At 73.5% G+C, this 57,411-nt stretch carries 47 protein-coding genes and 3 pseudogenes (1 of these 50 only partly in view); 27 read left to right on the top strand and 23 right to left on the bottom strand.

All coding sequences use genetic code 11. The annotated features are described in order from the left end of the window. Both MXD57_RS20100 and MXD57_RS20095 read right to left on the bottom strand, forming a co-directional pair. Positions 1-281 carry the 5' portion of an ABC-F family ATP-binding cassette domain-containing protein gene (locus MXD57_RS20100; RefSeq protein ID WP_250402923.1) on the bottom strand. It extends 1,363 nt beyond the left edge of the window, so the window shows 281 of its 1,644 coding nt (coding positions 1-281); the start codon lies at positions 279-281; its stop codon lies off the left edge, out of view. A gap of 78 nt (positions 282-359) precedes the next feature. Next, complete coding sequence (locus MXD57_RS20095; protein WP_250402922.1) at positions 360-1,382, bottom strand: oxidoreductase; 1,023 nt, start codon at positions 1,380-1,382, stop codon at positions 360-362. A 90-nt stretch (positions 1,383-1,472) separates the two neighbouring features. Here MXD57_RS20095 and MXD57_RS20090 point away from each other — a divergent pair, with 90 nt between their 5' ends. Continuing rightward, a complete protein-coding gene (locus MXD57_RS20090; protein ID WP_250403007.1) occupies positions 1,473-2,390 on the top strand; it encodes an FAD-dependent oxidoreductase in 918 nt (305 codons plus the stop codon). A 4-nt stretch (positions 2,391-2,394) separates the two neighbouring features. On the opposite strand, the gene MXD57_RS20085 is transcribed toward MXD57_RS20090, so the two are convergent. After that, positions 2,395-4,344 (bottom strand): Xaa-Pro dipeptidyl-peptidase, encoded by a 1,950-nt coding sequence (locus tag MXD57_RS20085; RefSeq protein ID WP_250402921.1) that lies wholly within the window; start codon positions 4,342-4,344, stop codon positions 2,395-2,397. Between the two features lie 172 nt (positions 4,345-4,516). Between MXD57_RS20085 and MXD57_RS20080 the strand changes: the two genes are divergently transcribed. After that, a complete protein-coding gene (locus tag MXD57_RS20080) occupies positions 4,517-6,010 on the top strand; it encodes a M1 family metallopeptidase (protein ID WP_250402920.1) in 1,494 nt (497 codons plus the stop codon). Between the two features lie 12 nt (positions 6,011-6,022). Here MXD57_RS20080 and MXD57_RS20075 read toward each other — a convergent pair whose 3' ends face one another. Beyond that, the gene (locus MXD57_RS20075) at positions 6,023-6,955 is read right to left on the bottom strand and encodes a PfkB family carbohydrate kinase (protein WP_250402919.1); all 933 of its coding nucleotides are present in this window, start codon (positions 6,953-6,955) and stop codon (positions 6,023-6,025) included. Between the two features lie 206 nt (positions 6,956-7,161). Further along, positions 7,162-8,625 (bottom strand): amino acid permease, encoded by a 1,464-nt coding sequence (locus tag MXD57_RS20070; protein ID WP_250402918.1) that lies wholly within the window; start codon positions 8,623-8,625, stop codon positions 7,162-7,164. Positions 8,626-8,838: 213 nt separating this feature from the next. On the opposite strand from MXD57_RS20070, the gene MXD57_RS20065 reads away from it, so the two are divergent. Next, the gene (locus MXD57_RS20065; RefSeq protein WP_250402917.1) at positions 8,839-9,549 is read left to right on the top strand and encodes a MerR family transcriptional regulator; all 711 of its coding nucleotides are present in this window, start codon (positions 8,839-8,841) and stop codon (positions 9,547-9,549) included. Here MXD57_RS20065 and MXD57_RS20060 read toward each other — a convergent pair. From MXD57_RS20060 to MXD57_RS20050, 3 genes are all read right to left on the bottom strand, one after another. After that, a complete protein-coding gene (locus tag MXD57_RS20060; RefSeq protein ID WP_250402916.1) occupies positions 9,544-11,724 on the bottom strand; it encodes a 3-hydroxyacyl-CoA dehydrogenase NAD-binding domain-containing protein in 2,181 nt (726 codons plus the stop codon). The two genes, MXD57_RS20065 and MXD57_RS20060, sit on opposite strands and share 6 nt — an antisense overlap. A 41-nt stretch (positions 11,725-11,765) precedes the next feature. Next, a complete protein-coding gene (locus tag MXD57_RS20055) occupies positions 11,766-12,980 on the bottom strand; it encodes an acetyl-CoA C-acetyltransferase (RefSeq protein WP_250402915.1) in 1,215 nt (404 codons plus the stop codon). Positions 12,981-13,058: 78 nt separating this feature from the next. After that, entirely contained in the window at positions 13,059-14,210 is a 1,152-nt protein-coding gene (locus MXD57_RS20050) for a CaiB/BaiF CoA transferase family protein (protein ID WP_250402914.1), read from the bottom strand. A gap of 205 nt (positions 14,211-14,415) precedes the next feature. On the opposite strand from MXD57_RS20050, the gene MXD57_RS20045 reads away from it, so the two are divergent. Continuing rightward, positions 14,416-15,594: a saccharopine dehydrogenase family protein gene (locus MXD57_RS20045; RefSeq protein ID WP_250402913.1), complete on the top strand. Its 1,179-nt coding sequence runs from the start codon at positions 14,416-14,418 to the stop codon at positions 15,592-15,594. Between the two features lie 104 nt (positions 15,595-15,698). On the opposite strand, the gene MXD57_RS20040 is transcribed toward MXD57_RS20045, so the two are convergent. Next, complete coding sequence (locus tag MXD57_RS20040; RefSeq protein WP_250402912.1) at positions 15,699-16,421, bottom strand: endonuclease V; 723 nt, start codon at positions 16,419-16,421, stop codon at positions 15,699-15,701. 60 nt (positions 16,422-16,481) lie between these two features. Between MXD57_RS20040 and MXD57_RS20035 the strand changes: the two genes are divergently transcribed. Beyond that, entirely contained in the window at positions 16,482-16,778 is a 297-nt protein-coding gene (locus MXD57_RS20035) for a YciI family protein (protein WP_250402911.1), read from the top strand. A 10-nt stretch (positions 16,779-16,788) separates the two neighbouring features. Here MXD57_RS20035 and MXD57_RS20030 read toward each other — a convergent pair whose 3' ends face one another. Next, a complete protein-coding gene (locus MXD57_RS20030) occupies positions 16,789-17,130 on the bottom strand; it encodes a plasmid stabilization protein (protein WP_250402910.1) in 342 nt (113 codons plus the stop codon). 64 nt (positions 17,131-17,194) lie between these two features. Next, a complete protein-coding gene (locus tag MXD57_RS20025; protein WP_250402909.1) occupies positions 17,195-18,301 on the bottom strand; it encodes a WD40/YVTN/BNR-like repeat-containing protein in 1,107 nt (368 codons plus the stop codon). Between the two features lie 212 nt (positions 18,302-18,513). Here MXD57_RS20025 and MXD57_RS20020 point away from each other — a divergent pair, with 212 nt between their 5' ends. The 4 genes from MXD57_RS20020 to MXD57_RS20005 all read left to right on the top strand — a co-directional run bounded on the left by MXD57_RS20020 (position 18,514) and on the right by MXD57_RS20005 (position 23,040). Beyond that, on the top strand, positions 18,514-18,930 hold the full coding sequence (locus MXD57_RS20020) for an SsgA family sporulation/cell division regulator (protein WP_250402908.1): 417 nt from the start codon (positions 18,514-18,516) through the stop codon (positions 18,928-18,930). A gap of 355 nt (positions 18,931-19,285) precedes the next feature. Next, positions 19,286-20,965, top strand: a complete 1,680-nt coding sequence (locus MXD57_RS20015; protein WP_250402907.1) for an ABC-F family ATP-binding cassette domain-containing protein — start codon at positions 19,286-19,288, stop codon at positions 20,963-20,965. A gap of 93 nt (positions 20,966-21,058) precedes the next feature. Then, positions 21,059-21,835, top strand: coding sequence for a dimethylargininase (gene ddaH / locus MXD57_RS20010; protein WP_250402906.1), 777 nt, complete (start codon positions 21,059-21,061; stop codon positions 21,833-21,835). 230 nt (positions 21,836-22,065) lie between these two features. Continuing rightward, positions 22,066-23,040, top strand: a complete 975-nt coding sequence (locus MXD57_RS20005) for an acyl-ACP desaturase (RefSeq protein WP_250402905.1) — start codon at positions 22,066-22,068, stop codon at positions 23,038-23,040. A gap of 19 nt (positions 23,041-23,059) precedes the next feature. On the opposite strand, the gene MXD57_RS20000 is transcribed toward MXD57_RS20005, so the two are convergent. Next, positions 23,060-23,305, bottom strand: coding sequence for a WhiB family transcriptional regulator (locus MXD57_RS20000; protein ID WP_250403005.1), 246 nt, complete (start codon positions 23,303-23,305; stop codon positions 23,060-23,062). A gap of 318 nt (positions 23,306-23,623) precedes the next feature. On the opposite strand from MXD57_RS20000, the gene MXD57_RS19995 reads away from it, so the two are divergent. Then, a complete protein-coding gene (locus MXD57_RS19995; protein ID WP_250402904.1) occupies positions 23,624-24,415 on the top strand; it encodes a VOC family protein in 792 nt (263 codons plus the stop codon). Between the two features lie 149 nt (positions 24,416-24,564). Here the strand turns inward: MXD57_RS19995 and MXD57_RS19990 are convergent, their stop codons facing one another. Together MXD57_RS19990 and ligD are read right to left on the bottom strand one after the other, a co-directional pair. Next, positions 24,565-25,611, bottom strand: a complete 1,047-nt coding sequence (locus MXD57_RS19990; protein ID WP_250402903.1) for a LacI family DNA-binding transcriptional regulator — start codon at positions 25,609-25,611, stop codon at positions 24,565-24,567. 121 nt (positions 25,612-25,732) lie between these two features. Next, positions 25,733-26,752 carry a non-homologous end-joining DNA ligase gene (ligD, locus tag MXD57_RS19985; protein WP_250402902.1) on the bottom strand — a complete coding sequence of 340 codons (1,020 nt, stop codon included), beginning with the start codon at positions 26,750-26,752 and terminating at the stop codon, positions 25,733-25,735. A gap of 74 nt (positions 26,753-26,826) precedes the next feature. Between ligD and MXD57_RS19980 the strand changes: the two genes are divergently transcribed. Continuing rightward, positions 26,827-27,924 (top strand): ATP-dependent DNA ligase, encoded by a 1,098-nt coding sequence (locus tag MXD57_RS19980; protein WP_250402901.1) that lies wholly within the window; start codon positions 26,827-26,829, stop codon positions 27,922-27,924. 202 nt (positions 27,925-28,126) lie between these two features. Further along, positions 28,127-29,137 carry a DUF3048 domain-containing protein gene (locus MXD57_RS19975; protein WP_250402900.1) on the top strand — a complete coding sequence of 337 codons (1,011 nt, stop codon included), beginning with the start codon at positions 28,127-28,129 and terminating at the stop codon, positions 29,135-29,137. 45 nt (positions 29,138-29,182) lie between these two features. On the opposite strand, the gene MXD57_RS19970 is transcribed toward MXD57_RS19975, so the two are convergent. Further along, the gene (locus MXD57_RS19970; protein ID WP_250402899.1) at positions 29,183-31,864 is read right to left on the bottom strand and encodes an ATP-binding protein; all 2,682 of its coding nucleotides are present in this window, start codon (positions 31,862-31,864) and stop codon (positions 29,183-29,185) included. 640 nt (positions 31,865-32,504) lie between these two features. On the opposite strand from MXD57_RS19970, the gene MXD57_RS19965 reads away from it, so the two are divergent. Together MXD57_RS19965 and MXD57_RS19960 are read left to right on the top strand one after the other, a co-directional pair. Further along, on the top strand, positions 32,505-33,656 hold the full coding sequence (locus MXD57_RS19965; RefSeq protein WP_250403003.1) for an anhydro-N-acetylmuramic acid kinase: 1,152 nt from the start codon (positions 32,505-32,507) through the stop codon (positions 33,654-33,656). Positions 33,657-33,766: 110 nt separating this feature from the next. Beyond that, the gene (locus MXD57_RS19960; RefSeq protein ID WP_250402898.1) at positions 33,767-34,798 is read left to right on the top strand and encodes a DUF2510 domain-containing protein; all 1,032 of its coding nucleotides are present in this window, start codon (positions 33,767-33,769) and stop codon (positions 34,796-34,798) included. Positions 34,799-34,923: 125 nt separating this feature from the next. On the opposite strand, the gene MXD57_RS19955 is transcribed toward MXD57_RS19960, so the two are convergent. Continuing rightward, positions 34,924-35,568: a TetR/AcrR family transcriptional regulator gene (locus MXD57_RS19955; RefSeq protein WP_250402897.1), complete on the bottom strand. Its 645-nt coding sequence runs from the start codon at positions 35,566-35,568 to the stop codon at positions 34,924-34,926. 200 nt (positions 35,569-35,768) lie between these two features. Between MXD57_RS19955 and MXD57_RS19950 the strand changes: the two genes are divergently transcribed. Both MXD57_RS19950 and MXD57_RS19945 read left to right on the top strand, forming a co-directional pair. Beyond that, a complete protein-coding gene (locus MXD57_RS19950) occupies positions 35,769-36,569 on the top strand; it encodes a phosphatase PAP2 family protein (protein ID WP_250402896.1) in 801 nt (266 codons plus the stop codon). Further along, positions 36,566-37,522, top strand: coding sequence for a hypothetical protein (locus tag MXD57_RS19945; RefSeq protein ID WP_250402895.1), 957 nt, complete (start codon positions 36,566-36,568; stop codon positions 37,520-37,522). The genes MXD57_RS19950 and MXD57_RS19945 overlap by 4 nt, the downstream gene beginning before the upstream one ends. Positions 37,523-37,612: 90 nt before the next feature. On the opposite strand, the gene MXD57_RS19940 is transcribed toward MXD57_RS19945, so the two are convergent. The 3 genes from MXD57_RS19940 to MXD57_RS19930 form a co-directional block, all read right to left on the bottom strand. Beyond that, positions 37,613-38,461 (bottom strand): phospholipid scramblase-related protein, encoded by an 849-nt coding sequence (locus MXD57_RS19940; RefSeq protein ID WP_250402894.1) that lies wholly within the window; start codon positions 38,459-38,461, stop codon positions 37,613-37,615. 66 nt (positions 38,462-38,527) lie between these two features. Next, on the bottom strand, positions 38,528-40,576 hold the full coding sequence (locus MXD57_RS19935; RefSeq protein WP_250402893.1) for a phosphocholine-specific phospholipase C: 2,049 nt from the start codon (positions 40,574-40,576) through the stop codon (positions 38,528-38,530). Between the two features lie 407 nt (positions 40,577-40,983). Continuing rightward, positions 40,984-41,655 (bottom strand): MmyB family transcriptional regulator, encoded by a 672-nt coding sequence (locus tag MXD57_RS19930; RefSeq protein ID WP_250402892.1) that lies wholly within the window; start codon positions 41,653-41,655, stop codon positions 40,984-40,986. 245 nt (positions 41,656-41,900) lie between these two features. Between MXD57_RS19930 and MXD57_RS19925 the strand changes: the two genes are divergently transcribed. Together MXD57_RS19925 and MXD57_RS19920 are read left to right on the top strand one after the other, a co-directional pair. Next, positions 41,901-42,557: a helix-turn-helix domain-containing protein gene (locus MXD57_RS19925; RefSeq protein ID WP_250402891.1), complete on the top strand. Its 657-nt coding sequence runs from the start codon at positions 41,901-41,903 to the stop codon at positions 42,555-42,557. 238 nt (positions 42,558-42,795) lie between these two features. Beyond that, complete coding sequence (locus MXD57_RS19920; RefSeq protein WP_250402890.1) at positions 42,796-43,023, top strand: hypothetical protein; 228 nt, start codon at positions 42,796-42,798, stop codon at positions 43,021-43,023. A gap of 26 nt (positions 43,024-43,049) precedes the next feature. Here MXD57_RS19920 and MXD57_RS19915 read toward each other — a convergent pair whose 3' ends face one another. Together MXD57_RS19915 and MXD57_RS19910 are read right to left on the bottom strand one after the other, a co-directional pair. Beyond that, positions 43,050-43,730: a 4'-phosphopantetheinyl transferase family protein gene (locus tag MXD57_RS19915; protein ID WP_250402889.1), complete on the bottom strand. Its 681-nt coding sequence runs from the start codon at positions 43,728-43,730 to the stop codon at positions 43,050-43,052. After that, entirely contained in the window at positions 43,678-44,583 is a 906-nt protein-coding gene (locus MXD57_RS19910; RefSeq protein WP_250402888.1) for a metallophosphoesterase family protein, read from the bottom strand. Before MXD57_RS19910 ends, MXD57_RS19915 begins: the two co-directional genes overlap by 53 nt. Before the next feature lie 268 nt (positions 44,584-44,851). Between MXD57_RS19910 and MXD57_RS19905 the strand changes: the two genes are divergently transcribed. Further along, positions 44,852-45,979 carry an ATP-grasp domain-containing protein gene (locus tag MXD57_RS19905; RefSeq protein WP_250402887.1) on the top strand — a complete coding sequence of 376 codons (1,128 nt, stop codon included), beginning with the start codon at positions 44,852-44,854 and terminating at the stop codon, positions 45,977-45,979. Between the two features lie 147 nt (positions 45,980-46,126). Beyond that, on the top strand, positions 46,127-47,812 hold the full coding sequence (locus MXD57_RS19900; protein WP_250402886.1) for a carbohydrate binding domain-containing protein: 1,686 nt from the start codon (positions 46,127-46,129) through the stop codon (positions 47,810-47,812). A 487-nt stretch (positions 47,813-48,299) separates the two neighbouring features. Here MXD57_RS19900 and MXD57_RS19895 read toward each other — a convergent pair whose 3' ends face one another. Next, complete coding sequence (locus MXD57_RS19895; RefSeq protein ID WP_250402885.1) at positions 48,300-49,637, bottom strand: 6-phospho-beta-glucosidase; 1,338 nt, start codon at positions 49,635-49,637, stop codon at positions 48,300-48,302. Between the two features lie 327 nt (positions 49,638-49,964). On the opposite strand from MXD57_RS19895, the gene MXD57_RS19890 reads away from it, so the two are divergent. Both MXD57_RS19890 and MXD57_RS19885 read left to right on the top strand, forming a co-directional pair. Then, complete coding sequence (locus tag MXD57_RS19890) at positions 49,965-51,365, top strand: glycoside hydrolase family 16 protein (protein WP_250402884.1); 1,401 nt, start codon at positions 49,965-49,967, stop codon at positions 51,363-51,365. Positions 51,366-51,528: 163 nt separating this feature from the next. Then, entirely contained in the window at positions 51,529-52,296 is a 768-nt protein-coding gene (locus MXD57_RS19885; protein WP_250402883.1) for a DUF899 family protein, read from the top strand. A 277-nt stretch (positions 52,297-52,573) separates the two neighbouring features. On the opposite strand, the pseudogene MXD57_RS19880 reads toward MXD57_RS19885, so the two are convergent. Next, a pseudogene (locus MXD57_RS19880) lies at positions 52,574-52,981 on the bottom strand (helix-turn-helix domain-containing protein); the annotation flags it as partial. Positions 52,982-53,359: 378 nt separating this feature from the next. Between MXD57_RS19880 and MXD57_RS19875 the strand changes: the two are divergent. The 5 genes and pseudogenes from MXD57_RS19875 to MXD57_RS19855 form a co-directional block, all read left to right on the top strand. Beyond that, a pseudogene (locus MXD57_RS19875) lies at positions 53,360-54,128 on the top strand (transketolase-like TK C-terminal-containing protein); the annotation flags it as partial. Between the two features lie 28 nt (positions 54,129-54,156). Beyond that, positions 54,157-54,642, top strand: a complete 486-nt coding sequence (locus tag MXD57_RS32030) for a hypothetical protein (protein WP_374114731.1) — start codon at positions 54,157-54,159, stop codon at positions 54,640-54,642. A 6-nt stretch (positions 54,643-54,648) separates the two neighbouring features. After that, the gene (gene zwf, locus MXD57_RS19865; protein WP_250402882.1) at positions 54,649-56,253 is read left to right on the top strand and encodes a glucose-6-phosphate dehydrogenase; all 1,605 of its coding nucleotides are present in this window, start codon (positions 54,649-54,651) and stop codon (positions 56,251-56,253) included. After that, positions 56,250-57,176 carry a glucose-6-phosphate dehydrogenase assembly protein OpcA gene (gene opcA, locus MXD57_RS19860; RefSeq protein ID WP_250402881.1) on the top strand — a complete coding sequence of 309 codons (927 nt, stop codon included), beginning with the start codon at positions 56,250-56,252 and terminating at the stop codon, positions 57,174-57,176. Before zwf ends, opcA begins: the two co-directional genes overlap by 4 nt. Before the next feature lies 1 nt (position 57,177). Further along, a pseudogene (locus tag MXD57_RS19855) lies at positions 57,178-57,411 on the top strand (glucose-6-phosphate isomerase); the annotation flags it as partial.

The following is a 57,411-nucleotide window of genomic DNA, read 5'->3' as shown; positions in this document are numbered from 1 at the left end:
CCGGTACGGCGGGCCAGGAACTCCCGGACGGTCTCCCCGGGCCTGCGCTCGGGCTCCTGCGGCAGATGGCCGACGGTCGCGGTAGGCGGGGAGAGCCACAGTTCGCCCTGCTCGGGCGGGGTCAGACCGGCGAGCAGGCGCAGCAGCGTGGACTTGCCGGCGCCGTTGACACCGACGAGACCGATCACGTCACCCGGCGCGACGACGAGGTCGAGCCCGGTGAAGAGGGAGCGGTCGCCGTGCCCGGCGGCGAGGTTCTTGGCGACGAGGGTGGCAGTCATCAGAGCGCCGATCCTAGTGCCGCCCGGCTTTCCGCCGTTCCGCGCGGCTCCCCGCCGAACGGGGCGGCGGCCCGCCGCTCACCTGCCGACCGGGCGCACCAGCACGCCCCCCGTGGTCCGGGCCACCACGAAGGACTCCCCGTTGACCGCCTCCCGGTCCAGCGGGACACGGTGCCGGCCCGGTTCCAGCAGGCCGTCGTAGACCTCCCGGACGCGGGTGCGGTGCAGCCGGTCGAGGCGGTACGCGGTCACCCGGACCCGGCAGGCGGAGGTCACCTCGACCTCGGCCGTGCCGCCGGCGGCGGCCAGCGAGGTGAGCCGGCGCGGCAGCGGACCGCGGTGCAGGGCCTGCTCGATCTGCGCGACGAGCAGCGGGACGATCGGGGCCAGGCCGTCCACCCTGGCGACCGCCACCCCGGCGCGCTCGAAGGCGCCCATCACGCCCGCCCGTTGCGGCTCGCTCACGGCACGGCCGAAGGCGACGGCACCGTAGCCGCGCAGTTCCTCGGCGGGCACGCCGGTGGCGTCCTGGGTGATGTCGGCGCCGATGCCGATGGTGCGCAGCGCGGCGGCCAGCCGGGCGAGCACGGCCACGCGCGCGCCGATCAGCAGCACCCGGCGGCGGGCCGGGAACGGGCCGCCGCCCGCGACGAGGGCGGCGAGCGCGGCCCGGTACTCGGCTCCGCGGAAGCGGAACGGCCCCATGCCGTGGTACCCGTTGAGTCCCGGATCGGCGTGCTCACCGGTCTGCCAGGCGAAGTCCCGCCAGACATAGTCCTCGCCGTCCCGCTCGATGACGGCGGTCACCGCGCCGCAGGCCAGGTCGGCGCACTCGGGGCAGCCGTAGATCACGAACCGGCCGCCGGGGAGCGGGGGTTCGGTCTCCCGCAGCAGGCCGCGCACCTGCTCGGTGAAGACGGCCGGGGGGACGTCGGAGGCGAGCGGGGAGACGGCGTCCAGGTCGGAGAGCCGGAACAGCAGTGGACGGCCGTCGACGACGAAGTCCACGAAATCGCGGTGGACCTCGTGGCCGCCGTCGGCGAGGACGCCGCCGGCGCGCATCGCCGGTGTCAGGCCGAAGGTCGCGTATGCGGCAGACATGCTGTGAGTATTGCCACACCCGCGGGCAGGTGAGCGCCACCCGGCGGGTTCGCCTAGCGTCTTGGTGTGACGCGCGAGTCGAGTGACGAAGTGATCGTGGTCGGTGGCGGGATCGCCGGGCTGACGACCGCCGTGGTGCTGGCCGAGTCCGGGCGGCGGGTGCGGGTGTGGGCGCGCGAGCCCGCCGGCCGTACGACCTCGGCGGTGGCGGGCGGGCTGTGGTGGCCCTACCGGATCGAGCCCGAGGCGCGGGTCGGTGCCTGGGCGCTGGAATCCCTCGCCGTGTACGGGGAACTGGCCGCCCGCCCGGGCGAGACGGGCGTACGCCTGGTCGAGGGCGTACACGCGGGGACGCGGCTGGACGAGCTGGGCGAGTGGGCGGGCCGGGTCCCGGGTCTGCGGGCGGTGCCCGATGGGCTGGCGGCGCGGCTGCCGGTGATCGACATGCCGGTCCATCTGGGATGGCTGCGGGAGCGGTTGGCGAAGGCCGGCGGGACGGCCGAGGAGCGGGAGGTGGCCGACCTGGCGGCCGTGCCCGCCGGTGCCGTGGTGAACTGCACGGGCCTGGGCTCCCGTTCGCTGGTGCCGGACCCGGCGGTGCGCCCGGTGCGCGGGCAGCTCGTGGTGGTGGAGAACCCCGGGATCACCACCTGGTACACGTCCGTCGACCACTCCTGCGCCGGCTCGGCGTACTTCATCCCGCAGCCGGGTGTGCTGCTCCTCGGCGGTACGGCGGAGGAGGACGACTGGTCGCTGGAACCGGATCGCGCGACCGCGGCGGCGATCGTCGCGCGGTGCGCGCGGATCCGGCCGGAGATCGCCGGTGCGCGGGTCCTGGCGCACCGGGTGGGTCTGCGGCCCGCCCGGGACGCGGTACGCCTGGAGCGGCGGTCGCTGCCCGACGGGCGGCCGCTGGTGCACAACTACGGCCACGGCGGGGCCGGGATCACGGTGGCCTGGGGATGCGCCCGTGAGGCGGCCGGGCTGGTGACGGACCCGGCCGCCTGACGGGTCAGGGCGCGGGGAGGTGCCCCGTCAGGTCCGGTGTGCCGACGCCGGTCAGCCGCCGGGGCGCCGGAGCGGCGGTCGTGCCGCCGGCGGTGGCCCGGGTGAACGCCGCGGTGCCTCCGGTCAGCGGCAGCCGGGCCGAGGTACGGGCCAGGTCGAGGGTGAGGGCCGGGCGGGTGGACGGCGGGTCGATGAGGTCCTTGTCCGTGCCGGCGACGACCAGTGCCAGCCGGTGGCCCCGGGGGACGACGTGGTCGGTGGCGGCCAGGTCCAGGGTCATCGTGACGGCCTTGCCCGGGGTGAGCGGCACGCCCCTGCGGAGCGAGGCGTGGTGGCCGAGGTCGGCCCAGCCCCGGCTGAACACCGTGTAGTCGGTACGGACCGTCCTGGCCGCGGTCTTCTTGAAACAGGCGCTGTCCCCGGCTGTGCTCTCGCCCCAGCAGGTGCGGCCGGTGAGCGTGGTGATGCCCTCGGCCGCGTCGGCGTAGTCGCGGACGGTGTCCGGACCGAGGTCCACCAGGACGGCGGACAGGTGGGCCGAGGTGGTGGTCGGGGTGACGGTGACGGTCACCCGGGAGGAACCGGACAGGCGCAGGTCGCGGCCGAGCGGTGCGGTCAGGAAGCCGGCCTTCTCCGGGGTGGGGGTGGTCAGCCGGGCGGCCCAGTCGGTCTCGCCCAGCGCCGGGTCGTCGGTGAAGGTCTCGGTGCCGGTGGCCGGGCGCAGCCCGAGGGTGCCGACACCCGCCCGTGCGCCCGCGGCCGGACGCAGGGTGGTCGTCCGGGTGCCGTGCGGCGGCCAGGCCCGGGAGGTGACCCACTGGTCGGGGTGGCGTTCGATGTCGGCCATCGGTTCGCGGTCCACGCCGTTGTCGTAGCCGAGCAGTTCGTGGTCGAACCAGCGGTGCAGGGTGTCGACCCAGGCACCGCGCCGGTAGTCGAAGGGGTCGACGTGTCCGGTCTGGGAGAGCCAGATCTTGCGCTGGACACCGTGCGCGGCCAGCGCGTCCCACCACTGCCCGAAGTGCTTGGTGCGCACGTTGAGGTCCTGCATGCCGTGCGCGAGGAACACGCTCGCGCGCACCTCGGCCGCGTCCTTGACGTAGTCGCGTCCGGTCCACAGCGGTGTCCAGTCGCCGCTTCGCGGGCTGCCGTCGGCGAGTTCCTTCCGGACGGCCGCGCAGTAGGCGTGGGCGGCGTCGTTCTCGACGTAGCCGGCCAGTTCGTCGGGTCCGCCGTCGTACAGCGGGGCGCCCTGGGCGAAGTAGTAGTCGTACCAGGAGGAGATGGCACTGATCGGGACGATGGTCCGCAGGCCCCGTACGCCGGTGGCGGCGACGCCGTTGGCGATGGTGCCGTCCCAGCTCTTGCCGATCATGCCGGTCCGGCCGTTGGTCCAGCCGGCCCCGACGGTCCTGGATCCGGTGCGGCTGGTGTACGCCCTGGCGCGGCCGTTCAGCCAGTCGATCACGGCCTTGGCGGACTGGATCTCGGCGCGGCCACCGACGTCGACGCAGCCGTCCGAACGGTTGGTACCGGTCAGGTCGACGCCGACGAACGCGTACCCCCGGGGCACGAAGTAGTTGTCGTAGAACAGCGGCATCCGGACCACGCGGCCCTGCGCGTCGTACGTCTTGCGCTGGCTCTCGTTGCCGCGTCCGCAGCACGAGTAGTACGGGCTGGCGTCCATGATGACCGGCACCTTGCGGCCCTGCCGGGCCGGTTCGGAGGGCCGGACGATGTCGGCGGCCACCCGGTCGGTCCGTCCGTCGCCGTCGGCGTCGAGGCCGGTGTCCACCCAGACGGCCTCGCGGACGGCGTGTGCGTACGAGTAGACCGGACGGCTCTCCCGCGACGCGGCGTGGGCGCCCGACGGGGCGGGGAAGACGGCCGCCAGGGCTGCGACGGCCGCGGTCGCGAGCGTTCTCCGGATCGTGAAGCGCATGCGTGTCGGCATGGGCGGACGGTACCCCCGGCAACTCCCGCGCATAAGGCGGCTTCACGGCAGCCGGGTGGCGTGTCGCGGCCGAATGGCGCTCCCGTGGCGGCGGGTGCCGTGGACAGGCCGGGGGCCACAGCGACTCAATGGGCTCCGAACAGACTTCCTGTCCCGAAGACTTGGAGCTGACGTGCACCGCAGAATCATCACGCCGGGCGTACTGGCGGCGGCCTCCCTCCTGCTGGCGATCCCGGCGTCGGCCACGAGTGGCACCCCGGGCGCGCCGGGCATCGGCGACCCCTACTACCCGGACTACGGCAACGGCGGCTACGACGTCTCGCACTACGACCTGCGGCTGCGGTACCGGCCGGGGACGGACGAGTTGCAGGGCACCGCCACCATCCTGGCACGGACCACGCAGGACCTGTCCGGCTTCGACCTGGACTTCCTGCTGGACGTGAGCGAGGTACGGGTCAACGGCAGCCGGGCGGCCTTCGCGAGGTCGGGTGAGCACGAACTCGTCGTCACCCCGGGGACACCGCTGGCGAAGGGCACCCCGGTCACCATCGTGGTCCGCTACGGCGGGGTGCCCTCGGCCAAGAGCGCCTACGGGTTCACCACCTGGCACCGCACCCCGGACGGTGCGGTGGCCGCCGACGAGCCCGAGGCCGCCTGGTGGTGGTTCCCGAGCAACGACCACCCCGGCGACAAGGCCACCTACGACGTGTCGGTGGCCGTGCCCGACGGCACGCAGGCCATCTCCAACGGCACGCTGCAGTCGACCACGTCGAAGCTCGGCTGGACCACCTACAACTGGCGGCAGAACAAGCCGCAGGCCACGTATCTGGCCACACTCGCCCTCGGGCGGTTCGACATCACCACCGGCACCTCCGACGGCGGGGTGCCGGTCCTCAACGCCTACAGCAGGGACCTCGGTGACGACGACGGTGCCGCACGCGCGAGCGTGGAGCGCACCGGGGAACTCGTGGACTGGCTGAGCGGGTACTTCGGGCCGTACCCGTTCGCCTCGGCCGGCGGCTACGTTCCCCGCACCACCACCGGGTACGCGCTGGAGACGCAGACGCGGGTCTACTACAGCCCGAAGCAGTTCAGGAACGGCTCCAACACCTCGGTCGTCGTGCACGAGCTTGCCCACCAGTGGTACGGCGACGACGTGTCGCTGAAGGGCTGGAAGGACATCTGGATCAACGAGGGCTTCGCGCGATACGCCCAGTGGCTGTGGTCCGAGCACGAGGGCGAGGGCACCCCGCGGGAACTCGCCGACTACGTGTACGCCTCCCACCCGGCCGACGACGCGTTCTGGACGGTCGCGCCCGGTGACCCGGGCCCGGACCACCAGTTCGACGCCGCCGTCTACGACCGGGGCGCGCTCGCCATCCAGGCGCTGCGCGAGGAGATCGGTGACGACGCGTTCTTCGCCGTCCTGAAGGGCTGGCCGAAGGAGCACGCGTACGGCAACGCCTCGGTGGCCGACTTCCAGGAGTACGCCGAGCGGGTGTCGGGCAGGCCGCTGGCCGCGCTGTTCGGCACCTGGCTGTTCGCGCCGTCGAAGCCGGCCGTGCCCGCTGCCCGCGCGGCCTCGCTCGCCGGGACGGGCACGCGGGTCGCGCGGCCCCGTTCGTGGCGGCGCATCGAGGCGACGAACGACGTGCACCGGCACTGACGCCGGCACGGCTCACACGGTGCCGGCCGTCCGCGCGAGGAGGGCGTCACGGCCCATCGGCTCGGCGCGGGTGGCCGGGACCGTGCAGGCGTGGGCGCCGGCCACCGCCCCGTACCGGGCGCACCGCGGGGGCGGCTCGCCGGCCAGCCGGCCGTAGAGGAAGGCGGCGGCGAAGGCGTCCCCCGCGCCGTTGGAGTCGACCACGGGTCCGGGCGGGGCCACCGCCGGTATCCGGGTCGGCTCGCCGTCGGCCAGCAGATAGGCGCCCTCGGCCCCGGCGGTGGCGACGACGACCTCGGCCCGCCCCCGCTCGGCGATCCGGCGTAGGGTCCGCTCGGGGTCGCAGAGCGCCGCCACGGAGAGGAAGACGACGTCCGCCGCGAGTGCGAACGGCTCGTGGTACGGGTTCTCGCCGTCCCAGTCGTGCAGGTCGGTGGAGAGGGGCACGCCCGACTCCACCAGCACGGGCAGGGCCTGGGCGCAGGGCTGGGTGATGGTCACGTGGACGTGCCGGCTCGCCCCGGCGAGCGCCCGCAGCGTGTCCTCCGGAAAACGGTCGCCGGGGTGGGCGCGGCTGGTGTCGTACAGGGACAGCCGCCGGCCGTCGGGGCCGACGAGGTTGACCGCCCGCTTGGTCCCGGCGGGGGCCGGGAGCGCGGTCAGCCCGATGCCCCGCTCCCGGTGCAGGGCGCGCACGAGGTCGCCCTCCGGGTCGTCGCCGACCAGGTCCAGGTGGTGGGTGCGCAGGCCCAGCGCGTCCAGCCCCAGGGCCACGAAGTCGCCGGTCTGCCCGGCGCGGGTGAGGATGCCGGAGTCGATCCCGTAGCTGTCGGCGTACGGCAGGGGGAGCTCCGGGACGTACACGATCGTGTCCACCCCGGCCCCGCCCAGCACCAGCACGTCGATCGCTCCGGCCGCTTCGGGCACTCCGGTCCGTCCGGTCATCCCCCGCCCTCCCCGTGGCCGTACCCCGCCGTCGGGGTCCCGCCGGACCGCAGCCTACGCGGGGCGGGTGCGCGGACGCACCGAGTTCGATCACTCGGCCGCCCGGGCGGCCGAGTACCGTGGCGGTCGAGGCCCTCGCGACGGGGCGGACCTCGGCTGCCGCGGCACCGGGAGGGGGCGGCTCGCGGCCGTCCCCCTCCTCACCACTACGTCAGCCGGGACAGCTCCTGGTCCGTGTCCCGGGTCACGCGGCGGCGGACGCCGAACCAGCCGGCGACCAGGAGGACGGCGATCAGGGGGATGAGCAGGAGGGTCTTGCGGCCGACGTCGGGGTCGTTCCACATCATGCCGAGGCAGGCCAGCAGGAAGGCGATCGTGGCGATCTCGGTGACCGGGCTGAACCTGAGCCGGAAGTGCGGCCGGGTCACCAGGCCCGCGCGGGCGCGGCGGACGAAGACCAGGTGGCAGACCATGATGATCACCCAGGTGCTCACGATGCCGAGGGAGGCGACGTTCAGCACGATCTCGAAGGCCTGGCTGGGCATCAGGTAGTTCAGGCCGACACCGAGCACGCAGACCGCGCAGGTCAGCAGGATGCCCCCGTAGGGCACCTGGCTGCGGTTCATGCGCGCCGTGAACTTCGGCGCCGAACCGGCCGTGGCCATCGAGCGCAGGATGCGGCCCGTGGAGTACAGGCCGGAGTTGAGCGAGGACATGGCGGCGGTCAGCACGACCAGGTTCATCACGTCGCCGGCCGCCGGGACACCGATCTTCGACAGGACGGTGACGAACGGGCTCTGGTCGGCGGAGTACACCGAGCCGGGCAGCAGCAGGGCGAGCAGCACGACCGAGCCGACGTAGAACAGGCCCACGCGCCACATGATCGAGTTCACCGCGCGCGGGACGACCTTCTCCGGCTCGGCGGTCTCGCCGGCGGCGACGCCGACCAGTTCGAGGGCGGCGTACGCGAAGATCACGCCCTGCATGACCAGGACGACCGGCATCGTGCCCTGCGGCAGGAGGCCGCCGTGGTCGGTGATGACGCTCAGACCGGGCTTCTCGCCGCCGACCTCGTGCTGGGTGGCGAGCAGGAAGATGCCCACGAGCATGAAGGCGACCAGGGTCGCGACCTTGATGATCGCGAACCAGAACTCCATCTCGCCGAAGATCTTCACCGAGATCAGGTTCACCGCCAGCACCACCGCGAGGGCGATCAGCGCCAGCACCCACTGCGGGATCGCGGTGAACATGCTCCAGTAGTGCGTGTACAGGGCGATCGCGGTGATGTCGGCGATGCCCGTGGTCGACCAGTTCAGGAAGTACATCCAGCCGGCGACATAGGCGCCCTTCTCACCGAGGAACTCGCGCGCGTAGCTCACGAAGGACCCCGAGGACGGCCGGTACAGCACCAGCTCGCCGAGGGCCCGTACGACGAAGAAGGCGAAGACGCCGCAGACCAGGTAGGCCAGGGCGAGTGCCGGGCCCGCGGTGTGCAGGCGGCCGCCGGCGCCCAGGAAGAGGCCCGTGCCGATGGCACCGCCGATGGCGATCATGTTGACGTGGCGGGCCTTGAGGTCCTTGCTGTAGCCGGCGTCCCCCGCGTCCGCGGGGGTCGGGTCCGCCTGGGGGCGGACGGTGGCCTGTGCCGATTCCACGGCTTCCTTGCTCACGGGTGGTTCCACTTCCTGGTGCGCCCGGACCTCGTGGGTCCGGGGTTCGTGCGGGTCCTGGCCCGCACCACCCCTGGTGAGTCGCGGTACAGACCAAAGCAGCAACTTCCCAGGGAGATCACCGTCCATGCGATGGTTCATGTCACACCGGGGCTCTTCTCACATGGTCGACACATGTTTCACACCACTGGTGGGACAGCGATACTGCTGCACATGACGACGGACGCCACGACCGGGGACGGCGAGCCGGCCCTCACCATCGACGAGCTGGCCGCGCGGACGGGCGTCACGGTCCGCACCGTCCGCTTCTACGGCAGCAGGGGCCTGCTCCCGCCGCCGGAGATCGGCCCGCGCCGAGTGGGGCACTACGGCCCCGGGCACGTGGCGCGGCTGGCCCTGATCGAGGAGCTCCAGCAGCAGGGCATGACCCTGGCGGCGATCGAGCGGTACCTGCGGCAGCTTCCGCCCGACCTCGGCCCGCACGACCTGGCCATCCACCGCGCGGTGGTCGCGTCCTGGGCACCGGAGGCGCCGGAGAGGGTGTCGCGCCGGGAACTGGAGCGGCGGGCGGGACGGCCGCTGGCGTCCGGGGACATGGAGCGGCTGGCCGCGATGGACGTCGTGCGTCAGGAGGGCGAGGACGTCTTCCGCGTCGACACCGGGCTGCTCCGGCTCGGCCTGCGACTGCTGGACGTACCGCTGTCGCAGGACGCGATCCTCGCGGCGCGCAAGGTGCTCGTCGAGCACTCGCGCGCCGCGGCCCGTGAGCTGGCCCAGCTCTTCCGCGGCGAGGTGGCCGAGCGTGACGCGCGGGACGTGCAGTCCCTGTCGGCGCACATGCACCCGCTGGTGGTGCAGGCGCTGCTGTCGACGTTCCAGCGCTCGCTGCGGGAAGAGCTGAGCGAGTGGCTCACCGGGTCATGAGCGGGAGTCGCCGAACCGCTCCCCCTTCTCCGCCTTGGCCACCAGCAGCGCGGGCGGGGTGAACCGCTCGCCGTAGCGCTCGGCGAGCTCACGCGCGCGTGCGACGAATCCGGGCAGGCCGCCCTCGTAGCCGTTGATGTACTGCAGCACGCCGCCGGTCCAGCCCGGGAAGCCGATGCCGAGGATGGAGCCGATGTTGGCGTCGGCGACCGAGGTCAGCACGCCCTCCTCCAGGAGCCGCACGGTGTCGAGCGCCTCGGCGAAGAGCATCCGCTCCTGCATGTCCCGGAACGGGATCTCGTGCCCGGCCTGCGTGAAGTGCTCGCGCAGGCCCGGCCAGAGGCCGGCCCGCCCGCCGTCCTCCGTGTAGTCGTAGAAGCCGGCGCCGCCGCTGCGCCCGGTGCGGCCGAACTCGTCGACCAGTCGGTCGATGACCGCCTCCGCCGGGTGCGCGCTCCAGGTGCCGCCCGCCTCCTCGACCGCCCGCCTCGACTCGTTCCGGATCTTGCGCGGGAGGGTGAGGGTCAGCTCGTCCATGAGGGAGAGCACCTTGGCCGGGTAGCCGGCCTGGGCGGCGGCCTGCTCCACGGAGGCGGGCTCGACGCCCTCGCCGACCATCGCCACACCCTCGTTGATGAAGTGGCCGATCACGCGGGAGGTGAAGAAGCCGCGCGAGTCGTTGACGACGATCGGCGTCTTGTTGATCTGCCGGACCAGGTCGAAGGCCCGGGCCAGGGCCTCGTCGCCGGTGCGCTCCCCCTTGATGATCTCGACCAGCGGCATCTTGTCGACGGGCGAGAAGAAGTGCAGTCCGATGAAGTCGCCCTGGCGCTGCACGCCCTCGGCCAGCGCGGTGATGGGCAGGGTGGAGGTGTTCGAGCACAGCAGCGCGTCGGGCGCGACGACGGACTCGATCTCCTGGAAGACCTTGTGCTTGAGCGAGGTGTCCTCGAAGACGGCCTCGATGACCGCGTCGCAGCCCGCGAGGTCGGCCGCCTCGGCGGTGGGCGTGATCCGGGCGAGCAGCGCGTCGGCCTTCTCCTGGCTGGTGCGGCCCCTGGCGACGGCCTTGGCGCACAGCTTCTCGGAGTAGCCCTTGCCCTTGAGGGCGGCCTCCGGCGAAACGTCCTTCAGGACGACCTCGATGCCCGCCCGGGCACAGGAGTAGGCGATCCCGGCGCCCATCATCCCGGCGCCGAGCACGGCGACCCTGCGGACCGTGCGGGGCTCGACGCCCTTCGGGCGGTTGGCGCCCGAGTTCACGGCCTGGAGGTCGAAGAAGAAGGCCTGGATCATGTTCTTCGAGGTCTGTCCGGCGGCCAGCTCCACGAAGTAGCGGGCCTCGATGACCTGGGCGGTCTCGAAGTCGACCTGGGAACCCTCGACGGCCGCGGCCAGGATGGCGCGCGGGGCCGGGTAGGGGGCGCCGTTCGTCTGCTTGCGCAGGTTCGCCGGGAAGGCGGGCAGGTTGGCGGCGAACTTCGGGTTGGCGGGCGTGCCGCCGGGGATCCGGTAGCCGGGCCGGTCCCAGGGCTGCTGCGCCGCGGGATTGGCGTCGATGAAGGCGCGGGCCTTGGCGAGCAGTTCCTCGGGGGTGGCGGCGACCTCGTGGACCAGGCCGTTCTCCTGGGCGCGGCGCGCGTTGTACTGCTGCCCCTGGAGGAGCACCTTGAGCAGGGCGTCGGCGATGCCCAGCAGCCGGACGGTGCGCACGACGCCGCCTCCGCCGGGGAGCAGGCCGAGGGTGACCTCGGGGCAGCCGATCCTGGTGCCGGAGGTGTCGAGGGCGACACGGTGGTGGCAGGCGAGGGCGAGTTCGTAGCCGCCGCCGAGGGCCGCGCCGTTGATGGCGGCGACCACGGGCTTGCCGAGGGTCTCGATACGGCGCAGGTTCCGCTTGATGGCGAGCCCGCCCTCGAAGAGCTCCTGGGCGGTCTCCGGGGTGACCCGGATCAGGTCGCGCAGGTCGCCGCCGGCGAAGAACGTCTTCTTGGCGGAGGTGAGGATGACGCCGCGGATGGAGTCCTTCTCGGCCTCCAGCCGGTCGGTGACCGCGGCCAGGGAGGCGCGGAACGCCTGGTTCATGGTGTTCGCGGACTGGTCGGGATCGTCGAGGACGAGGGTGACGACACCGGTGTCGTCCTGCTCCCAGCGGATGGTGGTGCTCTCGGTCATGACAGTCGTCTCCGTTGAGGTCTCGTGGTTCCGCGGGGAGTTCAGACGCGCTCGACGATGGTGGCGATGCCCATGCCACCGCCCACGCACAGGGTGGCCAGGCCGTAGCGCTTGTCCTGGCGCTCCAGCTCGTCGATGAGCGAGCCGAGGATGATGGCGCCGGTCGCGCCGAGCGGGTGGCCGAGGGCGATGGCTCCGCCGTTGACGTTGACCTTGTCCAGGGACAGGCCCATGTCCTTCACGAAGCGCAGCACGACCGCCGCGAACGCCTCGTTGATCTCGACCAGGTCGATGTCGTCGATGGTCAGCCCGGCCCTGGCGAGCGCCTTGCGGGCCGCCGGGGCGGGGCCGGTGAGCATGATGGTCGGCTCGGAGCCCGAGACGGCGGCGGAGACGATCCGGGCGCGGGGGGTCAGGCCGTACCGCTCGCCGGTCTCCTTGGAGCCGATCGCGACGAGGGAGGCACCGTCGACGATGCCGGAGGAGTTGCCGGCGTGGTGGACGTGATCGATCCGCTCCACCCAGTGGTACTTCTGCAGGGCGACCGCGTCGAAGCCGCCCAGCTCGCCGATGTCCGCGAACGACGGCTTGAGCCCGGCGAGCGAGTCGGCGGTGGTGCCGGGGCGCATGTGCTCGTCGTGGTCGAGGACGACCAGGCCGCTGCGGTCCCTGACGGGGACGACGGAGCGGTCGAAGCGGCCCTCCTTCCAGGCGGTGGCGGCGCGCTCCTGGGAGAGGGCGGCGTACTCGTCGACGTCCCGGCGGGAGAAGCCCTCGATGGTGGCGATGAGGTCGGCGCCGATGCCCTGCGGCACGAAGTTGACGGACAGGTTGGTCATCGGGTCGTTGAACCAGGCGCCGCCGTCCGAGGCCATCGGCACGCGCGACATGGACTCCACGCCGCCCGCCAGGACCATGTCCTCCCAGCCCGAGCGGATCTTGGCCGCGGCCAGGTTGACAGCCTCCAGGCCGGACGCGCAGAAGCGGTTCTCCTGGAGGCCCGCGACGGTGTCCGGCAGCCCTGCGGCGATCGCGGCGATCCGGGCGATGTCGGAACCCTGGTCGCCCACGGGTCCGACGACGCCGAGCACGATGTCGTCGATCGCGGCCGGGTCGAGGTCCGGGAAGCGGTCACGGATCTCGTGGATGAGACCGACGACCAGGTCGATGGGCTTCGTGCCGTGCAGGGCGCCGTTCGCCTTGCCGCGGCCGCGCGGGGTGCGGATCGCGTCGTACACGTACGCTTCGGTGCTCACTGATGTGCCTTTCGGGAGGGTGGGCCGAGCGGGACTCGGTCGCCGAGGGCGGGGGGCGTCGGGGCCCGGTGGCCGGGGTCAGCCGGCGTCCGGGACGAGGTCGTCGCTCACGAGGTCGGGTATGCCCCAGTCCCGCGCCACCGTCCCGCTGTCGGCACCGGGCCGGGCGGGGCCGGTGCGGACGCCGGTGGGGGTCGCGGAGAAGCGGGGGGCGGGGGCCGGCTGGGTGATGCCGCCGTGGTCGGTGAAGGTGCCGCGGGCGGCCAGGTGCGGGTGGTGCGGGGCCTCGCGCAGGGACAGCACCGGGGCCACGCACGCGTCCGAGCCCTCGAAGAGGGCCGTCCACTCGTCCCGGGTGCGGGTTCTGAAACGGGCGGCGACCTGTTCGCGCAGCTCGCCCCAGCGGGCCCAGTCGTCCCGGGCCCCGGCCAGGTGGTCCAGGCCGAGCAGGTGCAGGAACTCCGCGCAGAACCGCGCCTCCAGGGCGCCCACCGCCATGTGGCCGCCGTCGGCGGTCTCGTAGGTGCCGTAGTACGGACAGCCGCCGTCCAGGAGGTTGACGCCGCGCCGGTCCTGCCAGCCGCCGGCGGACAGCATGCCGTGGATCATCGTCGACAGGTGCGCGGTGCCGTCCACGATGGCCGCGTCCACGACCTGGCCGGTGCCGGTGGCGCGCGCGTGGTGCAGGGCCGCCAGGACTCCGACGACCAGGTAGAGGGAGCCGCCCGCGTAGTCGCCGAGCAGGTTGGCGGGGACGGCCGGGGGCTCGCCGGGGCGGCCGATCATGCCGAGGGTGCCGGTGAGCGCGATGTACGTCACGTCGTGGCCGGCGCGGTCGGCGAGGGGGCCGTCCTGGCCCCAGCCGGTCATCCGGCCGTAGACCAGCCGGGGGTTGCGGGCATGGCAGGCGGCGGGGCCGACGCCGAGCCGTTCGGCGACGCCGGGGCGGTAGCCCTCGACGAGGATGTCGGCGCGTTCGGCGAGGTCGAGCACGCGCGCGGCGCCGTCCGGTGCCTTGAGGTCGACGACGACCGAGCGCTTGTTGCGGTTGGTCACGTCGTGCGCGGGGTCGATCCCGAGACCCGGGCCGCCCGGGCGGTCCACCCGCACCACGTCGGCGCCCAGGTCGGCGAGGAGCATGGCGGCGAACGGGCCCGGCCCGATGCCGGCCAGTTCGACCACACGCACACCGCGGAGCGGACCGTGGCCCGGCGTCGCTGCCGTCGTCATGCCGTCCTGCCCCCAAGTCCATGTGACACAACCGATGTAACACCGAGGATGCTAAGAACACGTTCCACTCGGCACAAGACCTGAACGAGCAAGCGCTTAGCCAAGTGCCCGGCACCGTCGTTCCCGGGGCGGCCCTCCGGCCCGCCACCACTCACGCTAGCCTCAGCCACCGACAGCGGCGCGGGCTGCGGAGGCAAGGGGTGACATGAGCAGGCTAAAGAGGACGGATCGTCCCTACGACCTGGTGCTCTTCGGGGCCACCGGCTTCGTCGGCACGCTCACCGCGGAGTACCTGGCGGCACACGCGCCCGAGGATCTGCGCTGGGCGGTCGCGGGCCGCGACGAACTCGCCCTGGAGCGGCTGCGGGCGCGGCTGCCCGGCGGTTCCGGCGTCGGGACGCTCCGCGCGGACGTACGGGATCCGGCCACCCTGCGCGCTCTCGCCGAGCACGCGCGCGTGGTGGCCACGACCGTGGGCCCGTACCTGGAGTACGGCGAGGACCTGGTGGCCGCCTGCGCGGACGCCGGGACCGACTACCTGGACCTCACCGGCGAGCCCGAGTTCGTCGACCTGATGTACGTCCGGCACGACGCACGCGCGCGGGAGACCGGCGCCCGTCTGGTGCACGCCTGCGGTTTCGACTCCGTACCGCACGACCTGGGCGTGCACTTCACGGTCCGGCAGCTCCCGGAGGGCGTGCCGCTGACCGTGGACGGGTTCGTGACGGCTGACGCCGCCTTCTCCGGCGGCACGCTGGCCTCGGCGCTGAACCAGTTCGCGCGCGGCCGGCAGATGGCGGCCGCGGCCCGGGAGCGGCGGCGGCACGAGCCGCGGCTGCTGGGGCGCCGGGTGTCGGCGCCTGCGGGGACGCCCCGGTTCGCCCGGGAGGTGGGCGCCTGGGCACTGCCGCTGCCGACCATCGACCCGCAGATCGTGCGCCGCTCGGCGAAGGCGCTGGAGCGGTACGGTCCCGACTTCCGCTACCGCCACTACGCGGCCGTCCGGCGCCTGCCGGTGGCCGCGGGCGGAGCCGCCGCCGTGGGCGCGATCGCCGCGGCCGCCCAGGTGCCGCCCGTCCGGCACTGGCTCTCGGACCGGCTCAGGCCCGGGGACGGACCGAGCGCCGAGAAGCGGGCGCGGAGCTGGTTCCGGGTCCGCTTCGTCGGCGAGGGCGGCGGGCGGCGCGTGTACACCGAGGTCTCGGGCGGCGATCCGGGCTACGGGGAGACGGCGAAGATGTTCGCCGAGTCGGCGCTCTGCCTGGCCTTCGACGATCTCCCGCCGACGGCCGGGCAGGTCACCACCGCGGTGGCGATGGGTGACGCGCTCACCGGGCGGCTGCGCGGGGCCGGCATCCGCTTCCGTGTGGCGGCCGGCCGCTGACCGGCGCTGGAGGGGTCATTCGCGCCGAGGTGCGGACCACCCGGAGATCCGGCCGAGCCCGGCGGGCACCACGAGCCCGGGGGCGGCGTCCTCGCGGGCGGCGTTCACGACCCGCTCGACGGGCCGACGCCCCCCTCCCCCGCGACCGCCTGCTTCAGCGCCCGTCTGCACAGCGAATCCGCCCGGCGGGTCGACTCCGGCAGGCGGTACCGGGGGGTCAGTGCCAGGGTGTGCGCCAGGGCGTTGTCCAGCGTGGTGCGATGCCCCACGGAGACGAAGACCGGTTTGACGTGGGACCGGGTCCGCAGCGCCCGGCCCACCTCCTCGGGTCCGGCGAGGAGCGGGGCGGAGCCGCCGCGGAGGAGGGCGGGCTCGGCGTGGGTGAAGGCGAAGGGGCTTTTGGCGACGCCGATCGTCGGCAGGCCGGTGAGGACGCCGAGGTGGCTGGCGAGGCCGAAGCGGCGCGGGTGGGCGAGGCCGTAGCCGTCGCAGACCACCAGGCCGGGCGGGCAGGGCAGGGCGTCCAGGGCCGCCCGCACGGTCGGGATCTCGCGGAAGGCCAGCAGCCCGGGTACGTAGGGGAAGGAGATCCGGCCGACCGCCGTGGCCTCGGCGACGACCTCCAGGGTGGCCGCGTCCAGGACGACGGCCGCCGCGGCGACGAGGTCGCGTTCGTCGTCGTACGCGACGTCCACGCCCGTCACCCGCCCCGACCCGGGCGGCGGCCCCGGCTCGTCGAGGACCACCCGCCCGCGCAGTGCGTCCTGTACGGCGCGGGCCTCCTCCTCGGTCGCCGGCCAGTTCGCGGGCACGCCTACGGTTCTCATGGTGGACCGGACTGTACGACCCGGGGACGGCCCGGCGGGTGCCGGGGTAGGCTCGTGATCATGTTCGTACTGGAGCTGACGTACACCGCCCCGCTCGACGAGGTCGACGCCGCGCTGCCGGCGCACCGGGCCTGGCTGGACGAGCAGTACGAGAACGGCCACTTCCTGGCCTCGGGTCGCAAGGAGCCCCGCGACGGCGGAGTGATCCTCGCCGTCGCGGAGGACCGCGCCCGCATCGAGGAGGTCACCGGGGGCGACCCGTTCGTCGCCGCCGGGGTGTGCGCGTACCGCATCACGGAGTTCCGCGCCACGAAGACGGCCCCGGAGCTGGACCGCCACCGGCAGCCGGCGGACTGACCGGAGCCGGTCAGCCCTTCCCTTCCTCGTCCAGCGCGCGCCGCAACTGGTCCTTGTCCATGTGGGAGCGGCCCTCGACACCGCGCCGCCTGGCCTCGTCGTAGAGCTGGTCGCGGGTCGGCCCTCGGGAGCCGGCCCGGCTGCCCGACCGCAGGCCGCCGCGCCTGCCGGACGACAGGTCCTGCGTGGAGCTGCGGCCGGCGGTCCGGGACTCGCCGGACCGCGCGCGTTCCTTGTTCACGGTCCGCGCGGCGATCTCCTTCGCGCGCTCGGTGCTTTCGCCCCGCTCCCGCGCGCTCTCCTTGATGTGCTCGTACTGGCGTTCGCGTTTGGGGCTGGACCCGGCCGGCATGATCGCTCCCTCCTGCCGTGCGTGGTGGGACGGGGTACGAGTACCCGGGTCGGGCCCGGCCACGTCAGCGTTCCAGCCGGGCCACCCGCCCCTTCTCGCCGGCCGCCCAGCAGCTCAGGTCGGGGGCGCAGGCCACGGTGTCGTACGAACCGGTGCCGACGGTGCGCCAACTACGACCCCCGTCCGTGGTCACGTCCGTGCCGGTCGGTCCGACGGCCAGCGCGGTGGTACGGCTGTGCGGGAGCCAGGCGGCGCCCGAGCGGTACGCGGGCGGCGCGGTGGCGGCGGGGCGCCAGGTGCGGCCGCCGTCGGCGGTCACCGCGGCGGCCCGCGGCGAGGACTGGTCGGGGCGGTAGTCACCGCCGACGGCGAGGCCGTGGGCGCGGTCGCGGAAGGCGAGCGCGAAGACGCCCTTGGCGGGATCACCCGCCGGCACCGGCGTGTCGGCGGCCGTCCAGGTCAGCCCGCGGTCGGCGGAGTGCAGCACGCGCGCGCGGGCGGCACCGCCGGTGGCCAGCCAGACGTCCTTCGGTCCTGCGGTGACCAGGCACTGGCCGCTCGCGGCGAAGCCGGCCTCGCCGTCCAGGGCGGGCGGCATGCCCGCCGAGGGCAGCACGCGCCAGGAGCGACCGCCGTCGCCCGTGGACAGGATGCGGAACCGGCCGTCCACCGGGTCGCTCATGGCGAGGCCGCGGCGGCGGTCGAAGAAGGTGAGGCAGTCGTAGAAGGCCCTCGGGTCGGTGTTGCGGAACGACTCCGCCCATGTGCTGCCCCCGTCCTCGGTGCGGTAGATCCGGGAGGCCTCGCCCTCGCCGATCGCCAGCACCACCGCGCGCCGCCCGTCGAACGCCTCGACGTCCCGGAACTGCAGGCCGGCGGCGCCGGGCGGGGAGACGTTCCGCCAGCTCGTCCCGCCGTCGGTGGTGCGCAGTACGGTGCCGCCGGTACCGGCCAGCCAGGCGGTCCGGCGGTCGACGGCCGCCAGGCCCCGGAAGCGGACCTGCGGGGTGCCGCTGTCCTTCTCCGCCCAGTGCGCACCGGCCGCCGCCGGGGCCGCGGCCCCGGCGGCGGCCGGTGCCGCCGGCGCGGCCAGTACCGCCACGCAGGCCAGCCCCGCCGCCGGCAGCCGATGTGTCCGTCCCCCGCGTCGTGTGCTCCCCGAGCGCCTCATGGCGGGCGAAGTTAGCGGACCGCCCCGGCACCGTCCAGAGGGCCCGGCGGCGTCCTGGCGGGCCGCCCCACCCGCCTCACCGGTCCCGAAGCATGAAGGCGGTGACCGAGGTCACTCGTGTCTCGTGTGCACGGACTGGCCGGATCCGACGTCTCCTCCAGTACCGGGTTCCACACCTGCAGCACGTCCAGCCGTCACAAGGGAGCAAGGCGTTGTCCACCATGATCGAGCAGCCCGTAGAGGCACGCCTCGTCGCCGCCGCACCACGCATGCTGAGCATCCCCGCCACGCTGTGCTACGACCGGCGCGATCCGTTCGCCGTCCGGATGGCCTTCCCCGCGCCGGCCACCCTGGAGGGCGTCGACGTCTGCTGGACCTTCTCCCGTGAACTCCTCGCGGCGGGCCTCGAGGGTCCGGAGGGCCACGGGGACGTCCGCGTCCGGCCGTACGGCTACGACCGCACCGTGCTGGAGTTCCACGCCCCCGAGGGCACGGCGGTCGTGCACGTGCGCTCGGGCGAGATACGCCGGTTCCTGGAGGCGACGGCCGGCCTCGTGCCGGTCGGCCTGGAACACCTCCAGTTCGACCTCGACCACGACCTTGCCGTCCTGATGCGGGACGCCTGCTGAGGTCGCAGGCGCGGGGACCGGGGTGCGGGCGGCCCGGGCGGACTCGTGAGCGGGTGCCGGTGCACCGCTGCGCGCCTGTCGGCGGCCAATTCCGTTGACAGCGTTTCACCCCCCTCGTACGTTGTACGCGGTCCTGTTGCCGCCGATTGGAGAAGGACGTTGCTCGTCTGAGGTCCTGAGACACCGCGCTCACACCGCTGAGGTGTGCGTGGTTGTACGACCTCGGCGCCCGACCCTCCGTCCTCCGGCACAGGCCCTTCTCCATGGGCTCCCTGCCGCCCAGGCCTTCGGTTTCCGCCTCGCGGTGTCTCGACACGCGTCCGCACAGACCGCACCCGGCAATCGCGAGGCCCTTATGTCAATGTCCCTCACCTGCACGTCCCTGTCCTTCGCCTGGCCCGACGGCACCTCCGTCTTCGACGGCCTCGACGTCGCCTTCGGCCCCGGCCGGACGGGTCTCGTCGGCGTCAACGGTTCCGGGAAGTCGACCCTGTTGAGACTGCTCGCCGGTGAACTGCTCCCGGCCGACGGCACCGTCAAGGTGACCGGTGAGATCGGCCATCTGCCGCAGAACGTCACGCTCGACACCACGCTCCGGGTCGACGAGGTCCTGGGCATCGCCGCTCAGCGAGGCGCCCTGCACGCCATCGAGGCGGGCGACGCCGCCGAGGAGCACTTCGAGGCGGTCGGCGACGACTGGGACGTCGAGGAGCGCGCCCTGGTCACCCTGGGCGAGCTGGGCCTCGGCGGCATCGGCCTGGACCGTAGCGTCGGCGAGGTGTCCGGCGGCGAGTCCGTACTGCTGCGGCTGGCCGCGCTGCTGCTGCGCCGCCCGGACGTCCTGCTGCTCGACGAGCCCACCAACAACCTGGACCTGTACGCGCGCCGCCGGCTGTACGCGGCCGTCACCGCCTGGCCCGGTGTGCTGGTGGTCGTCAGCCACGACCGCGAACTGCTCGACCTGGTCGACCAGATCGCCGATCTGCGCTCCGGCGAGATCGTCCGGTACGGCGGCAACTTCTCGGCGTACGAGGAGGCCCTCGCGGTCGAACAGGAGGCTGCCGAGCGGATGGTGCGGGTCGCCGAGTCGGACGTGCGCAAGCAGAAGCGCGAACTGGCCGACGCCCAGGTCAAACTGGCCCGGCGCAAGCGGTACGGGCAGAAGATGTTCGAGACCAAGCGGGAACCGAAGATCGTCATGGGCGCGCGCAGACGCGCCGCGCAGGAGTCCGCGGGCAAACACCGCATCATGCACGAGGAACGGCTCGCCGAGGCCAGGGACCGGCTGGACGAAGCGGTCGAGGCGGTGCGGGACGACGACGAGATCCGCGTCGAACTGCCCTTCACCGCCGTGCCGCCCGGCCGCCAGGTGCTCACCCTGGAGAACCTGGAGACGGCCTACGGGTCCCGTGTCGAGGGCATCCTCGATCTGCGCGGGCCGGAGCGGATCGCGCTCGTGGGACGCAACGGCGCCGGCAAGACGACGCTGCTGCGGACCATCACCGGGGAGCTGCCGGCGGTGGCCGGCGAGGCGCTGACGCACGTCCCGCTGCGGTTCCTGCCGCAGCGCCTGGACGTTCTCGACGACGAGGCGACCGTCGCCGAGAACGTGGCCCGGTTCGCGCCGGGCGCCACCAACAACCGGGTCCGGGCGCGCCTGGCCCGCTTCCTGTTCCGTGGCGCACGGGCCGACCAGAAGGCGGGCACGCTGTCCGGCGGCGAGCGGTTCCGGGCGGCCCTGGCCGCGCTGATGCTCGCCGAACCGGCGCCCCAGCTCCTTCTGCTGGACGAGCCGACCAACAACCTCGACATGGCGAGCGTCCGGCAGCTGACCTCGGCCCTGGAGTCGTACCAGGGCGCACTGCTCGTCGCCAGCCACGACCTGCCGTTCCTGGAGTCGATCGGCATCACCCGCTGGCTGCTGATGGAGGGAGGGAAGCTGAGGGAGACCACGCCCGAGGAGCTCGCGAACCCGGGCCGGCCGGTACCGCCCGAGGTCTCAGGAGGGGAACAGCCTGCTAACGCGGCAGGATGAGGGTTTTGTCCTGGCCATGCCGCGCTGCATGATGGCGGTCCGGCCCCCGTACCCCGGGCGCCGGACCGCACCGCCGATCAGGAAAGGCCCCTCGTGCCCAGCAAGAAGGCCCTCGTCCGCCGCCCCGGCCCGCTGCTCGCCGAGGGGCTGGTGACGCACATCGAGCGGGAGAAGGCCGACGTGGACCTCGCGGCCGAGCAGTGGGACGCCTACGTCGAGGCGCTCGGCGCGCACGGCTGGGAGACGATCGAGGTCGACCCCGCCGACGACTGCCCCGACTCGGTGTTCGTCGAGGACACCGTGGTCATGTACCGGAACGTGGCGCTGATCACCCGGCCCGGCGCGGAGTCCCGGCGCGCGGAGACCGCGGGCGTCGAGGAGGCCGTGGCCCGGCTCGGCTGCTCGGTGAACTGGATCTGGGAGCCGGGCACGCTGGACGGCGGCGACGTCCTCAAGGTGGGCGACACCGTCTACGTCGGCCGGGGCGGACGCACCAACGCGGCCGGGGTGCAGCAGCTCCGGGCCGCGTTCGAGCCCCTGGGCGCACGGGTGGTGGCCGTGCCGGTCAGCAAGGTGCTGCACCTGAAGTCGGCCGTCACCGCGCTGCCGGACGGGACGGTGATCGGGCACATCCCGATGGTGGACCGGCCGTCGCTGTTCCCGGGGTTCCTGTCCGTGCCGGAGGAGTCCGGTGCGCACGTGGTGCTGCTGGGCGGCCACAAGCTGCTCATGGCGGCGAGCGCCCCGAAGACGGCGGAGCTGCTGACCGATCTCGGCCACGAGGTGGTCACGGTGGACATATCGGAGTTCGAGAAGCTCGAGGGGTGTGTGACGTGTCTCTCGGTCCGGCTCCGGGAGCTGTACGCCTGACGGAGTGACGCCCTGCCTCGAACAGCCCCGGGACCTGCGGGTCCCGGGGCTGTTCGGCACACCCGTGAAGGGCCCGCGCCAGGGCATCTGATCAGCGATCTTTACGGAGACCTTAACCTACGGCTTCGTAACCTACGGGTTCGTAGCCTACGATCACGTAGGTTTCCCGGCACCGCTCGCCGGACCGTCCCCCAACCCCCGCATCTGCTCGGCGTCCCCCTGGAGTTCCCGTGACGATCACCTCCCCTCACCTCGGCAGCCCGTCCGCCTGGACCGACGCGCGGCTGCTGTACGCGCTGGAGGAAGTGGTCGAGAAGGAGCTGAACCGGCATCTGAAGATCGCCAAGGACTGGATGCCGCACGAGTACGTGCCCTGGAGCGACGGCCGCAACTTCCCCGGCGTGTTCGAGGACGGCGAGGCCTGGGGCAAGGAGCAGTCCGGTGTGACGGAGATCGGCCGTATCGCCCTCGTCGTCAACCTGCTGACCGAGGACAACCTCCCGAGCTACCACCACGAGATCGCCTCGCTGTTCGGCCGCGACGGCGCGTGGGGTACGTGGGTGCACCGCTGGACGGCCGAGGAGGGCCGGCACGGCATCGTGATGCGCGACTACCTGCTCACCTCGCGCGCGGTGGACCCGGACAAGCTGGAGCAGTTCCGGATGTCCCACATGAGCGAGGGCTTCGAGTCCGACAACCGGCACTCGATGCTGCACTCGATCGCTTACGTGGCCTTCCAGGAACTGGCCACCCGGATCTCGCACCGCAACACCGGCCACCAGTCCGGTGACCCGGTCTGCGACCGCATGCTGGCCCGTATCGCGACCGACGAGAACCTGCACATGGTCTTCTACCGCAACCTGCTGAAGGCCGCCTTCGAACTCGCCCCCGACCTCACCATGCAGGCGGTCCGGGACGTCGTCGTCGACTTCCGCATGCCCGGGCACGGCATCCCCGGCTTCGAGCGGGCGGCGGCGCAGATGGCGATCGGCGAGGTCTACAACCTGCGCATCCACCACGACGACGTGCTGCAGCCCGTGCTGCGCTTCCTGAAGGTCATGGAGATCGACGGGCTGGGCCCGGAGGGCCTGCGGGCCCAGGAGGAGCTGGGTCTGTTCATGGGCGGCCTGGACACCGAGGCCACCCGGTTCGACGAGCGGCTGGCGGCGCGCAAGGCCCGGATGGCGGCCCGGGCGGCCGGCTGAGGACTCCCTCCGCGGGCGGTCAGCCCGAGGTGCGCCTCATCGCGAGGCGCTCCTTCTCGGACAGACCGCCCCAGACGCCGAAGCGTTCGTCGTTGGCCAGCGCGTAGTCGAGGCAGGCCGGGCGCATCTCGCACATGCCGCAGATGCGCTTCGCCTCGCGGACCGAGCTGCCGGGCTCGGGGAAGAAGAAGTCGGCCCCGGTCTGCGCGCACAGGGCCTGGGCCTGCCAGGCGGTGTCGGCCGGGGTGATCGTGTCGATGTGCATGGCCAGGATCGTGCCGTGCGGCGAAAAACGTTCGATCAACACCGCATCAACGCCGCGTCGACCCGGCTCTCGGCACGGCGGCCGGCACGCGCGGAAGGCGTGGACCGTCCCGATGATGCGCCGTGCGACACGCCCGTGCACGGCGGCGCGCGGCGGCGGCGCCGAATCCCGTGGATCCCCCGGGCCCGGCAGGGCCGGCCGCGCACGTGGGCCCGGCACGCCGCGGCACCTCGGCGGCGGTTGCCGGTGGGCGGTGCCAGACTCGGCAGAGCAGAGGACGGGACCCGGTTCACGGTCCCCCTGTCGAGGAGGGCGAAGATGCTCACCACCCGTTTCGTCAACGGCGCTCCGAACTGGGTCGATGTCGGCACCCCCGACCTGGACGGCGCCCTCTCCTTCTACGGCGGTCTCTTCGGCTGGCAGTTCCGGTCGGCGGGGCCGGACGCCGGCGGCTACGGCTTCTTCCAGCTCGACGGCAGGACCGTGGCCGGCGGCATGCCGACCGGACCGGAGCAGGGCCCGCCGGCCTGGACCGTGTACTTCCGGAGCGAGGACGCGCAGGACACCGCCGCACTGGCCGAACAGGCGCACGGCGGGGTGCTGTTCCGGCCCGTCGACGTGAGGGGCGAGGGGCACATGGCGATCCTCGCCGACCGGGCGCGGGTGCCGTTCGGCGTCTGGCAGCCCGGGCGGACGGAAGGAGTCGACATGGCGAACGAGCCGGGCGCGCTGTGCTGGGTCGAGTTGTACACGGCGGACGTCGCGGCGGCCGCCGCCTTTTACCACAGGGTCCTCGGTCTGGAGACCTCCGGCGTGCCCCTTCCCGGCGGCACGTACACCTGCGTCAATGCCGGCGGGGCCGGCGAGGGCGAGATGTTCGGCGGGATGGTGCCGCTGGCCGACGACCCGGCCGAGGCGGAGGCCGGCCCGTACTGGCTGCCGTACTTCGAGGTCGACGACACCGACGCCGTGGCCGAGAAGGCGCGGCGGCTCGGCGGCACGGTGCGCGTGCCACCGAGCACGCTGGAGGGCGTCGGACGCATGGCCAGAATCGCCGACCCCTACGGGGCACGCTTCGCGGTGATCACAAGCGCGTCGCCACCCGGCTGACGGTGAGGGGAGCTGGGAGCCGCCTGCCGGGGGCGTGCCGGGCGTCGCGGGGCAGGCGGGGCCCCACAACGGCACGAGGACGGCCTCAACCCCGCGCCGCACCGCGTCCGACGCCGTGCTCCGGCCCACCGGGGACCACGGGACGGCCCTCAGGCGGACGCGCGGCGGATCAGTGTGGTCGGCAGGACCACGCCGGCCGCCGGCGGACCCGTGCGGTCCCACGCGGCGCCCGGCCCGGCAGGGCCCGCCAGCAGCAGGCGGGCCATCAGCCGGCCCATCTCCTCGATGTCCTGACGGACCGTGGTCAGCGGCGGATCGCACTCCTCGGCGACGGGCAGGACGTCGTCGAAGCCGATCACGGCCACGTCCCCGGGCACCCGCAGTCCCCGCTCGCGCAGCACGCGCAGGGCGCCGAGCGCGGTGAGGTCGTTGGCCGCGAACAAGGCGTCCACGTCCGGGCGGCGGTCGAGCAGTTCCCGCATGGCCCGTTCCCCGCCGCCCGGGGTGAAGTCGCTCTCCACCACGAGCCCGGGGTCGGCGTCGCCCATGACGTCCCGGTAGCCGTCGAGCCGGTCCACGGCGGAGGTCTGGTCCAGCGCGCCGGTGATGTGCGCGATCCGGGTCCGGCCGAGGCCCACGAGATGGCGTACGGCGGCGCGGGCGCCGCCCCGGTTGTCGCTGTCGACGTACAACGGCCCGGGGGCGCCGCCACCGTCGCTCCAGTCGGGCCGGCCGCCGAACACGGTGGGTACGCCCGCGGTGCGGATCAGGCCGGGCAGTGGGTCGTCGAGGTGCAGGGAGAAGACGAGCGCGCCGTCGACGTGGCCCCCGGCGAGATAGCGGGCCACGCGCGCGTGGTCGGCGCGGCCCTCGGTCAGCAGCAGCACGAGCTGGTTGTCACGGGCCGTCAGTTCCTTGCTGATGCCGCGCAGTTGCAGGGCGAAGAAGGGGTCGGCGAACACCCGGGCCTCGGGCTCGGCGATGACGACGGCGATGGCGTCGTGCCGCTTGGTGACCAGGCTCCGCGCGGCCTGGTTGGGTACGTACCCGAGTTCCTCGACCGCCCGCCGGACCCGCTCGACCAGCGGCTCCCGGACTCCGTTCCCGCCGTTGACCACCCGTGACACGGTGGCCCGGGACACCCCGGCCCGGGCGGCCACGGCCTCCAGCGTGGGACGCGACACTGCCTCGGTCACTTCGGGACTCCTCATCGGCGGCTGACGGTCAGGATAGCCGCGGTCCGTCGGTCCGGACGGGCCGGAGCGGGCCCGCCGGCACCGGGCCGGGCGGCGTCGCCGGGGCCGGTGTCCCGGTCCGTCAGGAGGCCTGCTCCCGGCGGGCCCGGCTCGGCTGGACCCGCTTGGGCTCGCCCGGCATCTTCGGGTACTCCGGCGGGTACGGCAGGTCGCCCAGGCCGTGGTCGCGCTCGTCGCGGCGGGCCAGCTCCAGCAGGGCCTCGAGGGAGTGGGCGTGGTCGTCCATGCCGGCGTGCACGTCGCCGAGTTCGGCGAAGCGGGCCGGCATGGTGGCGAGGTCGAAGTCCCGGGGCTCGGCCACACCGACCTCGTCCCAGCGCAGCGGCGCGGAGACGGGGGCGTGCGGGCGGGGCCGCACGGAGTACACGGAGGCGATGGTGCGGTCGCGGGCGGTCTGGTTGTAGTCGACGAAGATGCGCTCGCCGCGTTCCTCCTTCCACCACTTGGTGGTCACCCGGTCCGGCATCCGGCGTTCCATCTCCCGGCCGACCGCGATCGCGGCGCGGCGGACCTGGGTGAAGGTCCAGCGCGGTTCGATGGGGACGAAGACGTGCAGACCCCGGCCGCCGGAGGTCTTGGGCCAGCCGCGCAGGCCGCCGTGCTCCTCCAGGACGGCGCGCAGTTCGTGGGCGGCGCGGACGGCGTCGGCGTAGTCGGTGCCGGGCTGCGGGTCGAGGTCGATGCGCAGTTCGTCGGGGTGGTCGACGTCGCCGCGGCGCACCGGCCAGGGGTGGAAGGTGAGCGTGCCGTACTGGGCGGCCCACACCACGGCGGCCTCCTCGGTGGGGCACATCTCGTCGGCGCTGCGGCCGCTGGGGAAGGTGATGTGGGCGGTCGGGATCCAGTCGGGCATGCCCTTGGGGGCCCGCTTCTGGTAGAACCACTCGCCGCCCACGCCGTCCGGGTGGCGCTCCAGGGTGGTGGGGCGCTCGCGCAGGGCGCGCAGGATGCCGGGACCGACGGCGGCGTAGTACCGGGCGAGGTCCAGCTTGGTGAAGCCGCGCTCGGGGAAGAACACCTTGTCCGGGCTGGACAGCCGGACGGTCCGGCCGGCCACCTCCAGTTCCACCGCATCACCCATGCGGCCACGGTAGGCGCGCCCCGCACAGCACGCATACCGGGCGCACCCGTACGTATACGAGCAGAATCGTTCACATGGATCTCCCGGTGATGCCGCCCGTGAAGCCGATGCTCGCCAAGTCGGTGGCGAGGATCCCACCGGGCATGCACTACGAGGCGAAGTGGGACGGGTTCCGGGCGATCGTGTTCCGCGACGGCGACGAGGTCGAGTTGGGCAGCCGTACCGGCAAGCCCCTGACCCGGTACTTCCCGGAGCTGGTGGCGGCGCTGCGGGAGCGGGTGCCCCGGCGGTGCGTGCTGGACGGGGAGATCGTGATCGCGCGGGAGGGCCGGCTGGACTTCGACGCGCTGACCGAGCGCATCCATCCGGCTGACTCCCGGGTGCGGACGCTGGCGGAGCGGACGCCGGCCTCGTTCGTGGCGTTCGATCTGCTGGCCCTCGACGACCGGTCCCTGATGGACGCGCCCCTCACCGACCGGCGGGCCCTGCTGGACCGGGCGCTGGCCGGCGTGTCGGCGCCGGTCCACCTGGCCCCCGCGACGACGGACACCGAGGTGGCCGAGCGGTGGTTCGAGCAGTACGAGGGGGCCGGTCTGGACGGGATCGTCGCCAAGCCGCCGACCTTGCGCTACCGGCAGGACGAGCGGGCCATGTTCAAGATCAAGCACGAGCGGACCGCCGACGTGGTGGTGGCGGGCTACCGGTTCCACAGGAGCGGACCGGTGGTGGGCTCGCTCCTGCTCGGGCTGTACGACGACCGGGGCGCGCTGCAGCACGTGGGCGTGTCGGCCGCCTTCCCGATGAAGCGGCGCGCCGAGTTGGTCGAGGAACTCGAGCCGCTGCGGATGGACGACGCGAGCGGGCACCCGTGGGCGGCCTGGGGCGAGGAGGCGGCGCACGAGACGGCCCGGCTGCCGGGGGCACCGAGCCGCTGGTCGGGCGGGAAGGACCTGTCCTGGGTGCCGCTGCGTCCCGACCGGGTCGCCGAGGTCGCCTACGACCACATGGAGAACGGCGCCCGCTTCCGGCACACGGCGCGCTTCCGCCGCTGGCGCCCGGACCGCACACCGCGGAGCTGCACCTACGCCCAGTTGGAGGAGCCGGTGCGCTACGACCTGGCCGAGATCCTGGGCACCGGGGGCGGCAGCTCCCCGGCCCGCACCGGACCCTAGGGCCGCATGAGGATCTTGACCACGCGAACCACCCGCCCGGCCCCCGCGGCCGGCGCCCCGGCCCCTCCCCCGCCGCCCGCCGGGGTCACACCAGGAGCCCGATCGGCCCAGTGCACGCGCGCGGAACCCGTTGACCGGGTATGGCCCGCACTGTCCTGGCGAGCACACAATCGGCACATACGACGGGGAGACGACGGTGGGCATGCGACATGCGGCGCGCACGCGCCGCGCCGCGCTGGCGGCGGCACTGGTCGCCGTGACGACGGCGGCCTCACTCACGGCGGGCTGCACCCGGCACCGGCCGCCCGACGACGCCCGTGCCCCCGCGCGGACCGTCGCACCGAGCGCCTCCGGGACGCCCACGCCCACACCCACACCCACACCCGCGTCCAGGGCCGGTTCACCGCTCGCGGTGAAGATCGACAACGTGGCGGCGGCCCGTCCGCAGACCGGACTCGGCGCGGCCGACGTGGTGTACGCGGAGCAGGTCGAGGGCGGCCTGAGCCGCCTGATGGCGGTGTACGCCACCCGGCTGCCGAAGGCGGTCGGACCGGTGCGCAGCGCTCGCGAGTCGGATCTGGAGCTGCTGCGCCAGTTCCATGAGCCGACGCTGGCCTACTCGGGCGCCCAGCACAGGCTGCTGCCGCTGATCGGCCGGGCTCCGCTGCGGGCCGAGTCCCCGGACGACAGCGCGGACGCGTACTACCGGGGCGCCGGCCGGGCCGCACCGCACAACCTCTTTCTGCGTCCCGCCCGGCTGCTGCCCGCGGCCCCCGGCCGGCCCGCCCTGACCACGGGGTTCAGGTACGGCCCCGCACCCTCCGGCGGCTCCCCGGCCACGACGCGTACCGTGCGCTATCCGGCCGCGAGCTTCGCCTTCACCTGGTCCGCACGGCGGGGCGGCTGGCTGGTGTCGCTGGACGGCGGGCCCGCGGCGACGACGGACGCCGGGCGCCCGGCACCGGCGACCGTGGTCGTCCAGTACGTGAGGGTCCGCTCCTCGAGGTACCACGACATGCTCGGCAACCACACTCCCTACACCGAGACGGTCGGCTCGGGCAGGGCCGAGGTACTGCGGGACGGGCGGTCGTTCCAGGCGCGCTGGTCCCGGCCGGCCGCGACGGACGGCACGGAGTTCACCACGGTGGACGGCGGCCCGATGAACTTCGCCGACGGGCAGGTGTGGGTGGTGTTCGCCGCCGCCTCCCGCTGACCCGCCCGCCGGCCCCGCTGGAGGTTCCGCGGCACCCGCCGGTCCTCAGCGCAGCCCGCGCCCCGTCTCCAGCGCCTGCCGCGCCTGCGCCGCCAGACCGTCCGCCCCGCAGGAACGCGCCAGGGTCAGGCCCCGCTCGAGCTCCGCGACCGAGCGGGTCGCGATGCCGTACTCGACCCGGGCGGCCGCGTGCTCGTACTGGCAGGGCGAGGCCTCCAGATAGGCGACGGCCTGGGCGGCCAGGCGCACCGCGCGCTGGCCGGTCTCCAGGGCGGCGCACAGACGCAGGGCCTCGCCGATGGCGGTGTCGGTGCCGAACCGCTCGGCCTGCCGGCGGGCGTCCGCGGCGAGCCGGGCCGCGCGCGGCGGGTCCTGCACGGCCAGTGCCCTGGCGAGGTCGAGGGACCAGGGGGCGAGCACCGGGTTGTGACCGCCGCGGGACGTGGCGGTCTTCTCGGCGGCCTCCAGTTCGTTGATGCCGTCCTCGGTGCGGCCGACCGCGAGCAGCAGCCGTCCCCGCACGGAGCGGATGTCGGGCAGCACGATGGTGGACGGGTAGGGCGGGGCGAAGCCGTACCGCCCGGCGACGGACCAGGCCTCCTCGACGTCGCCGCGGGCCAGCAGGGTGTCGACCAGGCCGCAGGTCGCGGACCAGTACAGCGGCAGGCCGCGGCCGACGCGCTCGGCGAGCGCCAGCGCCTCGCGCAGCGTGGTCTCCGCGTCGCGCAGCCGGCCCTGCCGGCGGTAGGCGAGACCGAGGAAGGCGTTGGCCAGGGAGAGGTGGCCGCCTCGCCAGCCGGCACCGGTGTAGGCGCGCAGGGCCTCGGCGAACAGGCTCTCGGCGCGGTCGAGCCGGTCGGCGTAGGCGTACGCGCTGCCGAGCATCATCAGCAGCTCGATGCCCCACTCGCCGTCGGTCCAGCCGAGCCCGGGTGCCAGGCGGCCGTTGACCAGGGCACGGTCGCAGGACTGGACGACGTCCTCGGCGCTCTCGCCATGGGTCATGGCGTCGAAGCCGCGCAGGATCAGCAGGGCGCGCTCGGAGTTGTCCCGGCCGGTGCAGGTGGCGGCCAGTTGGGCCAGGCGCCGGGACCGTTCCTGGGAGACGGTCTCGCCGTGGATGCCCTCCCACATGAACTGCACGGCCTGCAGCCGCATCCGGACCGGGGACTCGGGGTGCCGGGCCGCCTCGGCCTCCACCGTGCGGACGGCCTCCTCCAGTTCGTCGTTGTGCAGCAGCGCCTGGGAGAGCCGGATGACGGCGTCGACCCGCTGCGTGTCGTCGAGACCGGGCATGGCCAGAGCGCTGCGCAGGTGGTCGACGGTGACGGCGGGCGCGGTCAGCAGGGTGGCCCGGCCCAGTTCGTAGAGCACGTGGGCGTGGACCTCGGAGCGCGGCGGCTCGCGCAGGGCGCGTTCCAGACAGCGGCGGGCCGCGTCCGGCGCGCCGACGGCCAGGTGCTCGCGGGCCGCCTCGCGGAGCTGCTCGACGAGTTCCTCGTCGTCGTCCGGGTGCACCTTCAGCAGGTGCCGGGACGCCTCCGCGGCGCCGTGCCCGGTCTCGGTGAGGATCTGGGCGGCGACCCCGTGCATCGCGGTGCACACCCCGGCCGGGATGGAGTCGTACACGGCGGACGCGATCAGCGGGTGCACGAACTCCAGTTCGCCGTCGCCGGACTCGGTGCCGGCCACCGGCTCGGGCTCGGTGAGGATACGGGCGGTGCCGAGCAGTTCGGCGCAGCTCCGGGCGACGTCGGTGCGCATTCCGGCGAGCCGGGCGACGAGGTCGACGGAGATGCCGGTGCCGAGGATGGCGGCCGCCCAGGCGAACCGGGTGGCCTCGATGCCGAGCCCCTTGAGCCGGTCGACGAGGCCGCCGCCGCGGGCGGAGCGGTTCAGGGCGCGCAGTTCGCCGGCCCGGGCCTCGACCGGCTCGACCTCGCTGTCCCGGACCTTGGCGAGGAGTTCGACGGTGTCGTAGGGGTTGCCGCCGGTGACGGCCCAGACCTCGCGGCAGAACGGGGCGTCGGCGTGCCGGCCGACGGTGGCGCGGGTCAGGCCCGCGGTGGCGTCCGGGGTGAGGGCGCTGAGGTTGACCGGTCGGGCCGCGGCGGCGGCCACCGCGTCGAGGTGCCGGGCGCTGTCGCCGCTCACGTCGCCGGGGCGGCGGGCGACCACGACCAGCACGGGCAGGTCGTCCATGCGCTCGGTGAACGCGGAGAGCCAGCGCAGCGTCTCGTGGTCGGCCCAGTGCGCGTCGTCGACCAGCAGGACCAGCGGCCACTCGCGCCGGGCGAGGCGGCGCACGGCGGCGACCAGTCCGTCGCACACGTACTGCGGGTCGGCGGTGCCCTCAAGGGGGTCCACTATGCCGAGGGCCGGCCCCGCGATGTCGTACCAGTCGCCCAGGTACTCCCGGGCCTCCCCCGGCAGCAGAGAGACCAGCGCGGGCTGCAGCAACTGCCGGACCACGTTGAACGGTACCGGCCTCAGCGTCTCGCCGCCCCGGGCGGACCACACGGTGCAGCCGCGGCGTTCGGCCATACGGCGGGTCTCGTTCAGCAGCGCGGTCTTGCCCAGACCGGCCTCGCCCCGGAAGACGAGCAGGCTGCCCGTGGACGACCCGTCGGCGCACAGGGCGTCGAGCGCCCTGGTGACCGTGGCGATCTCCGTGTCCCGCTCCCACAGGGGAGCCGAGCCGGTCGCCGACGGCCGTCCCTCCGTCATCCCGTTACCTCCCCGGGTCGCCCGAATGACGTACAGACCCCGAGCGTAGCCGTCCGGTGGGACGCGTGGTGACCGGTCGGGACACGTGTTGCCCCGTCGGGTGAAGAAAGTCGCGAGCGGGCGACGCGCGCCCCGCCCGCACGGCCGGTGCGCGGCGGACGCACCGTCAACAGGACGCGTGGTGAGCCGCTTTGCGAAGTGCCCGGCGCTGCCCGGGCCCGGGGCGCGCGACCGCGTGGCGCGCCGGGTGCCGACGGTCCGCGCGCCGGCGGCGGCAGCGGCGGGCGACCGCGTCGAGCGGTGACCGGTGCCGCCGCGGCCGAGGTTGCCCCGCCGCGGCACCGGTCCGGTGTCCACGGCCCCCGCCGTGCTCGGCGACCGGTTCCGCACCCCCGGGGCCGCGAGCGCGGCCGACTGGCCGGTACGGACGTACACCTCCTTCGCGTCCCCTGTCCCCCGGACCGGCCCGGGGCTCGCCCACTCCCTGTCCAACGCGGTGTTCTCCGGCTCGCGGGGCCGATCATCACGGAGGCGGTGCGGCGCACCGGGAATCCGGAGGTGCCCGCCCACCACGTGGCGGGGCCCGCGCGCCCAGCGCGCCGGCCCCGCTCAGGCGGCTCTCGGGAGAGGCGGGTTGAACGTGCGGGTGATCGGGCTGATGTCGGGGACGTCGTACGACGCCGTGGACGCGGCGGCGGCGGATCTGCGCCTCGACGGCGACACACTGGTGCTGGAGCCGCTGGGGATGGTGAGCACGCCGTACGGGGGTGGACTGCGGGCCGCTCTCGCGGCGGCGCTGCCGCCGTCCGCCGTCCCGCTCGCCGAGGTGTGCCGGCTCGACACCAGGATCGGGCAGGCGTTCGCCGCGGCGGCCGTCCGCGCCGACCGTGAACTCTGCGCCGGTCGCGGCGAGCTGGTGGCCTCGCACGGCCAGACCGTGCACCACTGGGCGGACGCGGGCCGGGTGCACGGCACGCTCCAGCTCGGGCAGCCCGCGTGGATCGCCGAGGCGACCGGGCTGCCGGTGGTCTCCGACTTCCGCGCCCGGGACGTGGCCGCCGGCGGTCAGGGCGCGCCGCTGGTGAGCCTGGTCGACCTGCTGTGGCTGCGGGGCAGGCCGGGCAGGCCCGTGGCGCTGAACATCGGCGGGATCGCCAACCTGACCGCGCCCGACGGCACGGCGTTCGACACCGGGCCGGGCTGCGCGCTGCTCGACGCGGCGGCCCGGCACTTCAGCGGCGGGCGGCTGGCCTGTGACACCGACGGCGCGCTGGCCGCGCGGGGCCGGCCGGACGGGGCGCTGCTCGACCGTCTGCTGGCGGAGCCCTACTACGCGCTCGAACCACCCAAGACGACCGGCAAGGAACTGTTCCACGCCGGGTATCTGCGGGCGGCCGGGGTGGACGCGCTGGCCGCCGAGGACGCGCTGGCCACGCTCACCTGGCTGACGGCCCGGACGGTGGCCGACGCGGTGCGCCGCGTCGGGGCGGGCGAGGTGGTGGCCTCGGGCGGGGGCACCCGCAACCCGGTGCTCATGTCCGCGCTGCGGGACGGGCTCCCCGGCGTGGCGGTGCGCGGCTCCGACGAGCTGGGCCTGCCCGCCCCCGCGAAGGAGGCGTACGCCTTCGCGGTGCTCGGCTTCCTCACCGCGCACGGCCTGCCCGGCACCGATCCGCGCAGCACCGGCGCCCGCCACCCGAGTGTGCTCGGCTCGGTGACTCCGGGGCGGGGCGGCCTGCGGCTGCCGCCGGCGGCGGGACGCGGGCCGGTGCGACTGGTCGTGGCCCGGTGACGGCGGCCGGCGGGCACCGGCGAGGAAATCTTCGAAGAAATGTCCCGGTACGAGAAGTTGGCTGCGGATCCTCTCATCCCGCTTTCACCGTCGCCTCATACGGTGGGGTCATGACGCAGGTGACTCCTCCCGGGTGGTACCCCGACCCCGGGCAGACGAATGACGGTCCGCCCACCGAGCGCTGGTGGGACGGCAAGGCCTGGACGGACCAGACCCGCCCCGCCGGTACGGCCGCCGCGTGGGGTCCTCCGGCGCAGCAGCCGGCCGGCACCGCGCAGCCGGGATATCCGGCGTACCAGCCGTACGGGGCGCAGCCGGGGCATCCGGCGTACCCGGCGTATCCGGCCCAGGCCCCCGCCGCTCCCCGGCGCGGGCTGCGCACGGGCATAGCCGTGGGAGCCGCCGCCGCGGTCCTGGTGAGCATCGGGGTCGGGGTGTACGCCCTGGCCCGGGGCGACGACGGCGGCGGCCGCGAGCGCGCGGGATCCCAGCAGGGGCAGGGCGGCCGGCCCGGCGGTCGGGGCGGCCCCGACGGCGGTCCCGGGGGCTCCGGCCGTGACGGCGGGCCGGGCGGGTCGCCCGCGCCCCGGGGCCCCGGGGCCCCGAAGATCCAGGGTGGCGGCAGCGTGCCCGATCCGTTCAACGGCATCAGTCTGCCGGTACCGAAGGGGTGGACCGGGGAGTCGATCGGCGTCGGCGCCCAGGTGACCTCAGGCGACTCCTACAAGTGCCCCGGCGACAGGGCACAGACCTGTACCGCGGGCGGCGCCTACACCGCGCCCGCCGTCGCCCTCAAGGCGAAGGGCGACAGCGCCGAGGAGGTCGCCAGGGCGGACATCGCGGCCAACGCCAAGCGCTCCTACGGCGGCACCACCTACGGCGGCATCACCTCGCACGAGGAGCTGGCGGCCAAGGCGGTGACGGTGGCCGGGCAGAAGGGCTACGCGGTGCGCTGGAAGGCGGTCACCAGCAAGGGCGCCGACGGCTACGTCGAGTCGGTGGCGTTCCCCTCGCCCAACGACGCCGAGCGGATGGTCGTGGTGCGCTTCGGCGTGGACGTCGGCCAGGACGTGTCGGTCATCGACGAGATCCTCAAGGGCATCAAGGTCTCGGCGGGCGGCGGGAGCGGCCGGGACGTCTGAGTCCCGAGTCCGTCCCGGTGAGAAGGTCGGCCGGGTGGGGCGCCCCTCCGCTCAAGGGGAACCCCACCCGGCCGGGGGGTGTGCGCCGCCCCCGTCCCCACGGTGCGGCGCCGGCAGGTCACCGTTCAGTCATCCCGTGAACGGCGGCCTGGGTCCGGTGTCAGTCCGAGCGCGGGCAGCACGGCGGCCTCCACGAAGCGGACGAGGTAGTCGGCGTCGGCGTACTGGCCACTCAGCACCGGCCGGACGCGCAGCACGCCGAACATCATGGCCGGGACGTACTCCAGCGCGGGATGGTCCGCGGGCACCTCGCCGCGCTCCACGCCCCGCGCCAGCATCTCCCGCAGCTCGGCGATCTCGGGCAGGACCAGTGCCTCGCGCAGCGCCTGCGCCAGTTCGTGGTCGGCCGTGACCGCGTGGCCCAGCGCCTGCAGCAGCCGGGTGTCCTTGTCGGACCAGTCGCCCGCGGCCCGCGCGGCCAGCCGCAGGTCCTCGGCGAGCGATCCGGTGTCGATGCCGGCGAAGCGCACCTTGCGGTTGGCCCGCAGCGCGGCCGCCACGAACTGGGGTTTGGTCTTCCACTGCCGGTAGAGCGTGGACTTGCTGCACCGGGTGGTGTGGGCGACGCCCTCCATGGTCACGGAGTCGTAGCCGCACTCGCGGATCTGCTCCAGCACGGCGTCGAAGAACTCCCGCTCACGCTCGGGCGTGATCTTGGAGCGGCGCGAGGCGGCGACCGTGTCCGGTCCGTCTTCGGCCTGCGACGTCATGCGGTGCCTCTCCTCGGTCCGTGCCGGGTCGTGCCCGGGTCTCCAGTGTGTCGCACTTCAATCGATACGCCAGTGTACCGGTACTCAAGCGTATCGGTACACTGGCGTATCGGTACGGAGACGTATCGATGAGTTCGGGCCCGGAGACGGGGCCCGGCCCGCACCACCACCCGCACGACCGTCAGCGAAGGGGCCGGGGGATGAATGCCCGAACCGAGCCTGCGACAGCGGAGCCGGCCGCGACAGCGCCCGCGCGCCCGCCGCTCACCCGCGAGCTCCTGCTCGTCGCCGGACTCTTCCTCGTCTACAAACTCGGGCGGCAGCTCGCCGTCGGCCACACCGCGGCCGCCTTCCACAACGCCCACCGCGTCTGGGACCTCGAACGGGCCGCGCACCTGCCCGACGAGACCTCCGTGCAGTCCGCGCTCCTCCACGGCGACCTCCTCGTCCACCTGGCGAACACCTACTACGCGGCCGTCCACTTCCCGGCCACCCTGGCCTTCCTGGTCTGGCTCTACGTCAAGCGCCCCGCCCACTACGTCTGGGCCCGGCGGGTACTGGCGGCGGTCACCGCGGCCGCCCTGGTACTGCCGTTCACGTTCCCGCTGGCTCCGCCGCGGATGCTGACCGGCACCGGCCTGCTGGACACCGCCCGGATATACGGGCCCTCGGTCTACGGACCGCCGGCCGGCGACCATCTGTCCAACCAGTTCGCGGCGATGCCCTCGCTGCACTTCGGCTGGGCGCTGATGGTGGCGGTGGGCCTCATGTCGGCCACCCGCTCGCGGCTGCGCCGGCTGTGGCTGCTGCATCCGCTGGTCACCCTGCTGGTGATCGTGGGCACGGCCAACCACTACTGGGTCGACGCACTGGCGGCGGCCGCCATGCTCGGCATCGCGCTCGCGGTCGTCCGGGCGCCGCGGCACACCCCGGGCAGGACCGGAGGCGGCCCGCGACTGCCCGCCCAGCGCCGGCCGGTCCTGGCGGGAGCCGGCCGATGAGCGCCGCCACCCTGCTGGCCCTCGGCCTGTCCCTGGTCTCCGCCGTCGCCTACGCGGCGGCCGCCGTGGCCCAGGAGCGCCTCGCCTCCCGCGGCCCCGGCACGGGCCTGGTGCGACTGCTCGGCACCGGCGCGTGGTGGGCGGCGGTCGGCCTGAACGCCGGCGCCGCGCTGCTGCACGTGGTCGCCCTCAAGTACGGTCCGCTGACCGCCGTCCAGCCGCTCGGGGCGCTCACCCTGGTCGCGGCCGTGCCGCTCGGAGCGCGGGCGGCCGGGCGGCGGGTCAGCACGGTGGAGTGGCGCGGCACGGCGCTCACCCTGCTGGGGCTCGCGGCGGTGCTGGTCAGCGCCTCGGGTCCGGCGCCCGAACAGATACTGAGCCTGCCCGAGGCGCTGGCGGTCGCCGGCACGACGGCCACCCTGATCGGCCTGCTGTCCCGGCCGGGTGCCCGGCCGGGCCTGCGGCACGCCACCGCCTCGGGCTTCGCCTCGGGGGTCGCCTCGGCCCTCACCCAGACGGTGACGGTGGCGGCCACGGACCACTCCGGTTCCGGCCCGGGTCTCGAGGTGATCGTGGTCGCGGTCCTCGTCGCGGCGTTCTCCACCGGCGGACTGCTGCTGTCCCAGACGGCCTACCGCGGCGGCCTCGGCGCCCCGCTGGCGATGGTCACCCTGGCCAACCCGGTGGCCGCCGCGGTCATCGGACTGACCCTGCTCGGGCAGGGCCTGCGGGGAGGTGCCGGCGGAGTGCTGCTGGCGCTGGGCGGGGCCGGTCTGGCCGCCCGGGGCGTGCTCCTGCTGACCCGGGCCGCATCCGCGCCCGGCGGCCCCGCGCCGCACGACGACGAGCACCCGGTCGCGGCGGTCCTGGCCCTGGAGCCGGGCACGGCGGCACCGGAACCGGCGCTGGTGCCCCGGCAGCCGGGGCAGCCGGGGCACCTCACCGCGCTCTGAACGCCGGCCGGCGGCGGCCGGTGCCCGCGGGTCCTCCGCACGCACCGGCCGCCGCCGGGCTTCCCTCGGGACCGTGTCCCGGCGGGACGGTCAGCCCCAGCCGCGCGAGTCCTGCTTGAGGGCGGTGTCGACGGTCAGGGCCGTCGCCACCACGAGGCTCAGCAGCGGCTCGGGGAGCTGGTAGTGGATCTGCAGGACGTAGTTGTCCGCGGTCGTGAACAGCGTCTTGGCGAGGCCTTCCCAGGTCTTGGTGATCCGGGCGACCTCGTTGTCGGCGTGGTCGACGATGGCGAAGTTCCAAGCCCGCCAGTTCTCCGCCTTGATCGCGCCGACCTGCTGGCCGTTCGCGTTCATCGCGAAGTTGATCTTCCCGATCATGTTCTTCTGCACGATCTCGCCGACCGGCGAGCCGTCCGGGCGGGTCACGATGACCCGGGACTTGAAGATCTTCGCGGGCCGGGTGAGCACGAGCTGCGGCCGGCCCTGGGCGTCGCGGATCTCCAGCTTGTGGGTCATGAACTGGTCGAGGCTGGAGACGAAGCGCAGGATCTTCTTCAGCGCGCTCTGGCCGACCTCGGTGACCGCGCCGAGCTCGCGGCCGCTCTGATCCATGACCTTGTACTCGTTGGTCAGCTCGATCAGCTTGGCCTTCTGGTTCACCACCAGGACCGGTTCGGTGAAGAGAGTCCCGCCGCCGGGACCGCCGGCCGCGACGCCCGCCTGCTTCTGCACCTGGCGCTGCACCTTGGCGTCACCGGTCTGCTGCGGCGGGATGTGGGCGGCCGGCTGCTGCGGAGCGGCCGGCGGAGCCTGGCCGGCGCCCTGCTGCGCCGGGTTGGTGTGCTCGGTCCACTGGGTGCCGTCCCAGTAGCGCAGCGTCTGGGCCGCTCCGTGCGGATCGGGGTACCAGCCTGCAGGAGTGTTCGATTGCGTGGTCACCGGGGCACACTACCCTGATGTGACCAGTACCTGACCAGCCCGCCCGGAGCGGCGCTCATCGCCCGTTCACTCCGTGATGACGGCCGGGTCGCTGACGCCGGGGCGCCCGTTCTCCACGTGACCGGCGAAGCCGCGCAGGAACGCCGGGTCGGCGTCCGTGGTGACGGTGAGGTCGTACCAGCGCCGGCTGGACGCGAGCCGCACGGTCCGCCGCACGGTGGCTCCGGCCCGCACCGTCACCGTGACCGGGTCGCCGCCGTAGCCGTCGAAGAGCTTCAGCCGTGCCGTGCCGGAGCCCCGGTTGGTGAAGGCGAGCTCCACGTCGTCACCGGTGTGCCGGGCCGTGACCTCCGGTCCGGCCGTGCCGTTGCGCCCCTTGAACAGCCGCAGGAAGCCGTTCGGACCGTGCACGGCGAGGTCGTAGGAGCCGCCCGAGTACACCGAGTTCCAGGTGTCGGCGAGGCTCTCGCCGGCCTCGGTGGTGTACGTCCAGGGGCCGTCGCCGCGGTTGCCCGAGGTGACGAGGAACGCGGCTCCCGCGTGCGCGCCGGAGGCGAAGGTGAGGGTGAACCTGCCGGCCGCCGGGTCCGCCGAGCCGTCCACCGCGGGGGCGTACTTGAGCGGACGGGTGGGCCGGCTGCCGCGCTCCTGCCGGGGCAGCGCGGGCGTGGCGGGCGGAGTGGGCACGTAGTCGGGGTGACGGGCGTGGTCCGGCGGCCGGTAGCCGTCCGTGGACGGCAGCGCCACCGGAGCGGTGTCCCTGCGGGAGAAGTCGAAGGCGGAGGTCAGGTCCCCGCATATGGCCCGGCGCCAGGGCGAGATGTTCGGCTCCCGGACGCCGAAGCGGTTCTCGATGAACCGGATGATCGAGGTGTGGTCGAAGGTCTCGGAGCAGACGTAACCACCCCTGCTCCAGGGGGAGACGACCAGCATCGGGACCCGCTGGCCCAGTCCGTAGGGGCCGGCGGCGTGGCTGCCGTCCCCCCTGAACAGGTCCGGCGCGGGGTCGACGGTCGACCGGCCGCGGGCGGCGGAGGCCGGCGGGAAGGGCGGGATGACGTGGTCGAAGAAGCCGTCGTTCTCGTCGTAGGTGATGAACAGCGCCGTCCTCGCCCACACCTCCGGGTCGGAGGTGAGCGCGTCGAGCACCTGGGAGATGTACCAGGCGCCGTAGTTGGCCGGCCAGTTGGGGTGCTCGGTGAAGGCCTCGGGGGCGACGATCCAGGAGACCTGCGGCAGCTTCCCGGAGCCCACGTCGGCGCGGAGCCGGTCGAAGAAGCCCTCTCCCTTGCGCGCGTCGGTGCCGGTGCGGGCCTTGTCGTGGAGCGGACTGCCCGGCTCGGCGTTCCGGTACCGGTCGAAGTACAGCAGTGAGTTGTCGCCGTAGTTGCCGCGGTAGGCGTCGTCGATCCAGCCCCATCCGCCGTGCGCGTCCAGCCCGTCGCCGACGTCCTGGTAGATCCGCCAGGAGATCCCGGCCCGCTCCAGGCGCTCGGGGTACGTGGTCCAGCCGTAGCCCGCCTCCTCGTTGCCGAGGACCGGGCCGCCGCCCTCGCCGTCGTTCCCGGTGTAGCCGGTCCACATGTAGTAGCGGTTGGGGTCGGTGGAACCGATGAACGAGCAGTGGTAGGCGTCGCAGACGGTGAAGGCGTCGGCGAGCGCGTAGTGGAAGGGGATGTCGTCGCGCGTCAGGTACGCCATCGTCGTCGGGGACTTGGCGGGCACCCACATGTCGTACCTGCCGCCGGCGAACGCGGTGTGGCCGTCGTTCCAGCCGTGCGGGAGGTCCTGGATGAAGGCGAGACCGAGGTCGTCCGCGTCCGGGTGGAACGGGAGGATGTCCTTCGTGCCGTCGGACTGCTGCCAGACGGACCTGCCGTTCTGGGTGACCGGCCGGGGGTCGCCGAAGCCCCGGACGCCCCTGAGCTTGCCGAAGTAGTGGTCGAACGAACGGTTCTCCTGCATCAGGACGACGATGTGCTCGACGTCCCGGACCGAACCCGTGCGGTGGTGGGCGGGCAGTGCGGCCGCTCGCTGGATGCTGCCGGACAGCGCGGTGAACGCCGTCGTGGCGCCCGCGAGCTGCAGGAAGCGGCGCCGGTTGACTTCGGACATGGGTGAGGTCCTCTCATCCTGACGTGGGGGCTGCCGTCAGATGACGGAATCTGCGCGAAGTGAGTGTTCCAAGAGCAGCAAACGTCAGGGAAGTATCTGGTGGCACCCGTGTGAAACCCGGCGGTCCGCCCGGGGCCGCCGGACGCGGTGGGGTGCTGCGCGCACCCGGCGCGCCTCAGTTCGCCGGGCACGCCTCCGCCTCGCCGAACTGCCCGGCCGGCCGGTGCGTGTGGGCACTGGCGGACAGCCGGAGCCGGCGCGGGTCCGTACCGCTCGGGAGGGAGACGGTGGCGGTGTCGCCAGTGGCGGGGCCGAAGCGGTAGCCCCGCGCGGACGGGTGCCGCGGGACCGGCGGTGGAGCCTTCCGGCCCGGTCCCGTCGGCGACCTGAACGCCGACGGAACCGGGTCAGTCCACGGGGGCCGGAACGACCGCCAGATGCGTTCCGGCGCCACGGGTGCGACGCTGACGGCGGGCGGTACCGGCCGGGCGGCGGGTGTCGCGCAGCACCATCGTCAGCCGGGTGCAGCCGATCTCCTGGAGGGTGCGGGGCGTCTCGTCGACGATCCGGCACTCGGTGGCGCCCCGGCGGGGGTCGGGGTGGTGCAGCAGGCGTACGGCGCCGTCGATCCGGGTCGCGGCCTCGCCGACGGCACGGATCCAGTGCGGCAGGCCCTGCCGGTAGGCCGCATCCATGATCGGGTCCTGGCCGATGTCCCGGCGGATGGCCTGGAGTTCGCGGTCGTGGCCCGAGCCGTCCAGTGCGGCCTTCAGCTGGGCCAGCATCGGCAGGCACCAGCTCTGCTCGTGGTCACCGAGGATGCCGCCGGCGTCGGGGTGGAACAGTACGAAGCGCAGGAAGTTGCCCTCGGGCATGGCGGTCGGGTGCGGGCGCACACCGCCGAACAGCGTCCCGTAGGCGCCGTTGGCCAGCATGACGTTCCAGCGATGGTCGACGACCAGGGACGGGAAGGGGACGGCCTCCACCAGCTCGGCGTAGTCCTGGAGGTACGCCTGGACCTCGCAGCCCTCGGAGACGGGTCGCGGCGCCGGCCACCGTCCTCCTGCCTGATGTGCCATCGGGAGGTCATCACCCCTCTTGCCTCTGCCGGCCTTCGCGCGGCGATGCGATCCTGCTGCCCCGACGAGAGTCGTGTCAACTATCGTGGCATTTCCTGTCGGTTGACGGCTGAAATTCGCCACAGTTGTGGCGAGACCTGGATGCGGGTTCGAAGCACCCGCTACTCTCCGGGAAGTTCACGACACCCGCTTGTGGGAAGCACGGAACGCACCCGAGACCTTCGAGAGACGTAGGAGTTCTGTCGGTGACGGATGGCTACGAGGATCCGGGCGCCACCGAGACCGCACAGCTGTCGGCCGTCGCCGCCCGCGTCACCGCGCTCGCAGACCGGCTCGGCGTGCCGCACCCGGAGGTCTTCGACGTGGGGCGGCTCTCCATCGCCTGCGGTGTCCCGGAGGCGGTGGTCAAGGCTCTGCTCAGCGGCCGCCCGGCGGGCGAACCGGACGTGCAGGCCCGCTTCCTGCAACGCCTGGACCTGCTGCGCCGCTCCCGGCTGAAGCCGAACGGCCGCAAGTACACCCAGCAGGAGATCGCGGACGGCGCGGGCATGTCCCGGCAGCAGGCGGGCGCGCTGATCAACGGCGACCGGCGGCCGACCATGGAGCACTGCGACGCACTGCAGCGGTTCTTCCGGGTGCACGCCGGATTCCTCACCGCGGAGGACGCCGAGGCGCTGGCAAGTGCCCTGCAGCGCACCGAGCAGGAACTGCTGCAGCAGCTCGCCGACCGGGAGCGGGCCGCCGCCGAGGCCACGGAGGACCCGCTGGAACGGCTGCTGCAGGACCACGGGGTCCGCGGGATCGCCTGGCGGGCCGCGCAACTGCCCACCGACCAGCACCGGGACAAGGTCGCCGAGTGGCTCGACATGCTCCTGGAGAGCGTCCAGCGGCCGGAGGCGTAGACCGGCCCCGGGACCTGCCGGACCGGGATGCCCCGCCGGCCCCGTGGGCCGTCCGCGAGGACCTCTGCGACGGCCGATCGCCGTGTCCTGGGAGGGGACGGCCTCCGCTGTGCGGGCGAACCCGGGCCCGTCCGCACGGCGTTGTCAGTGGCGGGCGGCAAGCTGGTGCTCCGTACGACGCGGCGCACGGCGCCGCAGCGCGCGCGATCCGTGACGCCGAACCGGGGAGATCCGACCGATGACCACCGCCGTACCGACCGACCGTGAGCGCACCGCCGTCCAGGCCTACCTGCGGCTGCTGCACACCGTGCGCGCGGCCTTCGACGGACCCCCGGAGGGGCCCCGGCCCGTCCTGGTGCCGCCCGGCGTGCTCGCCGAGGCCGACGCCGCGCTGGCGCGGGCCGGGCTCGCGGGGAACGAGGAGGAGTTCTTCGGGCTGCTGTCCCACTGGTGCCCGCAGGAGTGAGCCGCGGTCGCGGGTGGCCGTGCCGCTCAGGGGTGCGGGACGGTCACCGCGGACAGCACCAGCCCGTCCCGGACGAGCCAGCTTCCCTCGAACGCGTCCACCCGGACACCGCCGACCAGCGGGCCGGGGACGAGCAGCCGGGCGCGGAAACCGCCTCGCGCGTCCTGCCCGGGGGCGGCGGTGAGTTCGATGTCGGCCTCGGAGAAGTCCAGCCAGGCGCGGGTGAGGGGGAACCACGCCTTGTAGACCGATTCTTTGGCGCTGAACAGCAGCCGGTCCCAGCACACGGCGGGCCGGGCGGCGGACAGCTCCCGGTGCCGGTCCTGCTCGGCGGGGAGCGCGATGGTGCCGAAGACGCCCTCCGGCAGCGGGGCGTGTGGTTCGGCGTCGATGCCGAGGGAGGCCAGGTCGGTGGCGCGGACCAGCGCGGCGGCACGGTAGCCCTCGCAGTGGGTCATGCTGCCGGCCAGTCCGGCCGGCCAGACGGGGGCGCCGCGCTCGCCGGTCAGGACGGGCTGCGGCGGTACGCCGAGCTTCTCCATGGCCCGCCGGGCGCAGGCCCGCGCCGCGGTGAACTCCTGGCGGCGCTTGCTCACCGCCCGCGCGACGAGGGGGCGCTCCTGCGGGTACAGCAGGGCCTCGTCGGTGTCCTGGTCACCGTGCGACTCCACGGCCACCACCGACTCCGGGAGCAGCTCCTCGATCACCGGGTCCGACCTCCATCGGCAGTATGCGGCGCGGCCGCCCCGGCGGGACCGGGCGCTCGCGCCATTCTCGGGGGTATCCCACGGACACCTCTTCGAAGCGGACTCCCTCGTGCCAGGTGGTCCGCGGGATGTGCAGATGGCCGTAGACCATCGTCTCGACCCGGAACCGGTGGTGCCAGTCGGCGGTGAGGGTGGTGCCGCACCACATGGCGAACTCGGGGTGCCACAGCACGTCCGTGGGGTGCCGGTCGAGCGGGTAGTGCCCGGCCAGGACGGTCGGCAGGTCCGCGGGCAGCTCGGCGAGCCTGCGCTCGGTCTCGGCGACGCGTGCGCGGCACCAGTCCTCGCGGGTCGGATAGGGGTCGGGGTGCAGCAGGTACTCGTCGTTGCAGACGATGCCCGTGCTGTGCGCGTAGGCCAGGCCGTCGGTCTTGGTGGCGCAGCCGTCCGGCAGGAAGGAGTAGTCGTACAGCAGGAACAGCGGGGCGACGGCGACCGGGCCGCCCGGGCCGCGCCACACCGGGTACGGGTCCTCGGGCGTGAGCACACCCAGCTCCCGGCACACGGTGACGAGGTGCTCGTAGCGGGCGACGCCGCGCAGGGTGACGGGGTCCTTCGGGTGGGTCCACAGCTCGTGGTTGCCGGGTGCCCAGATCACCTTGGCGAAGCGGTCCGCGAGAGTGGCGAGCGCCCAGCGGATGTCCTCGACGGTCTCCGCGACGTCCCCGGCCACGATCAGCCAGTCGTCGGCCGTGGCGGGGTGCAGCCGCTCCACGAGCGCGCGGTTCTCCGGGTACGAGATGTGCAGATCGCTGATGGCCAGCAGCTGTCCGGCCCCGGCCGTCGACTCCACCCCGTGCCCCTTCCGATCTTGCCGTGGGCACCACCAGAACACATTCACCGGGCCGGGGCAAGGGGCTCTTCGGCCAGTGCCGGGCCGCCCGGACCGGGGGGAATCCGTAACCTGGGCGTTGCACGCGCGGGCGTTTGAAAGCCGTATGATCGCCCCGACACCGGCACCCCCAACTCCCCCTTGAGCAGGGCCGTTTGGTGTCCCTCCCTCCCTCCTGCCCGGGCACGGGCCGCCGCGCCCTGCCCGAACGCCCCGAAAGGCGGCCCGCATGCCCTCTCGCGTACGCGTCTGGCTCAACCGCACGTACGCGGAGAACGTCTTCTTCATGGATCAGCTCCGGAGGAATCCCGCCGACCGGGCGGTCGAGATCCACGCCACGCACGGTGACGCCGACTCCCCCGTGCTGGCCGCCGCCGACACCGCCGACCTCGAGCCGGAGGGCCTGTCGCCGGCCGGGTACGTGGAGTACGCCCTGGACCAGTGCGCCCGGCGCGGGATCGACGTGTTCGTGCCCCGGCTGCACCAGGCGGCGGTGGTGGCGCACCGCGCGGAGTTCCGGGCGGCCGGCACGGCGCTGCTGGCACCGACGCCCGAGGCGGTGGCCGTGTTCGAGGACAAGGCGACCGCCTACGAGGCGGCGCGTGCGGTCGGTGTGCCGGTGCCGCCCTGGTGGCGGGTGCGCACGGTGGACGAACTCGTATGTGCCGTGGAGGAGTTGGAAGCGGCCGGAGAGCGGGCGTGCTTCAAGCCGGCGTCCGGGGCGGGCGGGGCCGGCTTCCGGATGATCACACGCGCGCCGTTCTCGCTCGCGCATCTGAGCGGGTTCCCGGGGCCGTACGTCCAGCTCGACCTGGTGGTCGAGGCGCTGCGGCGGGCGGAGGAGCCGGTGGACTGGCTGGTGATGCCGCGGCTGGAACAGCCGGAGGTGTCGGTGGACTGCCTGACCGGGCCGGACAACCGGCTCCGGCTCGCGGTGGGCCGCACCAAGCACGGCCGCCGCCGGGGCTTCACCGTGCGCGAGCGGTGGCTGGCACCGGCCCGGATGCTCGCGGAGGGCTTCGGGCTGCACTACCTGTCCAACATCCAGTTCCGCATGCACGGCGACCGCCCGGTGCTGATGGACGTCAACACCAGGCCGGCCGGGGGGCTGCACCAGCTCTCGCTGTGCGGGATCAACGCCCCGTGGGCGGCCGTGCAACTGGCGCTGGGCGAGGACCCGGGTGTGATCGAGCCCCCGTTCCTGGGCCAGGACTACACGGTGGTGCCGGCGCCGCGAACGCTGCGGCCGGCACCCGTGCCGCGGCAACGGACCGCGGCCGCCCCGTCCCCCGCCGTACCGGCGCCCGCCGAGACGGCCGCCCGGGAGGCCGGCACCCCCGCCACCGCCCCGGCGTGACGCCCTCGCCCCGGCGCACACCGGCCCGGGCCCAGGGCCCGTTCGGCTCGCCCTCTTGACACCTCGATTGGTCCATACCAACTTTGGTGACGCACCTGCAGCATTCCCTTGCACTCCCGAACACCCCCATCCCCACAGGGAGATCGCGTGCGCCACATACTCGGGCGTCCCAGACGCCGGCTTCTCGCCCTGCTCGGCTCCGCCGCTCTGGCCCTCGGCGGGGCCGTCGCCCTTCCGGGCACCGCACAGGCGGCCAACGTCCTCACCAACCCCGGCTTCGAGTCGGGCGGCCTCTCCCCCTGGACCTGCACCGGCAACCTCGGCTCGGTCGTCTCCTCCCCCGTGCACAGCGGCTCCAAGGCCCTTCAGGGGGCGGTGAGTTCGAGCGACAACGCACGGTGCAGCCAGACGGTGGCGGTCAAGCCGGGCACCGCGTACACCCTGAGCGGCTGGGTCCGGGGTTCCTACGTGTACCTCGGCGTCGACGGCGGCGCCTCCACCTGGACCACGTCCCCGTCGGCGTACAGCCGGCTCAGCGTCTCCTTCACCACCGGCGCCGCGCAGACCAGCGCCACGATCTACGTGCACGGCTGGTACGCGCAGGGCTCCTACCACGCCGACGACGTCCAGCTCGACGGCCCGGGCGGCTCGGACGGCGGGGACACCCAGGCGCCCACCGCGCCGAGCGGGCTCACCTCGACCGGCAAGTCCTCCTCCAGCGTGTCGCTGAAGTGGAACGCGGCCTCGGACAACGTGGGCGTGACCGCGTACGACGTCTACACCGGGCCGAACCGGGTGCTCAGCGTCTCCGGCACCTCCGCCACGGTCGGCGGGCTGTCGCCGAGCACCTCGTACACCTTCACCGTGAGGGCGCGGGACGCGGCCGGGAACATGTCGCCGGCCTCCGGCCCGGTGTCGGTCACGACAGACGCCGGGACCGGCGGGGGCGGCGGGTTCAAGCAGGCGGCCCCCTACCTGTACGAGGGCTGGGGCGATCCGCCGAACCCGACCACGGTGATGAGCGCGACCGGCGTCAAGTGGTTCACCATGGCTTTCGTGCTGGACTCGGGCGGCTGCAACCCGGCCTGGGACGGCAGCCGCGCGCTGACGGGCGGCGCGGACCAGACCGCCGTCAACCAGATCCGTTCGGCGGGCGGTGACGTCGTCCCGTCGTTCGGCGGCTGGCAGGGCAGCAAGCTCGGTGCCAACTGCTCCTCGGCGAGCGCGCTCGCCGGGGCGCTGCAGAAGGTGATCGACGCCTACTCGCTGAAGGCGATCGACATGGACATCGAGAACACGGACGAGTTCGAGAACGAGGCGGTGCAGGCGCGGATCCTCACCGCGCTGAAGACGGTCAAGGCCAACAACCCCGGTCTCCGGACCATCGTCACCTTCGGCACCTCGACCACCGGCCCGACCTACTACGGCAACCGGCTCATCGAGCAGGCGAAGTCGCTGGGCGCCGACATCGACGTCTTCACGATCATGCCGTTCGACTTCGGCGGCGGCTCCGACATGTACGGCAACACCGTGAACGCGGCCGAGGGGCTGAAGAACAAGCTGAAGTCGACGTTCGGCTGGAACGACGCGACCGCGTACGCACACATCGGCATCTCCGGCATGAACGGCCTGTCCGACCAGCAGGAGAACACCACCCCGGCGATCTGGACCCAGGTCCGTGACTGGGCCAACTCGCACCACATCGCGCGGCTCGCCTACTGGGCGGTCAACCGCGACCGGCCCTGCCCGGGCGGCGGTGTGGTGAGCAACTGCTCCGGCATCAGCCAGAGCACCTGGCAGTTCACCTCCATCACGGCCGGCTTCACCGGCTGAGCACGGCGGCACCCGGCGACATCCCCCCGGCTTCCCGGCCGGGGGGATTTCTTCTCCGCTCGGGGTGTATCAGGAGGTGGTGCCGCGACTCTCAATGACAGGAACACGGGGGAAGCACGGGGGAACGGGGGAAGCACGGGGGAACGGGGGAAGCACGGGGGAACGGGGGAAGCACGGGGGAACGGGGGAAGCACGGGGGAACGGGGGAAGCACGGGGGAACGGGGGATCGGACCGGCCGGCCGCTGTCACGGGGAGCGGCCGGCCGGTCCGCCGAACGCTCCTCGGCCGCGTCGGGCGGACGGGGCGGGGTCAGGCGCCGGGGCCAAGGGCCGTCCCGTGATCCCCGGTGGGTCGGCGCGCGGCGCCGGACGCGGTGCGTCGCACGGCGGAGGGTCGTCCTCGTACGGGGCGTATGCGGGCGATCCGACACCGCGGTGAGCTGCCGTGGCCGTCGTCGTGCGCCCGCCGGGGATCGCGGGACAGCCCTCAGGTCAGGTACCCGAGCCCGGGATGGACGGCCGTGTACCCCTCCACCAGGCGACGGGCCACGTGGACCGAGTCGACCAGCGGATGCAGCGCGAAGGCCTTCACGGCTGTGGCGCGCGACCCGGTTCCGGCGGCGGCGAGCACCTCACGCTCGACGGCCTTCACCGCGCACACCAGGCCGGTGGCGTGGCCCGGCAGCGGGGCGGCCGCGACGGGGTGGGCACCGTTGGCGTCCACCAGGCAGGGCACCTCGACGACGGCCTCGTCGTCCAGGACGGACAGGGCGCCCCGGTTGCGGACGTTGAGGATCAGCGTGGTGCGCTCGTCCCGGGCGATGGCCCGCATCAGAGCGAGGGCCACCTGCTCGTAGCCGCCCGAGAGGTCCTCGGCCTCGCGCTCGCCGGCGCCCGCCGCCTCCCGGTTCTGCGCCATGTAGGTCGCCTCCCGCTCTGCCCGGGTGCGCTCCCAGGTGTCGAGGGCGGAGACGTCCGTGCGGCGGACCTCGTCGTAGAAGCGCGCCTGCTGCTCGCGCAGGAAGGCGCCGCGGGTCCTGTCCGCCTCCTGGTAGGCGCGCACCGCCTCGCGGTTGAAGTAGTAGTAGTGCAGGTACTCGTTGGGGATCGCGCCCAGCGACTGCAGCCAGTCGGCGCCGAAGAGCCTGCCCTCCTCGAAGGAGCCGAGCAGTCCCGGGTCGGCGAGCAGGCGCGGCAGTTCGTCGCGGCCCTCCACGCGCAGACCGCGCAGCCAGCCGAGGTGGTTGAGCCCGACGTAGTCGACCCAGGCGTCCTCGGCCCGCACCCCGAGCACCCGGGCCACCCGGCGGCCGAGACCGACCGGCGAGTCGCAGATGCCGATCACGCGGTCGCCGAGGTGGCGGGACATGGCCTCGGTGACCAGCCCCGCCGGGTTGGTGAAGTTGATGACCCAGGCCTCCGGGGCCAGACGGGCCACCCGTCGCGCGATGTCGACGGCGACCGGTACCGTCCGCAGGCCGTACGCGATTCCGCCCGCGCCGACCGTCTCCTGCCCGAGGACACCTTCGGCCAGGGCCACCCGCTCGTCGTCCGCCCGGCCCCGGAGACCGCCGACGCGGATCGCGGAGAAGACGAAGTCGACGCCGCGCAGGGCCTCGTCGAGATCGGTGGTGGTGGTCACGCGAGGGGCGTCGGCGACGGCGGACGCCTGTTCGGCCAGCACCCGGGCCACCGCGTGCAGTCTGCCGTCGTCCGGATCGTGCAGCACGACCTCGGTGACCCGGCCCGCGCCGCGGTCGGCCAGCAGCGCTTGGTACACGAGCGGAACCCGGAAGCCGCCCCCGCCCAGAATCGTCAGTCTCACGTCTGCACCCTCGCACATCGACGCCTCCGACGGGGCGGCCCCCGCGCCGGCGCACGGGACCGGCGGACGGGCGGACGGGCGGACCGGCTGGGGGCCGTGCCGCAGCACCCCGACCGGGCCCCGCCGGGGCAGCACGGTCTGCTCCGGTACGGGTGGCTTCATGCGGTGAACTCTCCGACCCGTCACGGAGTTTCTCTGTTTCAACTCTTGACGGCCGTGGAGCCGGGGAGCACATTGGCGGCACCCTGAGAGCGCTCTCACTACCAGCGTGGGAGCGCTTCCAAGGTTCGCCCCGCACACGACTCCCGCACTCGAGAGGCTCTCCCCATGAGCGATCCCTCCGGCATGTCCGGACCTCGGCTGTTCCGCCGCACACTGGTCGCGGTCCTCGCGACGCTCGGTCTGGCCACGGCGGTCGCGACGGCCGCCACCGCCCCGGCGAGCGCGTCCGCGCCCACTCCGCCGTCCGGCTGGACCCAGGTGTTCCTCGACGACTTCAACGGCTCGGCCGGCTCCGGTGTCAACACCTCCGACTGGTTGTACGACACCGGAACCTCCTACCCGGGCGGCGCCGCCAACTGGGGCACCGGCGAGGTCGAGACGATGACCTCCAGCACCAGCAACGTCGCGCTGGACGGCGGCGGCAACCTGCTCATCACCCCACGCCGCGACGCCGCCGGCCGCTGGACCTCGGGCCGTATCGAGACCAGGCGCACCGACTTCGAGCCCCCGGCGGGCGGCAAGCTGCGGGTGCAGGCCCGCATCCAGATGCCCAATGTCACGGGCGCGGCCGCCAAGGGCTACTGGCCGGCGTTCTGGATGCTCGGCTCGCCGTTCCGCGGCAACTACCAGAACTGGCCGGGCGTCGGCGAGCTGGACATCATGGAGAACGTCCAGGGCCTCAACACCGACTGGTCGACCATGCACTGCGGCACCAACCCGGGCGGCCCCTGCAACGAGACCTCCGGCATCGGCGGCTCCACCTCCTGCGGCGGCAGCACCTGTCAGGCCGGCTTCCACACCTACTCGATGGAGTGGGACCGCTCGACCGGCCTCGAGGAGATCCGCTTCTACCTCGACGGTGTCAACTTCCACACGGTGCGGGCCAACCAGGTCGACGCGAACACCTGGGCCAACGCCACCGAACACGGCTACTTCGTCATCCTCAACGTGGCCATGGGCGGCGGCTTCCCGGGGGCGTTCGGCGGCGGACCCGACGGCGGCACCGAGCCGAACCACCCGATGGTCGTGGACTACGTACAGGTCCTGCAGTCCTCGGGCGGCGGTGGCGGCACCACTCCCCCGCCCGCCGGCCGGCGGGACGCCTACAGCGCCATCCAGGCCGAGTCCTACGACAGCCAGTCCGGCGTGGTCCCCGAGCACACCACCGACTCCGGCGGCGGGCGGGATCTCGGTTCCCTCGCGAACGGCGACTGGGCGCTGTACAAGGGCGTCGACTTCGGCTCCACCGCGGCCAGGCAGTTCTACGCCCGGGTGGCCAGCGGCGCCGCGGCCGGGGTGAGCGGGCTGGTGGAGGTACGGCTGGACAGCCGGAGCAACGCCCCCGCCGGCAGCTTCGCAGTGGCGGACACCGGAGGCTGGCAGTCGTGGCGCACCGTCCCGGCGAACATCAGCGCGGTGACCGGTACGCACGACGTCTACCTCACCTTCACCAGCGGCCAGCCGGCCGACTTCGTGAACGTCAACTGGTTCGACTTCGGTCACTGACGGGAGGATCACGCGCCCGGACCCGTGAGCGCCCACCGGTGACGGGTCCGGGCACCGTCGGCCGGCCACCGGCACGCCACTCCCGCACGCCGGCCGCGCGGGGCGGCGCCCCTTCGTCGGACTCGACCGATGAGTTCGCGCGGGCCGCGGGGTCGGTAACGGCATGACTGATGTGAACACGCCGCCGGTCGCCTCCCGCCGGGAGTGGCTGGCCGCCGTCGACACCCTGCGCACCCGGGAGAAGGCACACACCCGGGAGGGCGACGCGATAGCCGCCGCACGACGACGCCTGCCCATGACCGAGACGGATCCGTCCACCCCGCTCGTCACGGGCGACGGAACCGTCCCCCTGATCGCCGCCTTCGAGGGCCGCACTCAGCTCTTCGTCTCGTACCACATGTGGCACGACGGCCGCCCAGCCGCCGAACAGTGCGAGGGCTGCACCTTCTTCACCGGCGAGGTCCGCGAACTGTCCTACCTGCACCAGCGTGACGTCACCTTCGCGGCGTTCTGCCAGGGACCCTTCGACGAGTCCGACCGGTACCGCCGCTTCATGGGCTGGGACGTGCCCTGGTACTCGGTGCCCGCCGAGTCGCACGAACGGCTCCTCGCGGGCCGCGGCTTCGGGATGAAGGCCAGCTATCTCCGCGACGGCGACCGGGTGTACGAGACCTACTGGACCACCGGCCGCGGCGTCGAACCGCTGGCCCCCTCCTACGGCATCCTCGACCTGACCGTCTACGGCCGGCAGGAGACCTGGGAGGACTCCCCGGCGGGCTGGCCGCAACCGTACGAGACCCTGGGCCAGCAGTTCCGCAAGGGCGGGCGGCCGACCGCGCAGTGGGCACGGATCGCCGCGGGCCACGACGACGACCTCCACAACGGGCGGCCCCGCGCGGACGGCTCGGGCTGCTGCTCCTCGGCCTCCTGAGGGGCGCTCGGCGGCCGGGGGCGGTATCCCGCGAGGCCGTGGACGACGTCGTGCGGCGGGTGTGAGGCGGTAGCCGTACCGGGAGCCCGGGTCGCGGTTCCCCGGTTCCCCCCGACGCCGCCCCCGGCCCCGCCGTTCGGATCGTTCCGCGCCACCGGCGCCGTAGCGCGGCTCCCCAGGTCCCCGCACGGCCCCCGCGTGCCGCTCCCGGCGCGTCCCGGGCCGGCGCACCACCGGCGGCAGCGGCCGCCCGGCCAGGGTCCCGGGGCCGGTGCGGTTCGGCCGGGAAGGCCACCGGGGTGGAACCGGTGTGGAGCCGGAAGAACGTGGAGAAGTCGGCCGCGCCGGGGAAGCCCGCCGCGACCCCGACGCGGCCGATCGGCAGGTCCGTGTCGCGAGCAGGCGCTTGGCCTCCAGCACCACCCGCTTGTCGGTGAATCCCTTGGGCGTCCCGCCGGTGGCCGCCCGGACCGCGCGGACGAGCGTACGGCGGGAGCAGCCGAGCGCGTCCGCGTAGGCGCTGACGCTGTGCCGGGTGGCGAAGCCCCTCTCGACCGCGTCGCGGAAGGGCGTGACGGTGCTGTCCGCCGGCCGCCCGGGCCGCCTCGGCCGAGCCGGCGGCGAGGTGGGCCGGGCGCGGCAGGAACGCCGTCGGGGTGTGCCGCGGCACGGCCGTGCGCAGGCTGCCCTCGTCGCCCTCGGCCCCGGCTCGGGGTGCTTGGTCCGCCATGTGCTCCGTGTGCCGTTCCGCTCACGCGACCGCGGTCCCGGATTCACCACAGGTTGACGCATCCCGACCTGCCTTCAATAAAATCAGACTTTTAGATTTGAAGGCGTCCGACCAGTAGACTCGCATGGAGGAGGACTTCTTGAAGATGAGTACGCGGACGTCGCAGGGCTTCGAGTGGACCGACCTCGCCCTCCGCACCGTGGACACCGCCCGCCCTATAGCCGCCGACGCGGTGCAGAAGGTCGACCCGGCACCGCGATGAGCCGGGCACCTGTCGCGTACACAATCCTTCAAAAAGTGATGACACACGATCCGGCCGCCTCGGAGTGGACCGCGTCCGGCAAGGTGCTGCGGGTCCTCGGCGCGGTGATCCCGGAGCTGTGGGGCGGTTCCGCCGGCCTCGCCGGGTCGAACAACACCACCATCGGCAAGAACGGCTCCCTCCTGCCCGCCGGCAACCCGCTGCCCGGGGCGTACCCGTACGGCCGCACGATCCACTTCGGCATCCGCGAGCACTCCATGGCCGCGATGGCCTCGCCGCGCGCGATCCCCGGCCCGAACGTCGTCCGCCCGGCGGACGCCAACGAGACCGCGATCGCCTGGGCCGAGATCCTGAAGAGGCACGCCACCGACCCTGCCCCGCACGGACTCGCGCTCACCCGTCAGGGCGTGCCCGCCCACGCGCCGAACGAGGACGCGGCCAAGGGCGGCTACGTGCTGCGCGAGTCCTCGACCGAGACCCAGGAGGTGATCATCATCGCGACCGGTTCCGAGGTGCAGCCCGCGGTCGCCGCGCGGGAACTGCCGGAGGCCGAGGGGATCCGCACCCGGGTGGTGCCCGTGCCGTGCGTGGAGCGGTTCGATGAGCAGCCGCCCGCCTACCGGGAGCAGGTGCTGCCGCCGACCGTGCGGGACCGGGTCGCCGTCGCGGCCGGCATCGGCCTGACCTGGCACCGCTTCCTGGACGACGCCGGGCCGGACCGTCTCCCTCGAACGCGTCGGCGCCTCCGCCGACGCGGCCACGCTCCTCGCCGAGCTCGGCTTCACCCCCGAGAGCGTCGTCGCCGCCGCCCGCGAGTCACCGGCCGCCACGCACGCCTGACACCGGCGCGACAGGAAAGAAGGTCACTGTGACCGAAGCAGACGCCACTCCGGGAACTCCGGAGCGCCTCGCCGACGAGAGGATGCCGGTCTGGCTGGACGACCTGTCGCGCAGCCGCGTCACCTCGGGCGGCCCGGCCGGTGTCGTGGCCGGCGGTGGCGTCGTCGGCGTCACCGCCAACCCCTCGGTCCTCCAGTCGGCCATGGGCGCCGGCGAGGGTCACGAGGAGCAGCTCACCGAGCTCGCGGTGCGGGGGGTGACGGTCGACGGGGCCGTGCGGATGATGACGACGGCCCACGTGCGGGCGGCCGCCGACCACGGCGAGATCACCGGCGACGCGGTGACCGGCCGCCACGAGCGGGCCCGCGCGGACCTCCCGGCCGTCGAGGGGGCTCGGCGTCTGCCACGCCGAGGCCGTCCGGCAGCTCGAGGACGAGGATGTCGCCACGTTCGAGACGGCCCGGCAGGAACTGCTGGACGCCGTCACCGAGTCGTTGAAGAACAAGGGAGTTGAGGCGTGATGACGACCGACGCCCAGCAGCCGGAGAATCCGGCCGCAACCGAGGAGGTGCCCGTCCCGGTCGGCCCGGCCGTCGACGCCGCCGACTGGGCGAACCCGCTGCGGGACGCCGACGACCGCCGGCTGCCCCGCATCGCGGGCCCCTCCGGGCTGGTCATCTTCGGCGTGACCGGTGACCTTTCCCGCAAGAAACTGATGCCGGCCGTCTACGACCTGGCCAACCGGGGCCTGCTGCCGCCCGGATTCTCCCTGGTCGGCTTCGCCCGCCGGGACTGGGAGGACCAGGACTTCGCGCAGGTCGTGCACGACGCGGTGCGCGAGCACTCGCGCACCCCGTTCCGGGAGGAGGTCTGGCAGCAGCTCTCCGAGGGCATGCGGTTCATCCCCGGGGACTTCGACGACGACACCGCGTTCAAGCAGCTCAAGGACGCCGTCGACGAACTGGACGCCTCCCGGGGCACCGGCGGCAACTTCGCGTTCTACCTCTCGGTGCCGCCGAAGTTCTTCCCCAAGGTCGTGCGGCAGCTCAAGAAGCACGGCCTGGCCTCCCCTCCCCGGGGCGCCTGGCGGCGCGCGGTCATCGAGAAGCCGTTCGGCCACGACCTCGCCAGCGCCCGCGACCTGAACGCGGTCCTGCACGACGTGTTCGACCCGGACCAGGTGTTCCGGATCGACCACTACCTCGGCAAGGAGACGGTCCAGAACATCCTGGCGCTGCGCTTCGCCAACCAGATGTACGAACCGATCTGGAACCGGTCCTTCGTGGACCACGTGCAGATCACCATGGCCGAGGACATCGGCATCGGGGGCCGCGCCGGCTACTACGACGGCATCGGCGCCGCCCGCGACGTCATCCAGAACCACCTGCTGCAACTGATGGCCCTCACGGCCATGGAGGAGCCCATCGCGTTCGACGCGGAGGCGCTGCTCACCGAGAAGCTGAAGGTGCTGAAGTCGGTGCGGCTGCCGGAGGACCTCGGCCGCCACACCGTGCGCGGCCAGTACACGGCCGGCTGGCAGGGCGGCGAGAACGTCGTCGGCTACCTCGACGAGGACGGCATCGACGCCAGGTCGAAGACCGACACCTTCGCCGCGATCAAGCTGGGCATCGGCAACCGCCGCTGGGCGGGCGTCCCCTTCTACCTGCGCACCGGCAAGCGTCTGGGCCGCCGGGTCACCGAGATCGCGGTGGTCTTCCAGCGGGCCCCGCACTCCCCCTTCGACCACACGGCGACGGAGGAGCTGGGCCAGAACGCCATCGTGATCCGCGTCCAGCCGGACGAGGGCATGACCGTGCGGTTCGGGTCCAAGGTGCCGGGCACGTCCATGGAGATCCGGGACGTGTCCATGGACTTCGCCTACGGCGAGTCGTTCACGGAGTCCAGCCCGGAGGCGTACGAGCGGCTCATCCTGGACGTGCTGCTCGGCGACGCCAACCTGTTCCCCCGTCACCAGGAAGTGGAAGAGTCCTGGAAGATCCTCGACCCGATCGAGGAGTACTGGTCCCGGCACGGCAGGCCGGCCCGGTACCCGGCGGGTACCTGGGGACCGGAAGAGGCAGACGAGATGCTCGCACGAGACGGACGGAGCTGGCGCAGGCCATGAAGATCGACCTGACCGACACCACGGCAAGCAAGATCAACAAGGCTCTGGTACGGGGCCGCCGGGCCATCGGCACCCCGGCCGTGGGCATGGTCCTGACGATGGTCATCGTCACGGACGAGGAGAACGCGTACGACTCGCTCCGGGCCGCCGAGGAGGCCTCGCACGAGCATCCCTCGCGGACCCTGGTGGTCATCAAGCGGCACGCCCGCACCCTGCGCGACCGCACCACCTCCCGGCTGGACGCCGAGGTCCGGGTCGGCTCCGAGGCCGGCACCGGCGAGACGGTGGTGCTGCGCACCTACGGCGAGGTGTCCGACCACGCCGACTCGGTGGTCCTGCCACTGCTGCTGCCCGACGCACCGGTCGTCGTGTGGTGGCCGGTGGACGCGCCCGAGACCCCGTCCAGGGACCCGCTCGGCGCGCTGGCCCAGCGCCGGATCACCGACCTGTACGCCGTGGAACGCCCGCTGGAGGTCCTGGAGACCCGGGTCCGCCACTACGCGCCCGGCGACACCGACCTCGCGTGGACCCGGCTCACGCCGTGGCGCTCCATGCTGGCGGCCGCGCTCGACCAGGCCCGGATGGAGGTGACCTCGGCGGCCGTCGAGGCCGAACGGGAGAACCCCAGCGCCGAGCTCCTCTCCCGCTGGCTGGAGGCCCGCCTCGGTGTGACGGTGGACCGCGTGGTCACGGCGGGGCCGGTCGTCACCGCCGTCCGGCTCGGCACCGGGAACGGGGAGATCGTCATCGACCGCCCCGAGGGACCCATCGCGACGCTGAGCCTGCCGGGGCAGCCGCCGCGCACCCTCGCCCTGAAGGTCCGCCCCACCTCCGAACTCATCGCCGAGGAGCTGCGCCGCCTCGACGCCGACGAGATGTACGCCGTCGCCCTCGGCGGCAAGGCCACCAAGGAGCACGCCTGACATGCCCGACGCACCGTCAGACCCCCCCGAGCTCACCCGCCGCCCCGAGTGGACGGCCCTGGAGGACCACCGGGCCGCGGGCCGGCCCACCCTGCGCGAGCTGTTCGCCACGGACCCCGGCCGCGCCGAGCGCTACGCCGTCCGGGTCGGCGACCTGCACATCGACTACAGCAAGCACCTGGTCACCGACGAAACCCTGGCCCTGCTGCGTGAACTCGCCACGGCCACCGATGTG

It is taken from the genome of Streptomyces cellostaticus (assembly GCF_023630175.1).
Taxonomy (GTDB): Bacteria; Actinomycetota; Actinomycetes; order Streptomycetales; family Streptomycetaceae; genus Streptomyces; species Streptomyces cellostaticus_A.
The sequence above is the reverse complement of the archived record's forward strand: the minus strand, read 5'-3'. Positions and strand labels throughout refer to the sequence as shown.

Coding starts and splice junctions, on each gene's coding strand:
- MXD57_RS20095 (WP_250402922.1), bottom strand. CDS start 1,382: ATGTCTGCCGCATACGCGACCTTCGGCCTGACACCGGCGATGCGCGCC.
- MXD57_RS20085 (WP_250402921.1), bottom strand. CDS start 4,344: ATGCCGACACGCATGCGCTTCACGATCCGGAGAACGCTCGCGACCGCG.
- MXD57_RS20075 (WP_250402919.1), bottom strand. CDS start 6,955: ATGACCGGACGGACCGGAGTGCCCGAAGCGGCCGGAGCGATCGACGTG.
- MXD57_RS20065 (WP_250402917.1), top strand. CDS start 8,839: ATGACGACGGACGCCACGACCGGGGACGGCGAGCCGGCCCTCACCATC.
- MXD57_RS20060 (WP_250402916.1), bottom strand. CDS start 11,724: ATGACCGAGAGCACCACCATCCGCTGGGAGCAGGACGACACCGGTGTC.
- MXD57_RS20050 (WP_250402914.1), bottom strand. CDS start 14,210: ATGACGACGGCAGCGACGCCGGGCCACGGTCCGCTCCGCGGTGTGCGT.
- MXD57_RS20045 (WP_250402913.1), top strand. CDS start 14,416: ATGAGCAGGCTAAAGAGGACGGATCGTCCCTACGACCTGGTGCTCTTC.
- MXD57_RS20040 (WP_250402912.1), bottom strand. CDS start 16,421: ATGAGAACCGTAGGCGTGCCCGCGAACTGGCCGGCGACCGAGGAGGAG.
- MXD57_RS20035 (WP_250402911.1), top strand. CDS start 16,482: ATGTTCGTACTGGAGCTGACGTACACCGCCCCGCTCGACGAGGTCGAC.
- MXD57_RS20030 (WP_250402910.1), bottom strand. CDS start 17,130: ATGCCGGCCGGGTCCAGCCCCAAACGCGAACGCCAGTACGAGCACATC.
- MXD57_RS20025 (WP_250402909.1), bottom strand. CDS start 18,301: ATGAGGCGCTCGGGGAGCACACGACGCGGGGGACGGACACATCGGCTG.
- MXD57_RS20015 (WP_250402907.1), top strand. CDS start 19,286: ATGTCAATGTCCCTCACCTGCACGTCCCTGTCCTTCGCCTGGCCCGAC.
- MXD57_RS20000 (WP_250403005.1), bottom strand. CDS start 23,305: ATGCACATCGACACGATCACCCCGGCCGACACCGCCTGGCAGGCCCAG.
- MXD57_RS19995 (WP_250402904.1), top strand. CDS start 23,624: ATGCTCACCACCCGTTTCGTCAACGGCGCTCCGAACTGGGTCGATGTC.
- ligD (WP_250402902.1), bottom strand. CDS start 26,752: ATGGGTGATGCGGTGGAACTGGAGGTGGCCGGCCGGACCGTCCGGCTG.
- MXD57_RS19980 (WP_250402901.1), top strand. CDS start 26,827: ATGGATCTCCCGGTGATGCCGCCCGTGAAGCCGATGCTCGCCAAGTCG.
- MXD57_RS19975 (WP_250402900.1), top strand. CDS start 28,127: ATGCGACATGCGGCGCGCACGCGCCGCGCCGCGCTGGCGGCGGCACTG.
- MXD57_RS19970 (WP_250402899.1), bottom strand. CDS start 31,864: ATGACGGAGGGACGGCCGTCGGCGACCGGCTCGGCTCCCCTGTGGGAG.
- MXD57_RS19960 (WP_250402898.1), top strand. CDS start 33,767: ATGACGCAGGTGACTCCTCCCGGGTGGTACCCCGACCCCGGGCAGACG.
- MXD57_RS19955 (WP_250402897.1), bottom strand. CDS start 35,568: ATGACGTCGCAGGCCGAAGACGGACCGGACACGGTCGCCGCCTCGCGC.
- MXD57_RS19950 (WP_250402896.1), top strand. CDS start 35,769: ATGAATGCCCGAACCGAGCCTGCGACAGCGGAGCCGGCCGCGACAGCG.
- MXD57_RS19945 (WP_250402895.1), top strand. CDS start 36,566: ATGAGCGCCGCCACCCTGCTGGCCCTCGGCCTGTCCCTGGTCTCCGCC.
- MXD57_RS19935 (WP_250402893.1), bottom strand. CDS start 40,576: ATGTCCGAAGTCAACCGGCGCCGCTTCCTGCAGCTCGCGGGCGCCACG.
- MXD57_RS19930 (WP_250402892.1), bottom strand. CDS start 41,655: ATGGCACATCAGGCAGGAGGACGGTGGCCGGCGCCGCGACCCGTCTCC.
- MXD57_RS19920 (WP_250402890.1), top strand. CDS start 42,796: ATGACCACCGCCGTACCGACCGACCGTGAGCGCACCGCCGTCCAGGCC.
- MXD57_RS19905 (WP_250402887.1), top strand. CDS start 44,852: ATGCCCTCTCGCGTACGCGTCTGGCTCAACCGCACGTACGCGGAGAAC.
- MXD57_RS19890 (WP_250402884.1), top strand. CDS start 49,965: ATGAGCGATCCCTCCGGCATGTCCGGACCTCGGCTGTTCCGCCGCACA.
- MXD57_RS19885 (WP_250402883.1), top strand. CDS start 51,529: ATGACTGATGTGAACACGCCGCCGGTCGCCTCCCGCCGGGAGTGGCTG.
- zwf (WP_250402882.1), top strand. CDS start 54,649: ATGACGACCGACGCCCAGCAGCCGGAGAATCCGGCCGCAACCGAGGAG.
- opcA (WP_250402881.1), top strand. CDS start 56,250: ATGAAGATCGACCTGACCGACACCACGGCAAGCAAGATCAACAAGGCT.